Below are 56,866 nucleotides of genomic sequence, written 5' to 3' on the forward strand. Positions count from 1 at the left end.
GCCCACACCGCCGGCAACGCGTCCCGACGCCCGCTCTTGACGAGATAGGCGATCAGGATGCTGACCACCAGAGCCGCTTCCAGGCCCTCGCGCAGGCCAATCAGATAGTTGGCGAACACAGGCCACCCCACCGACTCGAACAAACATTGAAGAATGAGAATTAGGCGAGGCTAACCAAACCATCCGGCGGGATCCGGCGTCAATGTGGACAAAGCAAAGCTCGGGTAAGGCAACGAGCCCCCGCGGCCGCGCCGGGATCCGCGGACCGCGGGTCGGACCCGGTGCACCGGGCGGGACACGCCCGGTGCCCGGTGCGGTTCAGGCGCTCGTGCCGTTGGCGGCGTGCGCGGCCAGCCGCAGGAACGCACCGGAGAGCGCGTGCGCGGTCAGGTCGATCTGCCACGGACGTGCGCCGAAGGCGCGCAGCACGTCGCCGACCGCGTCGGCGGTGGGCACCGAGGGCGGAGCCCAGGCGAGCCGGCGCACGTAGTCCGGCGCGAGCAGGTTCTCGGTGGGCAGCGTGTGCTCGTCCGCGATGGCCGCGACGGCGGTCTTGGCCGCGGTCAGGCGCTCCGCGGCGGCCGGGTCCTTGTCCGTCCACGCGCGCGCCGGCGGCGGGCCCTCGTGCGGCAGCGTGGACATCGGCAGTTCCACCTCGGGCAGCGCCCGGGCCTGCTCGATCGCGGCCAGCCACACGCCGGCCTGGCGTCGGCTGTCCCGCCCGGTGAAGCCGGGCAGCGCGAGCAGGGCGGCCACCGACGCGGGCCCGGCGATCGCGGCCTCGACGATCGCGCTGTCCGGGATGACCCGCCCCGGCGAGACATCCTTCTGGCGCGCGATGGCGTCGCGGGCCAGCCACAACGAGCGCACGATCGCCAACTGCCGACGGCGCCGCACCCGGTGCAGCCCGGAGGTGCGCCGCCACGGGTCGACCCGCGGGGCGGGCGGCGGCGCGGCGGCGATCGCGGCGAACTCCTGCAGGGCCCAGTCGAGCTTGCCCTGCTCGGTCAGGATGGCCTCCAGCTCGTCGCGCAGCTCGATCAGCACCTCCACGTCCAGCGCGGCGTAGCGCAGCCACGGTTCGGGCAGGGGGCGGGTGGACCAGTCCACCGCCGAGTGCCCCTTCTCCAGCGAGAAGCCGAGCACGGTCTCGACCATCGCACCCAGCCCCACCCGGGGGAAGGCGGCGAGTCGGCCGGCCAGCTCGGTGTCGAAGATGCGCCGCGGCACCATGCCGACCTCGGCCAGGCACGGCAGGTCCTGGGAGGCGGCGTGCAGGACCCATTCGGCGTCGACGATCGCCGCGCCGAGCTCGGACAGGTCCGGACACGCCGCGGGGTCGACCAGGGCGCTGCCCGCGCCGGCCCGACGCAGCTGGATCAGATAGGCGCGTTGTCCGTAGCGATAGCCGGACGCCCGCTCGGCGTCGACGGCGACCGGTCCCGCTCCGGCGGCGAAGGCGGCGATGGTCTCGGCGAGCGTTCGCGAATCCGCCACGACCGGCGGTACGCCCTCGCGAGGTGCCAGGAGAGGGACCGGCGCCGGGGGGACCGGCGCCGGAAGTTCGGATGAGGTTTCGAAGGAGGCGTCGGTCACCCCACCAAAATAACCCGCCCGTCCACCCGATCGGGCAGGTCCCCGCCAAGGTGGGCGCGCCACGGGCGGTGTACGGCGGTCGGAAACCGTACAAAATCAGCCGGCGCGAAATATCCGGGACGTGCCGGGGCGCCGGATTCGGCCGGCCGAGGAGGGCATCGAGGGGCGCGAAGCGCGCGGGACGGCCGACCCGATGTCGAGAGGACGACGTCGAGTGGGCCGGCGCCGAGCGTTCCGCTGCCCGGCGACGCGATGCCCCGGTGGACCGACGCCGAGTGTTCCGAGTCGACGCGCCCGAGGCCGAGCGGACCTATGTCGGCCGGCTCGACATCCGCCGCCCCCGCCCCCGCGCCGCCTCGCTCCGCTGCGGACCCGACCCGACCGGCATCGAACCGGGTCCGGACATGCCGAATCCCGGCGGGTGGGTCCACCCGCCGGGATTCGGCTCTACCTGATGAGGTGTCCTGATGCCCAGCCGACCTGCGTCAGCTGATGATGCCCGCCCGCAATGCGAGGGCCACCATGCCGGCACGGTCGCCCGTGCCCATCTTGCGGGCGATGCGGGCGAGATGGCTCTTGACGGTCAGCGCCGACAGGCCCATCGCCTGGCCGATCGCCTTGTTGGACCGGCCCTCCGCGACGAGGCGCAGGACCTCGATCTCGCGCGCCGAAAGCTCCCGGACGCCGGAGCCGGGCTCCGTCCCGCGCTGTTCCGACGGACGCATGCGGTTTGCCTGGGGCATCCCGTGGTGCATTCCCGCTTGCCGTGCGTGTCCAGGGTTCAGTCCCGCTCGCGCGCCGGTCACGACATAGCCTCGAACGCCCGCGGCAAGCGCGGAACGAACGGCACCGATGTCGTCGGCTGCGGAGAGTGCCAAGCCGTTCGGCCAACCGGACGCGCGCATCTCGGTGAGAAGCGTGAGTCCGGAGCCGTCCGGCAGGTGCACGTCGGCGACACAGAGGTCGCGCGGCGTGCCGGCACGGGATCGAGCCTCGGCGATGGTCGACGCCCCGACGACGTCGCGCACACCGAGGGCCCACAGGTGGCGGATGACCGCGTCGCGAACCCGGGGGTCCGCGACGACAACCATTGCCGTGGGCTTGGAAGGACGGTAGGCAAGCAGGTTTGCAGGGTGATCGAGAAGTACCGACACCGGGCCTCCTGCGCAGTGATCGCGATTCCCGAAGAAGCGGCCCGACCAGCTACTCCTTCGGGGTGGTCACCCTGTCCTTCGGCACATATGGCGCCGGCCTTTAGAGGAAGATCCAAATCCGTTATGCGAGTTTGACCCGGGTGTGTGACCGCGACGTCTCGCAGCGCCGGCCCGGCGTGTCAGGAGCCGGGTCGCGAGGGCCGACGCGGTATGGCGACGACCCCTTCGCCGGAGACCACCGGCGGCAAACCCGCGCATGTGCACATGAGTTCGGTCCACGCCAGCAGATGCGGGAGCAACTCGTCGTCGGCCGGCGTCCACGATGCCCGGACCTCGATCTCGGTCCGGGCGATCTGCCCGGAGAGTCCGCCGAAACCCTGCGAGGTACTGCGGCTGACGGTGCCGCTGGGCGCCCGATAGGCGGCGCCGACCGCGTGCAGCGACTCGGTCAGCCAGGTCCAACCGACCTCGGGCAGCAGCGGGTCCATCGCCAGTTCGGGTTCGAGTTCGGCGCGCGTCATGGTCACCACGCGAAACGTCCCCTCCCAGGCCTCGTGGCCCGCCGGATCGTGCAGCAGCACGATCCGGCCGCCCGCCAGTTCGTCCTCGTCCTCGCCCAGGGCCACCTCGGCCGCGAACGCTGCCGAGAAGGGGGCCAGGCCGCGTGGTCGGGACATCTCCTCCAGCACGATCTCCGGGCGCAGGATCGCGGCCCGCCATCCGGCCAGCGCCTGCCGGAACTCCTCGGGCTCCTCGGTCTCGCCGACTGCTGCCATGCCTGGCAGCCTAGGCCGCGCCGGGGTCGCCAGGCCCGGGCGACGCGCCGGACGGGGGTGCTCGGTCTGGGCCGTCCGGGTGCGTCTGGGACCATGGCGGATGTGACCGAAACGAGCCTTCCGCACGCCACCGTCCGAGACTCGGCCTTCCTGCGGGCCTGCCGACGTGAACCCGTACCGCACACCCCGGTGTGGTTCATGCGCCAGGCGGGTCGTTCGCTGCCCGAATACCGCAAGCTGCGCGAGGGCACCGCGATGCTCGAGTCGTGCATGCGGCCGGACCTGGTCACCGAGATCACCCTCCAGCCCGTGCGCCGGCACGGCGTGGACGCGGCGATCTTCTTCAGCGACATCGTCGTCCCGCTCAAGGCGATCGGCATCGACCTGGACATCAAGCCCGGGGTCGGCCCGGTGGTGGCGAACCCGATCCGCTCGCGCGCCGATCTCGCCCAGCTGCGCGATCTGACGCCGGAGGACGTCCCCTACATCACCGAGGCGGTCGGCCTCCTCGTCCGCGAGCTCGGCGGCACGCCGCTGATCGGCTTCGCGGGGGCGCCGTTCACCCTGGCGAGCTACCTGGTCGAGGGCGGCCCGTCGAAGAACCACGAGCGCACCAAGGCGCTGATGTACGGCGACCCGCAGCTGTGGGCGGACCTGGTGGACCGGCTCGCGCAGATCACCTCGGCGTTTTTGAAGGTGCAGATCGAGGCGGGCGCGTCGGCGGTCCAGCTGTTCGACTCGTGGGCCGGCGCGCTCTCCGCCGCCGACTACCGGGCGTCGGTGCTGCCGGCCAGCACGAAGGTGCTGGCCTCGGTCGAGCACTACGGCGTGCCGCGGATCCACTTCGGCGTGGGCACCGGGGAACTGCTGCACATGTTCGGCGAGGCCGGCGCGGACGTGGTCGGCGTCGACTGGCGGATCCCGCTGGACGTGGCGGCGACCCGGGTGGGGCCGGGCAAGGCGCTCCAGGGCAACCTGGACTCGGCCGTGGTGTTCGCGCCGTGGGAGGCGGTCCGGGCCAAGACCGACGAGGTGCTGGCCGCCGGTCGCGCCGCCGAGGGGCACATCTTCAACCTCGGCCACGGCGTGCTGCCCAACACCGACCCCGAGGTGCTCACCCGGATCGTGGCCCACGTGCACGAGGTCAGCGCGCGATAGAGCCCCCGCGTCGGGCGCCGGCCGGGCCGCGAGCGGGTTCGGCCGGCGCTTGCGGCCGGTTACGGCTGCCGGCTCGGCGGCTCTTGCGAGGTGGTGCCGGTCGGCGGCGAGGTTTCGGTGGCGTCGGTCGGCGGGTGCGGTGCGGTCGGGCCGAGCCGGGTCGGCACCGGCGGTCGGGTGCGGCGCGTCGGGCGCGAGCGGCGCAACCGGCGCAGTCGGCGGCCCGTGAAGCGGTCGATCAGCCACACGAGGATCAGGATCAGCGCGAACGGGAAGATCGCCGCCAGTACGATCGCGATCACCCGGCCGGTGCCGGCGAGGCCGTGCCAACCCGCCGACCACGCGTCGCCGATGGCGCCGGCGAAACCGTCGTCGTCCTTGTGCCGGTCCGCCGTCCGTTCGGGGTCGGTGGTGATCGTGATCGTGATCGTCGACAGGTCGGTCTGTGCAGTGAGCGCCTGCTGCCGCTTCAGCAGCGACTCCAGGTCCGCCTCGCGGCGGGTCAGCTCGCTCTCCAGGGTGACGATGTCGGCGATCGTCGCGGCCTTGTCCATCAGTTGCCGGGTGCGCTCCACACTGCGGCGTTGTGATGCGATCCGGCTGTCCACGTCCACGACCTCGTCGGTGACGTCCTTGGCGGTGCGCTGTCGGTTGAGCACCCTGCCGATCCGGCTCAACTCGTCCAACGCCCGGTCGAACTCGGCCGGCGGGACCTTGAGGGTGAGTGTGGTGGTCGCGGCGCCCGTCCGGCTCGCCTCCTGCTCGGTCGAGCGGGTGGTGCGTTCGTCGGTGACCAGTCCGCCGCGTGCCCGGGCCACGCCCTGCGCGTCGCCGGTGGCGCGGTCGAGGTCGGGCACCCGTACGCGCAGTTCGCCGGTCAGCACCACCTTGCGCTGTCCGGCGGCCGGGTCGACGGCCGCGCTCGGGCCGGTCTTGGTGCCGGGTGTCGCGGGGGCCGCGGGTGCGGCTGCCGCCGGTTTCGATCCGGATCCGGATCGATCCTCGTCGCCCGAGCCGTCGCCGCTGCACCCGCCCACCGCGAGCACCGCGGCCACGGCGATCGCGAGTGCCGGGCCCGTACGTCGTCTCGCCTCTCGTGCGCTCATTTCTTTCCCCCCTCGAAGTCGACGATGGGACGGCGCCGGCGCGTGGCCGGTTCCGATCCGCGGGTGGTGCTCGTGAGAAGGTGCGGTGTGGACAGTTCGCCGGTGGAAAAAGGTCGTCATGTCGTCGTCGTAGGCGGCGGAATCGCCGGTCTCACGGCCGCCTGGATCCTGCTTCGGGACGGCGATCCGCGGCTCACCGTCACGGTGCTCGAAGGCTCCGCCCGGATCGGCGGCAAGCTGCACGCCGGCACGATCGCGGGCGTCGCGGTCGACGAGGGTGCCGAGTCGATGCTCGCCCGGCGCAGCGAGTCGATCGACCTCGCGCGCGAGGTCGGCTTGGCCGCGGATCTCCAGCCGCCGACGACCGCGAGCGCGTCGTTGTGGACCCGCGGTGCGCTGCGGCCGATGCCGCGCGGCCACGTCATGGGCGTGCCCGGCGACCTGGAACCGCTCGCGGCGAGCGGGGTGTTGTCGGCGGCGGGCCTGGCCCGGATCCCGCTGGACCACGCGCTCGCGCCGCACCGTTACGCCGACGACGTGTCGGTGGGCCGCTATGTCGCCGAGCGGGTGGGTCACGAGGTGGTCGACCGGCTGGTCGAGCCACTGCTGGGCGGGGTGTACGCGGGCAACGCCTACGACATCTCGCTCGCCGCGGCGGTTCCGCAGCTGCTGCCGATCGCGCGCGCGGGCGGGTCGCTGGTCGCGGGCGTGCGCGGGCTGCTGGAGCGGGCCGCCGAGCGGCCGGGCGGGCCGGTGTTCATGGGCATCCGCGGCGGGGTCGGGCGGCTGCCGCTCGCCGTCGCGGGCGCGGTGGTGGCGACCGGGCGCGGCGAGATCAGGACCCGGAGCACGGTGCGGGAACTGGAGCGCACGCCCACCGGCTGGCGGCTGGTCACCGGACCGACGAACGCGCCGTCCCCGATCGAGGCGGACGCGGTGGTGCTCGCGGTACCGGCGGCGCCTGCGGCCCGGCTGCTGCGCCCGCACTCCGCGGTCGCCGCGGTCGAACTGTCCTCGATCGAGTACGCGGGAATGGCCCTGGTCACCCTCGCGTTCCGCCGCGCCGACCTGGCACGGGTGCCCGCCGGCAGCGGGTTCCTGGTGCCGCCGATCGACGGCCGGCGGATCAAGGCGAGCACGTTCGCGTCCAACAAGTGGGGCTGGCTCGCCGACGCCGACCCGGACACGTTCGTGCTGCGCACCTCGCTCGGGCGCGCCGGCGAGGAGGCGGTGTTGCAGCGCGAGGACGCGGACCTGGTCGCCGACTCGCTCGCCGACCTGAGGGACGCGGTCGGGTTGAGCGCCGAGCCGATCGACACGAGGGTCACCCGTTGGGGTGGCGGGCTGCCGCAGTACGCGGTCGGCCATCCGGGCCGGATCGCCTGTGTGCGCGACGCGATCGAGCGGCTGCCCCGGCTGGCGGTGTGCGGCGCGGTCTACGAGGGAGTCGGCATCCCGGCGTGTGTGGCGAGCGCGACGAGCGCGGCGGCGGACGTGTTGGCGCAGCTCGCCGAGCCGCTTGCGCGCCCCGTGCGCTGACGGTGGGGACGGGGGAGGGAGAATCGACCCATGACGCAAAGCACCGCGGAGAACACCCCGGATCCGGTCGACGCCGCAGCAGCCGTGATCGACAACGCTCTCGACGAGGACGTCCCGGGGACCGAAGGCCGACCCACGCCGGCGCGCCCCAAGGCCCGCGACCTCAACCAGGTGATCAGGTACACGATGTGGTCGGTCTTTCGGCTCCGTGAACCGCTGCCCGGTGATCGGGCCGACCTGGCGGGCGAGGTCGAGCAGTTGTTCGAGCAGCTGCTGGACGAAGACGTCGTGGTGCGCGGCACCTACGACGTCTCGGGGCTGCGGGCCGACGCGGACATCATGATCTGGTGGCACGCCGAGGACTCGGACGCGCTCCAGGAGGCGTACAACCGCTTCCGCCGCACCGGACTGGGCCGACTGCTGGAGCCGGTGTGGTCGAACATGGCGCTGCATCGCCCGGCGGAGTTCAACAAGAGCCACATCCCGGCGTTCCTGGCCGAGGAGACCCCGCGCGACTACGTCGCGGTCTACCCCTTCGTGCGCTCGTACGAGTGGTACCTGCTCGACGACGCCGAGCGCCGGCGGCTGCTCGCCGAGCACGGCAGGATGGCGCGCGGCTTCCCGGACGTGCGGGCGAACACGGTGCCCTCGTTCGCGCTCGGCGACTACGAGTGGATCCTCGCCTTCGAGGCCGACGAACTGCACCGCATCGTCGACCTGATGCGGCATCTGCGCGGTTCGGAGACCCGCCGGCACGTGCGCGAGGAAGTGCCGTTCTACACCGGTCGCCGGCGCCCGGTCGGCGAGCTGCTGGCCGGCCTGGCCTGAGTCACCCCCGCGAGGCGGTCGGACCACGATCGGGCCGACCGCCTCGGGGCGCCGGAACCCGGGCCCGCACCTTCTAGGACGAGCTGCTCGAACAGGACGAGCCGCTGGAACACGAGGAGCCGCTCGAACAGGACGAGCCGCTCGAACACGAGGAACCGCTCGAACAGGACGAGCCCCCGCCACCGCCGCACGAGGAGTTGCCGCCGCACGAGGCGTGGTGGCCGTGGTGCCCCTGCCAGTCCGGGCCGGGCGAGTGGTGTCCGTGCGTGTGGTGCGGGCCGTATCCGTCGAACGGGGGCGTGCCCGGCAGCCACTGGTCGGGAGCCGGGCCGGAGCCCGGGTCGGGGCCGAACGACGGGCCGCCGGGCGGCCATCCGGCGGGCCCGTACGGCCGGCCGAACGTGCGCCGCATCCGCCGTCGGGCCGCCCAACGGACGCTCAGGCTCCCCACCAGCGCGCCCGCTCCCGCGATGACCAACGGAACCACCATGAACCAGGTCATGCCGCCCACCCCCTGTGTGTGATCCCCTGCCCGTACCTACCGGTCGCGCGTCCACGGGCGACGCCCGAGCCGCGCCCGCAACCGCCCCCACCAGGGCGGCTCGCGCGGCATGAACACCTCGGCCAGCTCGGCCGGCAGCGCGTCGCGCTCCCACAGATGGGCCGCGAAGGCGTGCACGTCCGCGCGGGTGCCACCGTCCGCCGGCTTCGGGTGCACCAGGGCCCACGTCATGAACTCGCCCGGCCAGCGCGGCCCCAGGGCCGTCGCCAGCTCGGGCACCGCGCGCAGCGCCGAGTCGCGCCGCTTGGCGGCCAGCGCCCGCGCCTGGACGCGCACTCGCGCCGGGTCGAAGCCGGGCGGCGTCGGCCCGCCCGCCACCAGCGCCGCGAGCAACTCGCCCTGCTGCCGCGCCAGCCGCTCGCGCGCGCTCACGAGCGCACCGTCGCGCGGGTGACCACCGCGCGGATCGCGGCCAGTTCGGCGGCCATCTCGCCGGCGGACGGGAAGTCGGTGTCGCGCTCCAGCAGCACCCGCGGCGGGCGGCGCAGCGCGCACAACATCTCCAGCACCTCCAGGATCGGCGCGGTCACCGGGTGCGCGTGCGTGTCGTGCCACAGGCCCTCGCGCTCGACGCCGCCGGCGACGTGCACGTACTCGACCGCTTCCAGGGGCAGTTCGGCCAGTGCGGCGGCCGGGTCCAGGCCGTGGTTGACCCGCTCGGTGTGCAGATTGGCCACGTCGATCAGCAGCCGGACGCCGGTGCGCTCCACCAACTCGGTCAGGAACCGCGCCTCGCTCATCTCGTTGCCGGGCCAGGACAGCAGCGTCGCCGGGTTCTCCAGGGCGAGCGGGACCGGCAGCGCCTCCTGCGCGATCCGTACGTTCTCCACGACCACTTCGAGCGCGTCCCGGGTCATCGGGGCGGGCAGCAGGTGGCCGGCCTCCATGCCGCCCGCCCGGACGAACGCGAGGTGCTCGCTGACCAGCGGCGACCCCAGCGCGTCGGCCACTTCCGCCAGCCGGGCCAGGCGCGCCGGGTCGGGCCGGTCCGCGCCCGCGAGCCCGAGGCTCACGCCGTGCGGGATCACCTGCGCGCCCCGCGCGCGCAGCACGCGCAACGACTCCGGGAGGTGCTCGACGCACACGTTCTCGGCGATCACCTCGACGAAGTCGACGCCGGCCAGGCGCTCGATCGTCAGGTCGATCTCCGGCCGCCATCCGATTCCCACCGCTGTCCGCATATGCCAAGCATGGCGGGCCCGACCCACACCGAAACAGGCGGAGTTCCCTCGGTTCGTCCGCCGCCCACCGGGATCCGCCGGACCGGGCCCGAGACCTACCCGCCGCAGCCGTCCGCCGTGCCGCCGCAGGAGCCCGCTCGGGCACCCTGGGGCGACGCGCAGGACGTGCTGCCGCACCACGGGGACCGCGGGTCGCGGCTGCCCGGGGCGGGAGCGTTGCGGCGGAAGATCTCCTTGACCACCGGGTCGGGGAAGCGGTCCAGGCCCCACAGCGCGACGGCGCCCACCCCGTCGGCGCCCAGCGCGGCCACCGCCGCCTCGTCGCGGCGCATCCGGATCAGCCGGCGCATCATCGGCGCGGTCGGCACCACCCGCTCGCCGAACACGCCGAGCAGCAGCAGGCCCGCGACACACGCCTGGATGCCGATCACCGCGAGCAGCAGACCCACCCACGGCAGCGCGCTCGCCGCCTTGTCGTCGGCGGTCACGAAGCCCGCCACGGCGGTGGCCACGCCCAGCGGGATGGTCGCGAACAGCGCCCAGCGCGGCACCCGGCGCGGTCCCGTGTCCGGCCGGGCGACCAGACCGGCCGCGAGCAGCGCCGTGCCGATCCGCTGGATCTCCGGCGACGCGGCCACCCGGGTGCGCAGGTCGCGCAGCGGCAGCCCGCCGTACTCCTCGTCGAGCACCCGCAGCGGCACGTCCGCCGCCGCGCCCGGCTCGGGTGTGCGGGCGCCGACCACCTGGCCGTCCCGGCTCACGTGCAGGCAGCCCGTGCCGATCAGGCGCAGGATGCACACGTCCGCCGCGCGCGCCGCGCCGCCGGACACGAACGCGTACTCGGCCGGGCCCAATTCAGCCGGGTGCAGCCGGTCCGCCCGGCTGCCGCCCCGCCGGGCGGACCCGATGGCGACGCCGAGCACGAGCGCCGTCCAGACCGAGTACGCGAGGGGTGGCAGCCACGGATTCATGGACATCAGGCATAGCGGACGAACACCGCCCCCGTGACCCGATGTGAGGTTTGCCGCACCGCCGCAGAGCAGGTTTGACGGGTGCGGCGGTCAGCCCTGCGGGTCGGGTTCCAGGGTCAGCGAGATGGAATTGATGCAGTAGCGCTGGTCGGTCGGCGTCCCGTAGCCCTCGCCCTCGAAGACGTGACCCAGGTGCGAGCCGCAGTTCTTGCAGCGCACCTCGACCCGGGTCATCCCCATCGACGAGTCCTCGATGTACTCGACCCGGTCCTCGGCCAGCGGTGCGTAGAAGGACGGCCAGCCGCAGTGGCTGTCGAACTTGGTGTCGGAGCGGAACAGCTCGGCGCTGCACGCCCGACAGCGGTAGACACCGGTCGTCTTGGTCTCGGTGTACTCGCCCGTCCAGGCGCGCTCGGTGCCGGCCCGGCGCAGCACCCGGAACTCCTCGGGGGACAACTCGGCCCGCCACTGGTCGTCGGTCTTCTCGATTTCGTAGGCCATGTTCACATCCAACACGCAACGGTGCCGCGACGTTCCCCCGGGGACGTCGCGGCACCGCCGGGTGGTCGGCCGGGCCGACCGGCGCTCAGCGCGGGGCGTTGGCGCGGTCGCGGATCGCGTCCAGGATCTCCGGGCCGAGCAGGGTGACATCGCCCGCGCCCATGGTCAGGACCAGGTCGCCGGGCCGGGCCAGTGCGGCCACCGAACCGGCGACGTCGGACCAGCTGTGCTCGGTGCGCACCAGGCCGCCGTTGTCCAGCGCGGCGTGCGCGATGATGTTGCTGGTCACGCCCGGCTGCGGGTCCTCGCGAGCGGCGTAGATGTCCATCACGACCGCGATGTCGGCGGCGGCCAGCGCGCGGCCCATCTCCACGCCCAACTGCTGGGTGCGGCTGAACAGGTGCGGCTGGTACACCGCGATCACCCGGCCCGCGCCCACCGCACCGCGCGCGGTGGCCAGGTCGGCGGTGATCTCGGTGGGGTGGTGCGCGTACGAGTCGATCACCCGGATGCCGCTCTCCTCGCCCTTGAGCTGGAACCGGCGGCGGACCCCCTGGTACTTGCCCAGGCCCTCGGCCATCCGCTGCGCCTCGACGCCCAGCGCGAGGCCGACCGCGAGCGCCATCACCGCGTTGGAGGCGTTGTGCCGACCGGGAACCGCGACGGTGAACACCAGGTCGCCGCCGGTGGCCTTGCCGCGCACCGTGACCCGGCTGCCCAGACCGAGCGACTCGATCTCGACCAGGCGCAGGTCCGCGTCCTCGTGCTCGCCGACGGTGACCACGCGCAGCTCCGGCAGCGAATCCGCGAGCCGCTCGCGCAGGGTGCCCGCGCCGGAGTCGTCGGCGGACAACACCAGGGTGCCGCCCGGGGTGATCCGGGCGGCGAAGATCTCGAACGCCTCCAACACGTCGTCGAGCGAGCCGTAGTTGGCGTGGTGGTCCAACTCGACGTTGAGGACGACGGCGACCTCGGGCGCGTACTTGTGGAAGCTGCGGTCGCTCTCGTCCGCCTCGGCCACGAAGATGTCGCCCGAGCCGTGGTGCGCGTTGCTGCCCGCCTCGTTGAGGTCGGCGCCGATCGCGAAGGACGGGTCCAGGCCCAGCGAGGTCAGGCCGACCGCGAGCATGCTGGTCGTGGTGGTCTTGCCGTGGGTGCCGGCGACGGCCACCGAGCGGCGCCCGTCCATCAGCCGGGCCAGCGCGTCCGCGCGGTGCACGATCGGGATGCCGCGCTCGCGGGCGCGCACCAGCTCGGGGTTGTCGGTGCGGATCGCGGACGACACGACCACGCAGGACACGTCCTCGGCCACATTGGCCGCGTCGTGGCCCACGTGCACCGTGCAGCCGAGCTGGCGCAGCGCGAGCACCTGCGTGGAGTCCTTGGCGTCGCTGCCGGAGACCCGGGCCCCGCGAATCGCGAGGATCTTGGCGAGCCCGGACATGCCGGCGCCACCGATGCCGACGAAGAACGGGCTGCCGAGGTCGACGGGCTCGGCGGGGGGTGCCATGACGCGGGCTCCTTCGAATCGTGGGACCCGGGCGGTTCGGCGCGGGCTCCCGCGATTGTGTCAGCTCACGTCGTGTGCGAAGAGCTTGAGCACCGGGACACCCACGTTCTGTCGGGCCCGCGAGGCCCAGTCGCGGTGGAAGACCTCCTCGATGAAGTGCGGGTCGGTGAGCACGATCACCTCGTCCGCGTCGTGCCGCTCGACGATCTGCTTGAGCGTGTCCAGCGGGTCGCGGCCGGGGGTGGTCTCGCCGACGGCGGTCGCGCCGCTCGCGCGCAGCGCCGCGACGCTCGCGTCCAGCGTGCGGCGGGCGGCGGTCGCGCCGTCGTCCGGGCCGGGCTTCTCCTCGATGTCCTCGGCGGCCTCGTCCAGACGCACCAGGGCCACGTCGTCCAGCGCCTGGAGCAGCTTGCGATGGTCGGCCTTGCCCGGCAGGACCACCACGAAGGACGTCTCGACGCCTTCGTGCAGGCTCGTGACGAACTTGACGTCCGCCTCGTTCAGGACCTTTTCGATGAGCAGCACGATCGTGTACACGCAACACTCCCTTGATCCACATGATCCGACCGCCGAGCCGGGGCGTCCGTGCCCCGTCTGCCCGGGAGACCACCCTCCCACTCTCGGGCGCGGCACCGGGATCGGCCGGACCTCGCGAGCGCTCCGGGCGGGGCCCACGAGCACACCCGGCCCGATGCCTACGAGCGCACGTAGCGGGTGAACAGCGAGCCGTCCTCCTCCAGCAGCGACACCGGGCGCATCGGCACCGCGTCCACGAGGGTGGGGCCGGCCAGGATCCGATCGGCGGGGCCGGCGGTCAGCAGCGGGCTCAGCGTCAGGCACAGCTCGTCCAGGCGGCCGCACGCGGCGATCTGGGCCAGCACGTGCGGGCCGCCCTCGGTCAGCTGCCGGGTCAGCCCGCGCGCCGCGAGGGCGTCCAGGGCGCTCGCGAAGTCGACCCGGTCCCGCCCGGCGACGATCACGTCGCCGTACTCGCGAGCCGCCGCCAGGCCCTGTGGGGCGGCATCCTCGCAGGTGATCACGATGGTCGGGGTGATCGCCTCGGTGAACAGCGGCGTGGTGAAGTCGAGGGCCAGGCTGCGCGAGACGATCGCGATCACCGGCGCCGGCGGCTGCCCGGCGGCGGCGCGGGCGGCGGCGTAGGCCGCCTTGGGCTTCGGCGGCCGGTAGCCCTCCTGGCGGACCGTGGCCGCGCCCACCAGCACGACGTCGGCCAGCCCGCGCAGCACCCCGAAGATGCGTTTGTCGGCCGGTGAGGACAGTCCCGCGGACAGGCCGTCGGGCGCCTGCGCGGCGCCGTCCAGGCTCGCCACCATGTTCGCCCGCAGCCAGGTGCGGTCCGGCGGATAGGCGTACGCCTCGACGAGGTCGACGTCGGGCTCGGCAGGGGTGCTGGGCACAGGAAGGAGACGGCGCATGCGACCGAGTTTTGCACGCGTCGTAGGCTTGATGATCGTGTCCGTAGCCCACGTCGTGTCGCTCACCCGGCGTCAGCCCAGCGTCCCCGCCGACCGTCTCGTCGCCGAGATGGTTCCGCCGCCGCGCTTCGGCGACGTGCGCTTCGATACCTACATCCCGGATCCGAACCAACCCGGGCAGGCCGCGGCCGTGCAGCGCCTGGAGCGGTTCGCCGCCGAGCTGAACGGGGACGGCGGGAACGGGAAGCGGCGCTGGTTCCGCCGCGAGAGCGCGCCCGGCCCCAGCGGGATCTACCTCGACGGCGGCTACGGCGTGGGCAAGACCCACCTGCTCGCGTCGCTGTGGCACGCCGCACCCGGCCCCAAGTCGTTGTGCACGTTCGTCGAGCTGACCAACCTGGTCGGCGCCCTGGGCTTCCGGCAGACCGTCGAGGCGCTGTCCGGACACCGGCTCCTGTGCATCGACGAGTTCGAGCTGGACGACCCGGGCGACACCGTCCTGGTCTCCACGCTGCTCGGCAAGCTCGCCGACGCGGGCGTCAAGCTGGCCGCGACCTCGAACACGCTGCCCGACAAGCTCGGCGAGGGCCGGTTCGCCGCGCAGGACTTCATGCGCGAGATACAGGGGCTGTCCGCACGCTTCGAGGCGCTGCGCATCGACGGCGAGGACTACCGGCACCGGGGCCTGCCCGCGGCCCCCACGCCGATCGCCGACGACGTGGTCGGCAAGGCCGCCGCGGCCGCACCCGAGGGCGCCGCGCTGGACGACTTCGCCGAGCTGCTCGGGCACCTGGCGACCGTGCATCCCAGCCGGTACGGGGCCATGCTCGACGGCGTCACCGGGATCTTCTGGCACGGGGTGCGACCGGTCCAGGACCAGGCGACCGCGCTGCGCCTGGTGGTGCTCGCGGACCGGATGTACGACCGCGAGCTGCCGATCGTGGCCTCGGGTGTGCCGTTCGACGAGTTGTTCACCGAGGAGATGCTGGCCGGCGGCTACCGCAAGAAGTACCTGCGGGCGGTCTCGCGGCTGGTGGCGATGGCCCGCGACGGCGCGGAGCACGTGCCCACCCGCTGACCGGGCGGCCCGGGGGCGGGTCTTCGATCCCGCGTCGCGGTGCTCGGGCGGGGGATCGAAGGCCCGCCCCGGGTGCGGTACGGCCGGCATCGGCCGTGTGCCGTGCGGGCGTTGTCCGTGGGCGACCGGTGTTCGGGTGCGGCATCATCGGACCCGGGTCCCGACGACGCGGAGGCAGCGGTATGGCGAAGAAGGCCGAACGCAAGAGTGCAGGCAGGACCGACCGGGACTCGAAGGGGCAAGCCCCGGCGGGCCTGGGCGAGGCATCGGCCGAGACGGCGGGCGCGAAGGCCGCTGCCAAGGACGCCGTGAAGGCCGCCGCCAAGGCCGCTGCCAAGGCTGGGAAGGCCGAGAAATCCGCGAAGGCCGCCAAGGCCGAGAAGGTTTCCAAGCCTGAGAAGGTTTCCAAGCCTGCCAAGGCTGCCAAGGCTGAGAAGGCTGCCAAGAAGATCAAGAAGGCTGAGAAGGCGGCCAAGGCCGAGAAGGCCGCCAAGAAGGCCGAGAAATCCGCGAAGGCGGCCACGGGCGCCGAGAAGGCCGAGAAGGCCGCCATGAGCGCCAAGAAGGCCGCGAAGGCGCTGAAGGCGGAGCGGGAGCTGCGCGCGGAGCAGGCCGAGGCGGCGGGGAAGGCGGACAAGAAGGCCGCCAAGGCGCTGAAGGCCGCATCCGAGCGGGCCGAGGCGGAGCGGGCCGCGGCGCAGGTACTGGGCCTCGAGACGGTCGAAGGCGAAGCGCTCGGTCTCGAAACCGTCGAGGTCGAGGCTGTCCGGGTCGAGGCTGTCGGGGTCGAGGTCGAAGCCGTCGACGTCGCAGTCCTCGACCTCGACGTGGTCGGCGAAGAGGGCGCCGACCCGTCGGCCGCGAGCGATCCGGAGCCGGAGCCGGAATCCGAGGTGGCGCCCGAGCCGGAGCCCGAGGTCGCGTCCGGGCCGCCCCGGCTTCGGGTGGTCGCCGAACCGAGCGCCGAAGCGCCCGACCACTCCGGGCCGGCCGAGCCCTCCGTTCGGGCCGCGCTGCGGTTGGCCGGCGGCCCCGTCGACCTGACCGCGATCGACCCGCGGGCCACACCCGGCTTCCGCGGCGACAAGGCGGACGCGCTCGCCGACATCGAGGCGATGGGGCCGCGGTTGGCCGAACTCCAGGAGAAGTTGTACGCGCAGGCCGTGGCCGGTGGTGCGCGCCGCCGGGTGCTCCTGGTGGTCCAGGGCATGGACACCTCCGGCAAGGGCGGCACGGTCAAGCACGTGATCGGCCAGTTCAATCCGTCCGGCTGCCACATCCACGCGTTCAAGGCGCCGACCGAGGAAGAGCTCGGGCATCCCTTCCTGTGGCGGATCCGCAACCAGGTACCGGGCCCCGGTTTGATCGGCGTGTTCGATCGCTCGCACTACGAGGACGTGCTGATCGCACGGGTGCGCAATCTGGTCCCGCGCCAGGTGTGGTCGCGCCGCTACGCCGGGATCAACCGCTTCGAGCAGGGCCTGGCCAAGGACGAGGTGAGCGTGGTCAAGGTCTTCCTGCACATCTCCCCGGAGGAGCAGAAGGAACGGCTCCTCGCGCGGCTGGACAACCCGGACAAGCACTGGAAGTTCAACCCGGCGGACATCGACGAGCGCTCGGTGTGGCCGGACTATCGGGCGGCCTACGAGGCCGCATTGGAGAAGTGCGACACCGACGCGGCGCCCTGGCACGTGGTGCCGGCGGATCGCAAGTGGTATCGCAACTGGGCGATCAGCCGGCTGTTGCTCGAATACCTCACCGAGTTGGACCCCCGATACCCGGCGGGGACGTTCGACGTCGAGGCGGAGCGCAAGCGGCTGCTGGAGTCGTGAGCACGCGGGCACGGTCCTTGGGCCGTGCCCGTCCTCGAACGTCGGACGGGCCGGACGGGTCGGATCGACTCGTCCGGCGCTCGACGCCGCAGTCGTGGTCCGGACGGTGGGCTCAGCGCGATCCCACCCGGACCACCGCGACCGAGGTCGCGGGCAGTCGCAGGGTGGTGCCGACCAGGCCGCGACGGATCTCCGCGCGGTCGTCCCAGGCCGCGACGATCTCGGCCGCGCCGGTGCCCATCGGCAGCGTCGCGGGCTGCTCGGCCAGGTTGACCGCGGTACGGAAGGCGCCGCGGTGCACCATCAGCCAGCCGGCGGTCTCCTCGAAGCTGACCTGAACCCGGGTCAGATCCGGGTCGGTCAGGTGTTCCCATTCGCGGCGCAGCGCGATCAGCCGCTTGTACCAGGCCAGCAGCGCCGCGTGCGGCGAGCCCTTGAGTTCGTCCCAGTCCAGGCACGAGTCGCGCACCGTCTGCGGCGACTGCGGATCCGGGATCTGCGCGACGTCCCACCCGTGCGAGGCGAATTCGGCGCGGCGCCCGTTGCGTACCGCCTCGGCCAGTTCGGGGTCGGTGTGGTCGGTGAAGTACTGCCACGGCGTGGACGCGCCCCATTCCTCGCCCATGAACAACATCGGGGTGAACGGCGAGGTGAGCACCAGGGCCGCGCCCGCGGCCAGCAGCGCCGGTGGCAGGGCGGCCGAGATGCGGTCGCCGGTGGCCCGGTTCCCGACCTGGTCGTGGGTTTGCAGGTAGCCCAGGAAGCGGTACGCGGGCATGCGTGAGACGGGCACCGGGCGTCCGTGCGTGCGCTCGCGGAACGAGGACCAGGTGCCGTCGTGCAGCCAGACCCGGGTGAGTGTCTTGGCGAGGGTGCCCATCGACCCGAAGTCGCCGTAGTAGCCCTGTCGTTCCCCGGTGAGCAGCGAGTGCAGCGCGTGGTGGAAGTCGTCGCTCCACTGGGCCTGGACGCCCATTCCGCCGCTTTCGCGCGGGGTGACCACGCGGGGGTCGTTCAGGTCCGACTCGGCGATCAGGAACAGCGGCCGGCCACTGGACGCGGCGAGCTTGTCCACCGCTTCGGACAACTCTTCGAGAAAGGGCACCGCGCGGTTGTCGGCGAGCGCGTGCACCGCGTCCAGCCGCAGCCCGTCCACGTGGTAGTCGCGCAGCCACATCAGCGCGCTGCCGACCAGGTAGGCACGGACCTCGTCGGAGCCGGGCCCGTCCAGGTTGACCGCCGAACCCCACGGCGTCTTGTAGCGGTCGGTGAAGTAGGGCCCGAACCGCGGGAGATGGTTGCCGGAGGGGCCCAGGTGGTTGTGCACCACGTCCAGGATCACGCCCAGGCCGCGCCCGTGGCACGCGTCCACGAAGCGCTTGAGGCCCTCCGGGCCGCCGTACGGCTCGTGCACCGCCCACGGGCACACGCCGTCGTAGCCCCACCCGTGCCTGCCCGGGAAGGCGGACACCGGCATCACCTCGACGTGCGTGATGCCCAGGTCGACCAGGTGGTCCAAGCGCTCGATCGCCGCCGCGAAGGTGCCCTCGACGGTGAAGGTGCCGATGTGCAGCTCGTAGACCACCGCGCCGGGCAGCGGCCGGCCGGTCCAGGCCCGGTCGGCCCAGGCGTACGCGGTGTGGTCCACCACTCGGCTCGGGCCGTCCGGGCCCTGCGGCTGCCACGGGGAGCGCGGGTCGGGCAGCGGTGTGCTGCCGTCGATCACGAACGCGTAGTCGCTCCCGTGCACCGCGGCCGGCACGTCCGCCTGCCACCACCCTGGTCGGTTCGCGTCCCGCATCGGCTTGCGTCGGCCGTCGACGATGACGTCCAGGGACGACGCTTTCGGAGCCCAGACCTCGAACCTGACCACGATGGTTGTGTCCTTTCCGGGAACGTGCGGGACTTTCCGGGAACGTGCGGGAACGGGTGCGAACGACGTGGGAACGGGGAAGCGTGCGGCGCGGCCGGGTCAGCCGCGGGTGAGCAGGGCCACCGGCAGGTCCTCCAGGATGTGCCGCAGCCGGGCCTGCCCGGAGTACGGGTTGCCGGTCAGCGCGTCGACCCAGCGGCCCGGTGGCAGCGGCAACAGTGCGCCGCCCCAGCCGCCCTTGGCCGCGAGGCCGGCCGGCAGCAGGGTGGCCACGGTGATCGCCTCGCCGCCGCGGACGAACGCGATCGCGTGTTGCGCCTCCTTGCCGCGGGCGAGCAGCGGTGTGTAGGAGCCGGTGAACCAGTCGGGATGCTCCCGGCGCAGCCGCAGTGCGGCGCCGGTGACCCGGAATTTGAGCGCGTCCAGCGGGCCGTGCTCGCGGCCGAAGTCGACCGGGGCCCGGTTGTCCGGGTCGACCAGCGTGTACAGCGCCAGCTCGCCGCCCTGGTACACGTCCGGCACTCCCGGCATGGTGAGCTGGACCAGCTTGGCGCCGAGCGAGACGGCCCGGGCCGGACGATCCAGGTCGGTGACGAACTGCGCGATGTCGGCCGTGAGCTCCTCGTCCGCCAGGACGGCGCGCACGAACGCCTCGCTCGCCGCCTCGTAGTCGGGGTTCGGGTCGGTCCAGGTGGTGGCCCGGGCCGCCTCGCGCATCGCCTTGCGCAGGTAGTCGACGGCCCGGTCGGCGGACAGCGGCCAGGCGCCGACCAGGGTCTGCCACAGCAGGTACGTGTCGTAGCCGTCCGGCCCGAAGCGGAACTCGGAGCGGTGCGGGCGGGACCAGTCGTTCCAGGTGTGCACTCGTTCGGCCCAGTCCTCGGGGACCTCGGCCAGCACCGCGAGCCGGGCCCGCACGTCCTCGCTGCGCTTGGTGTCGTGGGTGCTCAGCGTGGTCATGGTGGTCGGCGACATGCGTGCGCACGCGTCGTGGAAGCCGGCAATGTCCAGGCCGATCGAGTCCGGCGCGCCGCCCACCTCGTTCAGCGAACTCAGGCCGTACCAGCGGTAGAACGCGCGGTCCTCGACGCCCTTGGCCGCGAGTGCCGCCGCCACCTGGCCGAAGCGGGTGCCGAACTCGCCGTCGGCGAGCGCGAGTTCGGCGATCTCGCGGGCCGCCTCGGAAACCTGGCCGGGCACCCCGGTCAGCGCCTGTGCCATGGCCGCGATCGAGCCGGGGCCGCCGCCGGGGTAGGGCCGGTAGGTGGGGAAGGCGGCCAGCAGCGGCGGCAGTGCGCGGCCGATGTCGCCGGCCCCCGCGATCGGTTCCAGCCGGTCCAGGGTGCGCCGCAGCCGGGCGAATTCGGTGGCCAGGCCGCCCGCGAGCACCTCGGCCTTGGCCTCTTGGGCGAGGTAGTCGAAGCCCTCCCGGACGCCGGTCTGCTCGCGGTGCAGCGCGCGCAGCGGCTCGGCGCCCTCGGCGTCGACGAACAGGTTGTCCACCCGGCGCAGTGCGTCGTATCCGGTGGTGCCGTCGCAGGCCCAGTCGGCGGGGAGGTGTTCGTCGGCGGCGAGGATCTTCTCCACCACGATCCACGCGTTCGGCGCCGCGGCGCGCAGTCGGGCCAGGTAGGCGCGTGGGTCGGCGAGCCCGTCCGGGTGGTCGATCCGCAGTCCCTGCACCAGGCCCTCGTCGACCAGTCGCAAAATGGTCGCGTGGGTGGCCGCGAAGACCTCCTCGTCTTCCTGGCGCAGCGCGATCAGGCCGGCGATGGTGAAGAACCGGCGGTAGTTCAGCTCGGTGTCCGCACGCCGCCAGTACGCGAGTTCGAAGTGTTGGGCGGCGAGCAGTTCGTCGAGCGCGAGCTTGTCGGTGCCGGCCCGGAGCGGGAACTCGTGCTCGTGGTAGCGCAGCACGTCGCCGTCCACGATCAGCTCGTCGGCGACCTCCTCGATCGGCCCGCCGAGCACGGGCAGCAGCACCCGGCCGTCGTGTCGGGACCAGTCGATGTCGAACCACCGGGCGTAGGGCGAGTCCGGTCCCTCCCGCAGGGTCTGCCACAGCGGCCGGTTGAGCGACTCGGGCGCGGGCACGGCCATGTGGTTGGGCACGATGTCCAGCACGATGCCCAGCCCGTGTGCGGCGGCGGAGCCGGCCAGCGCGCGCAGCCCGTCCTCGCCGCCCAGGTCGGCGGACACGCGCGAGTGATCGACCACGTCGTAGCCGTGGGTGGACCCGGGCACGGCCTGCAGCACGGGCGACAGGTGCAGGTGGCTGACCCCGAGCGAGGCGATGTAGGGCACGGCGGCGGCGGCGTCGGCGAACCCGAAGGCGGGCTGCAACTGGAGCCGGTAGGTCCCGGTGGGGAGGTTAGCAGGCGACGAGGTCATGCGGACTAGCTTCCCCGGACGGCCGCGCACTACCACCCGCCGGGGTGGTGAAACCTGATCGGACGCGCCCGGCCACGACCGGCGGATTCCCTCGTTCCGGGCAATTGGTACGCGGCCGTGGCCACGATTGCGTACGGGACCGCGGCTCCCATGCCCAAGCCGTTCGCCGACCTGGACACCTCGCTGCTGGTCTGATGCGCCCCTCAGGGGCGTTGCAGGACCACCAGTGAGCGGGATACGACCGTTTGGCAGCCGCCGCCGTCGACGGTCGTGCGGGTTTTGGGGTCGTGCATCGTGGTCTTGTCGTCGGCGGTGTCGACCACGACCGTCCAGGTCGTGCCCAGGCCCTCGGGGATGGTGAACTCCTCGGTTTCGTGCGAGGCGTTGAACAACAGCAGGAACGAGTCGTCGGTGATCTTCTGGCCGCGCGGGTCGGGCTCGGAGATCGCGTTGCCGTTGAGGAAGACCGCGACCGACTTGGCCGCTGCCGCCCACCAGTCGCCGTCGGACATCTCCTCGCCGGTGGGGGTGAACCAGGCGATGTCGGTGAGCTCGTCGTGGGTGCCCTGGACGGATCTGCCGTGGAAGAAGCGCCGGCGCCGGAACACCGGGTGCTCGGCCCGCAGCCGGGTCATCATCCGCATGAACTCCAGCTGGTCCGGCACCTCGCCCTGCGGCCACCGCACCCAGGCGAGTTCGTTGTCCTGGCAGTAGACGTTGTTGTTGCCCCGCTGGGTGCGGCCGAACTCGTCGCCGTGCGCGATCATCGGCACGCCCTGGGACAACAGCACGGTGGCGATGAAGTTGCGCTGCTGGCGGGCTCGCAGCGCGAGCACGTCCGGGTCGTCCGTCTCGCCCTCGACGCCGTGGTTCCAGGATCGGTTGTGGCTCTCGCCGTCCCGGTTGTCCTCGCGGTTGGCCGCGTTGTGCTTGTCGTTGTACGACACCAGGTCGTGCAGGGTGAAGCCGTCGTGGCAGGTGACGAAGTTGATCGAGGCGATCGGCCGCCGGCCGTCGTCCTGGTACAGGTCCGAGGAGCCGGTCAGCCGCGAGCCGAACTCGGCCAGGGTGCGCTCCTCGCCGCGCCAGAAGTCGCGCACGGTGTCGCGGTACTTGCCGTTCCACTCGGTCCACAACGGCGGGAAGTTGCCCACCTGGTAGCCGCCCTCGCCGACGTCCCACGGCTCGGCGATCAGCTTGACCTGGGACACGATCGGGTCCTGCTGGACCAGGTCGAAGAACGAGGACAGCCGGTCCACCTCGTGGAACTGCCGGGCCAGGGTGGCCGCCAGATCGAAGCGGAAGCCGTCCACGTGCATGTCGGTGACCCAGTAGCGCAGCGAGTCCATGATCAGCTGGAGCACGTGCGGACTGCGCATCAGCAGGCTGTTGCCGGTGCCGGTGGTGTCCAGGTAGTAGCGCTTGTCGTCGGCGAGCCGATAGTAGGACGCGTTGTCCAGGCCGCGGAAGGACAGCGTGGGCCCGAGGTGGTTGCCCTCGGCGGTGTGGTTGTAGACCACGTCGAGGATGACCTCGATGCCCGCCGCGTGCAGCGCCTTGACCATCGAGCGGAACTCCTGCACCTGCTGGCCGCGTTCGCCCGTGGACGAATAGGCCGCGTGCGGCGCGAAGAAGCCGATCGTGTTGTAGCCCCAGTAGTTGCGCATGCCCAGGTCGGAGAGCCGGTGGTCGTGGATGAACTGGTGCACCGGCATCAGCTCGATCGCGGTCACGCCCAGGCTCACCAGGTGCTCGATCACCGCCGGGTGCGCCATCCCCGCGTAGGTGCCGCGGATCTCCTCCGGCAGCCCCGGGTGGGTGCGGGTCAGCCCGCGCACGTGCGCCTCGTAGATCACCGTGTCGTGGTACTCCGTGCGCGGCGGCCGGTCGTCGCCCCAGTCGAAGTAGGGGTTGATCACCACCGAGGCCATCGTGTGCGGCTCGGAGTCGGTGGTGCTCATCAGGTCCGGGTGCTCGAACGAGTAGCCGTACATCGACTCGTGCCAGTGCACCTCGCCGCACATCGCCTTCGCGTACGGGTCGAGCAGCAGCTTGTTCGGATTGCACCGGGCGCCGGAGGCCGGGTCGAACGGCCCCTGGACGCGGTAGCCGTACCGCCGGCCGGGCTGGATGCCCGGCAGGTAGGCATGCCGGACGAACGCGTCGGCTTCACGCAGCTCGATGCGCTCCTCGGCGCCGCTCTCGTCGAGCAGGCACAACCAGATGCGTTCGGCGGCCTCCGAGAAGACCGCGAAGTTGGTGCCGGCGCCGTCGTACGTGGCGCCGAGCGGATACGGATGACCGGGCCAGACCTGCATGAGCAACCTGCTTTGTCGCGGATCGTGCTTCGGCAGCTTGCAGTCTCCCGTACCGAACCGGATTCATGTGCGAGATCCGCTCCGGCGTCCCCCGGTCGGGTGGATTTCCGGCCCGACCGTAGGGCGCAAACCGCCGATCCGATCGGTTTCGATCACATCGGTCGGATCCAGTCGAGCAGTTCCGCCGCGAGTCGTTCCTCCCGACACGGCCACGCGCCGCCGCACGAGCACGCCGCACCGCCGGTGCCCCCGGGCTCGGTGCGCCGGTGGTGCGCGAAGATGTCCGCGACCACGTCGCGGTACTTGGCGAAATCGTCCTCGGTGCCGGTGCGTCCCGCCGGGATCCTGCCGTTCATGGCCAACATGACGACCTCCTGGGTGCCCACGGTTCCTGCCGCATGAGACGGACCGTCGATCCGTCCCGGTTGCGCTCCGGAACAGGTGGAGGGAAGACCCTCTGCCGTCCGGCAATTGTTCCGAGACGTCATCGTGCCGCTGGGCAGAAGTTGCCAGAGCGCGCCGAGTCCCCCCAATTGGCTTGCGCCATCCGGGTAATGCACGTGCGTCCATCACTCGAACGAGGTATCCGTGCCGCCCCGCGCGGCCTTCCCGAGGCCGTCGGGTTTCGCTATACGCTCGTTCGGTTCCGGCTCGACGACGAACGGATGGGACGCGATGGCCGATCGGGAGTCCAGCTCGCCACCCTCGACGCCCGAGGAACCTGCGGAGGGGACGAGTACGACCGGCCTCGGCGGCGGGACCGGCCCGACACCGGGCGACGGCGGGGACACCTTCCCGGATCCGTACGCCGGCTACCCGGACGCCGAGTCCGCGGGCGGGTCGGCCGGGCTCACCGACACCGGTTCGTTCGCGTTCGACCCGGGCATGCTGCCCGGGCCCCGGCACGCGGCGACCGGGATGGGGACGGGAACGGGGATGGGGGCGGGAACCGCGGTCCTGGACGGTTCGAGCCCGCCCGACCCGATGCCCGGGATAGACCCCGCGACGCTCACCTGGACCGAGGACGACTGGGCCGGCGCGCTGTTGCGGGCCCGCCGGGCGGGCCGGGCGTACGTGTACCTGAACCTGATCGAACAGCGGCTGCGGGCGGTGATCGCCGCGGTGCTGGTCCCGGTCTACGGGCCCGGCGAGCACCCGCACGACGACGGCGCCTGGGTGCTCGCGGCGGCGGGCAACGTGCAGAACGAATGGGTCGAGCGCGCCGAGGCCGTGCGCGAGATGAGCCGCCGGCGCGGATACATCGTGGACCCGGCCGACGACGAACTGATCGCGTTCCTGACCCTGCCGCAGTTGCGCGAGCTGATGGTGCGCAACTGGTGGTGTTTCGAACCGTTCCTGCCGGACCGGCGCAAGCTGGAACGGGCCCTGGAAGAGGTCGAGATCGGCCGGCACATCGTGGCCCGCAACCGGGTGCTCTCGCCCGACGTGCTGGCCCAGGTCGAACGCGCGTGCCTGCGGGTGCTGGCGATGCTGGACGGCCCGCTCGCCGACCAGGGCGATCGACGGCTGGCCCTGGACGCGGTCGAGGAACTGTTCGCGGGGCGCTACGCGGACGTGGTGGGGGTCTTCCAGGACCGCTCGGCGCTGCAACGGCGCCTGCCGTTCGCCGACCTGGTGGACGGTGCGCGCGGGATCGACGCCATGGGCGTCTCGCTCAACCTGCTGTGCCAGAACTACTCGGGGCGCGATCTGACCCGGCTGGCGGCGAGCGGCTGCGAGATGCGCCTGCTCTTCCTGAACCCGGCCGGGGACGCGATGAAGCAGCGGGAGAAGGACGAGGGGATCAAGAAGGGGCTGCTGTCCCGGATGACCACCCTCAACATCCTGCACCTGCGCCGGATCCGCTCGAAGCTGCGCGAGCCGCGCCGGATCGAGATCCGGCTGTACGACGAGGCACCGCGGTTCGTCGCGTATTTCGTGGACGGGGACGTGGGACTCGTCCAGCCCTACCTTCGCCGCGCGCGCGGGGTGGAGTCGCCTGCCTTCGTGCTCCGCGCCGACGCGACGGGGACCACCGGGCGCGGGCTCTATCCGCTGTTCCAGGAGGAGTTCGAACAGCAGTGGACGGACAGCAAGCGCACGTCCTGAGCGGGGCTGCGGTTGCGTCCCGGTCGACCCGGGTTCGAGTGTGCCCACCCGCACCGCCCGTGGCGTAGGAGCGGCGGTTGCGGTTCCACGGCGCTCGGGGTGGCCTGCCGGGGTCCGGTGGTGGGGCGGTTCGGTGGGTCAGAAGGCGTGCCAGCGGGCGTTCTCGTCGTCGGTGCGCAGGGTGCGGACCCGGTGGTGGAACTCCTCCTCCGCCGCCGGGTTGCCGGGTACGTGCTGGGCCACCCACGCGGTGGCGGCCAGTTCGCGGGTGTCCCGGAGCACCCGGTAGCCGGGCCAGTCGGTGACGTCGAAGCCGTACTTCTTCGCGAACCGCCGCTCCGCGCCGTCGGGCAGGCCGTAGCGCGCGGCCGCCATCGGGGTCAGCACCAGGTCGTACTCGCGCAGGTCGTGGGCGACGGTCTCCCAGTCCAACAGCAGCGCCCGGCCGCCGTGTACGCGGACGTTGCGCAGCAGCGCGTCGCCGTGGATCAGGCCCTGCGGCAGGGCCGGCGTGAGCTCGCGGCGGGCCGCCTCCAACGCGTCGCGGCGGTCCAGCAGATAGCGGCGGTCCTCCAACCCCACGGCGGCGTCGGCGGAATCCAGCCAGGTCTCCACCAGCGCGAGCGGCGCCCGGGCGGGCAGTGCGAACGGGGGCGTGGGCAGCGCGTGCAGCTTCTTGAGCAACCGGGCCAGGTCGGCGATGTCCGGCTCGCGTTCGGCCGGCGACAACAACTCCCAGAAGGTGGTCGGACGGCCGTCGATCAGCACCGGCTGCGGATCGATCCCGGCCGCGGGTCGGACCGCCGGAAAGTCCTGCTCGGCGAGCCAGCACGCGACCGCGATCTCACGGCGCGCCCGCTCGGCCATGTGTGCCCCGCGCGCCACCCGGACGGCCAGACCCGGACCCGGGAGGGCGAACACCGCGTTCTCGCCGAAGGCGAGCAACACCGCGTCCGCGGAGGGCACTCCGACCTTCGCGCACGCGCGTACGAGCACCGAACGTTCGCCGGCCACCGAGTCGATCACGCCGGTGATGGTACCGGTCCCGGGTCAGGCGGAGAGCCAGGATCGGGACGGCAGCGCCGCGTCGTAGCGGTCGAGCACCAGCCGGGCGATCTCCTCGGTGTCCGCGACCGGCTCGGTGACCGGCTCGGCTCCGGCGGCCAGGGCCTGTTCGAGGATCCGGTCCGGCAGGATGCCCGGGGCCAGCATGCAGGACGCGACGGCGACGCGTTCGGCGCCCAGCGTGCGCAGGTCCTCGATCGCGGCGCCGATCGTGGAGCCCTGGTGGACGGAGGCGAACGCGGGGACCACGGCGCACCAACCGGTACGCCGCCACTCCCGCGCGACGATGGTGGTCACCGCGTTCGCCTCCGGATCTGTGGAACCGGCGGTGGCCAGGACGACGCCGTAACGGCCGTCTCCGGGCCGCACGCCGGCCTCGCGCATGCGCCGGTCCAAGGCCGCCAGCAGCAGCGGGGAAGGAGCCAGCGTGGCCGCCTGACGCACGGTCAGCCGGCGATGGCGCAGCACGTTCGGCACGTCCTGCTTGGCGTGGAACGCCGGGGTGAACAGCAGCGGTACCGCGACCACGGTCTCGGCGCCGGCGTCGGCCAGCGCGTCCAGCCGGTCGGGTACGCGCGGGCCGCAGTGGTCCAGGTAGCCGATGTCCACCCGCAACCCCGGCCGCAGCGCGCGTACGCGTGCGGCCAGGGCGGCCATCGCCGCGGCGTGCCGAGGATCGCGGCTGCCGTGGGCGACGGCCAGGAGCGGGGGAACGGGAGTCATGGCGTGGGCTACTTGCTTGCGGCCAGGCCGCGCTGGCGCAGCACGAGGCGTTCGACGGGGGTGAAGACCAGCATCTCGATGCCGATACCCACGATCAGGATCATGAAGACCGCGGTCAACATCATCGGCATGTCGCCCAGATCGCGTCCCTGGTCCATCAACTGGCCCAGTCCCGAGCCCAGTTCCGGACCGGCGGCGATCAGTTCGGCGGCCATCAGCGAGCGCCAGGAGAACGCCCAGCCCTGCTTGAGGCCGGCCACGTAGCCGGGCAGCGACGCGGGCAGCATGACGTGCCACACGCTGTTGAGGCCGCGGGCGCCGAGCACCCGGCCGGCCCGCAGGTACAGCGGCGGGATCTGGTCGATCCCGGCCACCAGGCCGTTCGCGATCGAGGGCACCGCGCCGAGCAGCACGACCGCGTAGATCGCGCTGTTGTTCAGGCCGAACCAGATCACCGCCGGCGGTACCCACGCCACCGAGGGCAGCGACTGCAGGCCGGAGAGGATCGGGCCGATCGCGGCCCGGATCCAGCTCACCCGGGCCACGATCAGGCCCAGCGGCGTGCCGATCGCGACCGCGATCAAAAAGCCCAGGATGCCGCGGGAGAGGCTGGTCCACAGGATGTCGAAGACGGTGCCCTTGCGCCACTGCACCAGGAACGCGTCCCACACGTCCTGCGGGCTGGGCAGCGCGTAGCGGGGCTTGATCTCCATCCAGTAGGCGATCTGCCACGCGGCCAGCACCAGCAGGATCGCGATGACCGGCGGGAGCACCTTCTCCAGCAGCACGCGGGAGAACGGCTTGCGCTCCTTCTCGTAGCTCTCCAGCGCGTCCAGGCCGGCCTCGAGCCCGGCCAGGTCCTCCTCCGCGTGCTTGCCCGCGGTGTCGGTCCCGATCTCGGGGTCGGTCTCGGTCAGATCAGGCGCGGCCATGGCGGCGGATCTCCCCTCGCAACTGGTCGGTGATCTCGACGGACAACTCGGATACGCCGGTGGACTCGATCCGGCGCGGCTGGGGGATGTCGATGTTCCACTCCCGGGCGATCCGGCCCGGGCGCGAGGACATCAGCACCACCCGCTGGGCGAGCCGGACCGCCTCGCGCACGTTGTGCGTCACGAACACCACGGAGCGGCCGGTCTCCGCCCAGATCCGGGTCAGTTCGTCGTGCAGCACGTCGCGGGTGATCGCGTCCAGCGCGGCGAACGGCTCGTCCATCAGCAGCAGGTCGCCGGCCTGGGCGAGCGCGCGGGCCAGTGCCACCCGCTGGCGCATGCCGCCGGACAGTTCGTGTACGCGCTTGTTGTACGCACCGCCGAGCCGGACCAGCTCCAGCAGCCCGTCCGCCTCGGCCCGGCGCCGATCGCGCGGCACACCGCGCAGTTTCAGGGCCAGTTCGATGTTCTTGCCCGCGGTCAGCCAGGGGAACAGCGCGTGGTCCTGGAACATCAGCGCGGGGCGGTCGCCGGAGACCTGGATGGTGCCCGAGGTGGGCCGGTCCAGGTCGGCGATCAGGTTGAGCAGGGTGGACTTCCCGCAGCCCGACGCGCCCAGGAGGCAGACGAACTCGCCCGGGGCGACGGTCAGGTCGATGCCGTCCAGGACGGGCGTGCCGCCGCCTCGGCCGAAGACCTTGGTGACCTGGTCAAGGCGGACCGCGAAGCCGGTCTCGACGGGGGTCGTGGCCGTGGGCGTGGCCTCGCTGATGGTCTGGGTCATGTCCGGATCACCTCTCTCGGTGGGCGCGTCGGGCGGGAAGTGCTCATCCGGGCGCGATCACCCGGATCGAAGCGGCGCGAACGCTACTTCTTCGGGCCCAGACCCCCGTCGCTCACCGCGGGCTTCCCGGCGGCGGCGAGGACCTTGTTCAGGATGGTCAGGTCGTAGATGCCGTGGATGTCGAGCTTCTTGGTCACGCCGACCGCGACGCCGTCGTCGGAGAGCTTTTGCAGCGAGGCGGCGAGCGGGTCGTTGGTGATGGCGATGTTGGGCCAGGCCGCGTCGAGCACGTTCTGTGCGAGCGGCTTGCCGGCGAATTCGGTGATCTTGCTGTTGACCGCCGCCTTGGCCTTGTCCTGGTTGTTCGCGGCCCAGTCGTTCGCGGCGACCTGACCCTTGAGCAGCGCCTCGACGGTGTCCGGGTGGTCCTTGAGGAACTTGGTGGTCACGATCAGGTCGGTGGTGACGAACTTGCCCTCCGGCCACAGCGTGCGCTCGTCCACGAGCACCTTGGCGCCCGCCTCCAGGACGAGTCGGGTGGCCCACGGCTCGGGCAGCCAGGCGCCGTCCAGGTCGCCCTTCTGGAACGCGGCCAGGGTCTGCGCGTTGTCCGTCGGGACGACGCTCACGTCGCCCTTGCCGGAGGTGTCCACGCTGTAGCCGGCCTTGGTCAGCCAGGCCCGCAGTGCCACGTCCTGGGTGCCGCCGAGTTGCGGCGAGGCGATCTTCTTGCCCTTGAGGTCGGCCGGCAGGTTGATGCCCGGCTTGACCACCAGGGACGCGCCGCCGGAGGTGGCGCCCGCCACGATCCGGAGCAACTCGCCGTTGGTGCTCGTGAAGCCGGAGATGGACGGGTTCGGGCCGATGTAGGTCGCGTCGATCGAGCCGCCCTTGAGCGCCTCGATCGCGGCCGGTCCGGCGTTGAACACCTGCGGCTTGATCTCGGTGCTCCCCAGCTCCTTCGCGAAGAAGCCCTCGTTCAGACCGATCAGCGGTGTCGCGTGGGTGACGTTGGCGAAGAAGCCGAGGCGGATCTGCGAGGCCGAGGTGCCCGCCTTGGCGCCGCCGGCGGTCGCCGGACCCGCACCCGCGGCGGGTGCCTTGTTCTTGTCGTCCTTCTTGTCCGAGCCGTAGCCGCACGCGGACATCGCGAGCAGCGGCAGGAGGAGGGCGGCAGCGAAGCCGGTACGTATCGATCTGCGGCGGTTTGTCCTGAAAACGGACATGCGGGGACCTTTCCTCGGGCCCGCGCGTTGTGCGCGGGCCGGGACGACGTGTGTGGTGGACGGCGGCGGACGATGTCACGGGTGTGGCCGACGGAGCGTCAAAAGCGGGTGGTCAGACCCGCGATCGCGTCAGCTGTGACATCGACCCGGCGCGGAGAACGCGGCGCCGGCCATGCCGGCGGTGAGCGTCGAACCGTCGGCCTCGTCGATCAACAGGAAGGAACCGGTCCGCCGACCGAGGGCGTAGTCGTCGAGCGCGAGCGGCTGGGCGGTGCGCAGCACGACCCGGGCGATGTCGTTGGCGCGCAGCTCGGTCAGGTGCTGCTCGTGGCCCAGCACGCCGTCGATCGGAGCGTTCAGGTCCAGGCGGTAGGCGATGTCCTTGACGATGGCCTTGACCGTGCGGGTGGTGTGCTTGAGCAGGACCCGGTCGCCGGTGCGCAACGGGCGGTCGGCCACGTGGCACACGGTGGCCTCGACGTCCTGGGTGGGTTGCGGCGCCGAATCGATCGGAGCGATCAGGTCGCCGCGCGAGATGTCCACGTCGTCGGCCAGCCGCAGGGTGACCGACTCCCCCTGCCGGGCCTGGCGCACCGCGACGCCGAGCCGGTCGATGCCCGCGACCGAGGTGCGCTGCCCGGACGGCAGCACCACGATCTCGTCGCCCTCGCGGAACACCCCGGAGGCGACCTGGCCGGCGTAGCCCCGGTAGTCGCGGTACTCGTCGTCCGACTGCGGACGCAGCACGTACTGCACCGGGAAGCGCGCGGGCTCCAGTGTCGGGTCGGTCTCCACCGGGACCGTCTCCAGGTACTCCAGCAGCGTCGGCCCGGAGAACCAGTCCATGTGCGAGCTGGGGTCCACCACGTTGTCGCCGCGCAGCGCGGAGACCGGGATCGAGCGCACGTCCGGCACACCCAGCGCCTCGGCGTACTCGGCGAACGTGTTGGCGACCTCGGCGAAGCGCTCCTCGCTGTAGCCGACCAGGTCCATCTTGTTCACCGCGAGCACCACGTGCGGCACCCGCAGCAGCGCCGCGACGGCCGCGTGCCGACGGGTCTGCTCGACCACGCCGTTGCGCGCGTCCACCAGCACCACGGCCAGCTCCGCGGTGGAGGCACCGGTGACCATGTTGCGGGTGTACTGCACGTGGCCCGGGGTGTCGGCGAGGATGAACCGGCGCCTGGCGGTGGCGAAGTAGCGGTACGCGACGTCGATGGTGATGCCCTGCTCGCGCTCGGCCCGCAGCCCGTCGGTGAGCAGCGCGAGGTCGGCCTCCTCCTGGCCGCGCTCGTTGCTGACCCGGGTGACCGCCTCCAGCTGGTCGGTCAGCACGGACTTGGAGTCGTGCAGGAGCCGGCCCACCAGGGTGGACTTGCCGTCGTCGACGGAACCGGCGGTGGCCAGCCGGAGCAGACCCACGCGCTCGTCCGCGGACGACAGGGCGTCCGGGGAAATCTCGGAAGTCCCACTCATGGCTAGAAGTACCCCTCGCGCTTGCGGTCCTCCATCGCGGCTTCGGACATCTTGTCGTCCGCGCGCGTGGCACCTCGTTCGGTCAGCCTGCTCACTGCGATCTCGGCGATCACGTCCGCCACCGTCGTGGCGGGGGAGTCGACGGCGCCGGTGCAACTCATGTCGCCGACCGTGCGGTAGCGCACCACGCGGCGCACGACCTCCTCGTCGCCCCTCGGCCCGCCCCACTCGCCGGGCGAGAGCCACATCCCGTTGCGCTCGAAGACGTCCCGCTCGTGCGAGAAGTAGATCTGCGGCAGCGCGATCGCCTCCCGCTCGATGTACTGCCACACGTCCAGCTCGGTCCAGTTCGAGATCGGGAACACCCGCACGTGCTCGCCCACGCGGTGCCGGCCGTTGTACAGCTGCCACAGCTCGGGCCGCTGCCGGCGCGGGTCCCAGGCGCCGAACTCGTCGCGCAGCGAGAACACCCGCTCCTTGGCGCGGGCCTTCTCCTCGTCGCGCCGGCCGCCGCCGAACACCGCGTCGAAGCGGTTCGACTCGATCGATTCGAGCAGCGGGACGGTCTGCAACGGGTTGCGGGTGCCGTCCGGGCGCTCGCGCAGCCGGCCGTTGTCGATGAAGTCCTGCACGCTGGCCACGTGCAGCCGCAGGTTGTGCTCGGCCACCACCCGGTCGCGGTATTCGATGACCTCCGGGAAGTTGTGCCCGGTATCGACGTGCAGCAGGGCGAACGGCACCGGCGCGGGCCAGAACGCCTTGCGCGCCAGATGCAGCATCACGATCGAGTCCTTGCCGCCGGAGAACAGGATCACCGGCTTCTCGAACTCGCCCGCCACCTCGCGGAAGATGTGCACGGACTCGGCTTCCAACGCGTCCAGGTGGGTCAGGGCTCCGGGTGCGGTGCCCTTGTCGATCGTCGTGGTCACGCCAACCCCTCCTTCGTCTTCGTCGAGCACGGTGCCGTGATGCGTATCGGGCCGGTCATGTGTGGATCCCGCACTCGGTCTTGCCGTTGCCGGCCCACCGGCCGGCGCGGGCGTCCTCGCCGGGGGCCACCCGGCGGGTGCAGGGCGCACAGCCGATCGAGGCGTAGCCGTCCATCAGCAGCGGGTTGGTCAGCACCCCGTGCTCGGCCACGTAGGCGTCCACGTCGTCCTGCGTCCAGCGGGCGATCGGGGCGACCTTGACCTTCTGCCGGCGTGCGTCCCAGGACACGACCGGGGTGTTCGCCCGACTCGGCGAGTCGTCCCGGCGCAGCCCGGTGGCCCACGCCCGGTAGTTCGTCAGCGACCGCTCCAGCGGCGCCACCTTGCGCATCGCGCAGCACGCGTCGGGGTCGCGATCGTGCAGCGCCGCGCCGTACTTCGCGTCCTGCTCGACGACGGTCAGCTCCGGGTGCACCGTGATCACGTTGACGTCGTAGACCGCCGCGACCGCGTCACGGGTGCCGATGGTCTCGGGGAAGTGGTAGCCGGTGTCCAGGAAGACCACGTCCACACCGGGCGCCACCCGCGAGGCGAGGTGTGCCACCACGGCGTCCTCCATCGAGGACGTCACGCACCACGCCGGGCCGAACCGCTCGTGCGTCCAGGCCAGGATCTCCGACGCGGTCGCGTCCTCGAGTTCGAGGCCGGCGCGGTTCGCGAGTGCCTCGAGGTCGGTGGTCTCGGTGACGGTCATCGGCCCTCCTCCTGCGTGATCGACTCGTCGTGCTCCGGTTCGGTTCGGGTGGTGCCGTGGCCCTGCGGACCGTGCTTCCCGGTGCCGTGCTGTTCCGGGCCGTGCTTTTCCGGGCTGTGCTTCTCGGGGAAGGCCAGCCCCAGGAACTTCAGCGAGAACACCCGCCGGCAGGCCGAGCACAGCCAGGTGCCGTGTCCCTCCTCGTGCGGACGAAGGTCCTCGTCGCCGCAGAAGGGGCAGTAGAACGGAACGGCCCGCTGACCCGGCTCGGCGCCGCCGGCGGCGCTCACGACAGGTCCGCGTCGGCCGCGCGCACGGCCCACTGGGCGAAGCGCTCACCCTCGGTGCGCTGCTCCTCGAAGCGGCGCAGCACGCGCTCGATGTAGTCGGCCAGGCCCGCCGAGGTCACCTTGAGGCCGCGGATCTTGCGCCCGAAACCGGGGTCCAGGCCCAGCCCGCCGCCCAGGTGCACCTGGTAGCCCTCGACCTGCTCGCCGTCGTCGTCCAGCACCAGCTGACCCTTGAGGCCGATGTCGGCGACCTGGATCCGGGCGCAGGCGTTCGGGCAACCGTTGATGTTGATCGTGATCGGCTGGTCGAACTGCGGCAGCCGCTGCTCGAGTTCGTCGATCAGCCGGATCCCGCGGCCCTTGGTCTCCACGATCGCCAGCTTGCAGAACTCGATGCCGGTGCAGGCCATCGTGCCGCGCCGGAACGGGCTCGGGTCCACCCGCAGGCCGAGGGCCTCCAGGCCCTCCTTGAGCGAGGCGACCTTGTCCTCGGCGACGTCCAGGATGAGCATCTTCTGCTCGACCGTGGTGCGCACCCGGTCCGAGCCGTGCCGCTCGGCCAGGTCGGCGATCTTGCCGAGCGTGGCGCCGTCGACCCGACCCACACGCGGCGCGAAGCCGACGTAGAAGCCGCCGCCCTTTTGCGGACGCACGCCCACGTGGTCGCGCCACACCTGCGCGGGCGCTTCGGGGGCGGGGCCGTCGACCAGCTTGCGTTGCAGGTACTCGTTCTCCAGCACCTCGCGGAAGCGCTCCGGCCCCCAGTCGGCGACCAGGAACTTCAAGCGCGCACGGTTGCGCAACCGGCGGTAGCCGTAGTCGCGGAAGATCGAGATGACCCCTTCCCAGACCTGCGGCACCTCCTCCAGCGGGACCCACGTGCCCAGGCGGACCGCGAGCTTGGGGTTGGTGGACAACCCGCCGCCGACCCACACGTCGAAGCCGGGACCGAACTCGGGGTGCACGACACCGACGAAGGACACGTCGTTGATCTCGTGCGCGACGTCCAGCAGCGGAGATCCGGAGATCGCGGTCTTGAACTTGCGCGGCAGGTTCGAGTATTCGGGCTTGCCGATGTAGAGCCGGTTGATCTCGTCGATCGCCCAGGTGCCGTCGATGATCTCTTCCTCGGCGACGCCGGCCACCGGGGAGCCGAGCACCACGCGCGGGGTGTCACCGCAGGCCTCGGTCGTGGACAGGCCGACGCCCTCCAGGATCCGCCAGATCTCCGGCACGTCCTCGATCCGGATCCAGTGGAACTGCACGTTCTGCCGGTCGGTGACGTCCGCGGTGCCGCGGGCGAAACGCTCGGAGACCTCGGCGATGGCCCGCAACTGGGCCAGGTTCAGCCGGCCGCCGTCCACCCGCACGCGCAGCATGAAGTATTCGTCGTCGAGCTCGTGCGGCTCCAGCACACCGGTCTTGCCGCCGTCGATCCCGGGCTTGCGCTGGGTGTACAGGCCCCACCAACGCATCCGGCCGCGCAGGTCGTTGGGGTCGATCGAGGAGAAGCCGCGATGGGCGTAGACGTTCTCGATGCGCGCGCGCACATTGAGACCGTCGTCGTCCTTCTTGAACTGCTCGTTCCCGTTGAGCGGCTCGTGATGGCCGAGGGCCCACTGACCCTCGCCGCGATGGCGAGCGGTCTTGCGGGCGCGGGGACCGCTGCCGGCGGTGTCGGTAGTGGCGGCCATGGGGAGCGTCCTCCGGGCGGATCGGTGGGGGACGCACGGGGGAGCATCCGGCCGCACCCTCGCCGGACCGGCCGTGAGAGTCGTGGTGCCGGTGCGACCGCGCGCCCGGCAGACAGGTGCAACGGGCGGGTCGTCAGACCGGCGAACAGACGGCGCTGGACATGCGTCCGAGGTCGACGTGGAGTCGACCTACGAGAGCAATACCGGCGCGTGACATGTCGCAAAGATTGACATGGTGCCGGAAAGCAGTCCATCACTGTCCGGGATACGAACGCTCATCTCACATGTCGAACACGCGTGCCCACATTATGAGATGAGCCGATCTTCCACACCGACCGCGGCATGGATCGTCGCCGCGGTTGGTTACGGTACGGGAGGCCGGATTCCGTTACCCCGGACGGTACGCGGCCCACGCACCACAGTGGACGAGGAGCTGATGGGTATGCCAGGCGAGGTTCTGGGCGCGCCCCGGCGCAGAACGCGCTCCGTATGCACGGTCGAATCCGCCGCCGGACCCACCGCCGAGCGGCCGGAGCTGCGTCGTGAGGAAGCGGTCGAGACGCTGCGCTACGCCCTCAACGGTTTCCTCTCCGCGATCCGCGCCGATCGCGCCGGGCAGGCCGGTCCGGTCGACGCCGGAGCCGACGGTACCCGGTACCGACTGCTCGCGGCGCTCGCCGACGAACTCGACCTGGACAACGAGCGGCTGGCCCGAGTGCTCGGCCTGTCCGGATCGGCCGTGCGCGACCTGTTGGACGTGCACGGGCGCGAGGGGCTGGTCGAGGCGGCGCGCGCCGGGCGCGGGCGAGGCGGCTCGGTGGTGCGCCTGACCCCGGCCGGGCGGCGTGAGCTGTACCGGCTCGACGCGCTGTTCCGGGAGACGTGGGAGAGCGCTTTCGCCGACCTGCCGGCCGAGGAGCTGCGGACCGCGGCCCGGGTGCTCAGCAGGCTCTCCGGGGTGCTGGTGCCCAGCCGCTGACCGGCGCGGACGGTCGAAAGAGGCGACCCGGGGAGAACCCTGCCGGAAGGCGGTATTCACCCGGACGGCGACTTGGCGAATGTCGGGCCCCCGGCCGGATACCTTAAAGGGGTGGCAGCGGACTACCAACAACGACCTCGCCTGCGAGGTGCCGGTCGCATCCGGTTGCGGAGCGCACTGTGGCGGATACTCCGCGAGACGGTGATCTCCTGCTTCAACCACCGGGTGACCGGCCTGGCCGCCGAGGCCGGGTTCTTCATGCTGCTCTCGCTGCCCCCGCTGCTGCTCGGGCTCGCCGGTACCGTCGGCTACCTGCACGGCATGCTCGGCGGCAGCACCGTCAACGACCTGAAGGCGGACATCGTCAAGGCCGCCGGTTCGGTGCTCTCCAGCAAGAGCACCGAGCAGGTGGTCGTGCCCCTGGTCAACGACGTGTTCGACTCCGGACGCGCGGACATCATCTCGGCCGGCTTCCTGATCGCGCTGTGGTCCGGCTCGCGCGCGCTCAACGTCTACGTCGACACCATCACGATCATGTACGGCCTCTCCGGCAAGCGCGGCATCGTGCGCACCCGGCTGCTGTCCTTCACCCTCTATGTGGTCGGCCTGCTGCTCGGGATGTTCCTGATCCCGCTCCTGGTGGCCGGCCCCGAGTTGGTGGTCAAGGCGTTCCCGCACTTCGAGGGGACCGTGCACATCCTGTACTGGCCGGTCCTGGTGGTGCTGTCGGTGTGCTTCCTGACTTCGCTCTACCACGTGTCGGTGCCGGTGCGGACGCCGTGGCGCGAGGACATACCGGGCGCGCTGGTGGCCCTGCTCCTGTGCATCGTCGGCAGCTTCCTGCTGCGCGTCTACCTCGCCACCACCATCGACGGCCCCACCGTCTACGGCTCCCTGGCGGCTCCGGTCGCGGTCATGGTCTGGATGTACTTCGCGGCCATGGCCGTGCTCATCGGCGCGGCCGTCAACGCCGCCATCGACCAGGTCTGGCCCAGCCAGGAGACCGCGCAGGCGCGCGCCGAGCGGGACAAGGAGAAGGCCGCCGAGGAGATCGCCGCGGCCATGGAGCACCTGCGCTCGGGCCGCCACCGCGGCAACCCCGGCGACTGGACGCCGGTTTCGGACGACCACGACGAGATGGAGGACACCGTCATCCACGGCGAACTCCCCGACATCGCCGAGCCGCCGTCCGAGTTCCCCGAGCGCTGGGCGATCCACGCGCGCGATGCCAAGCGCAACGACCCGGGCACCATCAACGGCCGTGCCAACGGCGCCCGCCGGGCCGCCGACCTGCCCCGGATGCCGTCCCGGCCGCCGCGCCCGCCGGGTCCGCCGCCCACCAACGGTCAGCCGCCGAGCCTGCACATGCCGGCCGGACAGGAGTTGCCCGGCCTGCCGTTGGACGACACCGCGTGGCCGCCGCGGCCGAGTCGGCCGGCGGTCGGCGAGCAGGAACACGCTCGACGCGACCGCCCGTGATGGCCTAGGCTGCACGCGTGGCCCTTGGGCCCGCACAGTGCCCGAGAGCGCGGCCCGAGGCCGCACGGAACAGGTGGGAGGTGGAATGTCGTGAACACGACCTCGATGACGGTCGCCCGGACGGGCTGGACCTCATTCCACTTCTCCGCCTCTCGGATTCGCACCGCGTAGCCGCGCCACGTCGTTCGTCGTGACGGCGCGCAGGTCGGCGGATCCGCCCCTCGAAGGGCCACCGGCTTGTCTTCCCGGCAGCATCACGCTTCCCGCAACACCTCTGCTTCTTCCGACACCGCTTTCGTGCCGACCTCCGACGTGCTCGCCGCCTACGGCTGGGACGCGGACCGGGACACCGAATTCGCCCCCTACCGCACGCACGGCCTCGTGCCCGGACGGATCGCCCGGGTGGACCGTTCGTTGTGCGAGGTGGTCACCGCCGACGGCACCGTGCGGGCCGCGCACGGCGACGGCGAACTGCCGTGCACCGGCGACTGGGCCGCACTGGAGTTTCCCGACGACGGCCGCGAGGCCTTCGTCGCGGCCCTGTTGGACCGCCGGACCGCGCTGGTGCGCTCGCAGGCCTCCGGGCGCTCGGCGGGCCAGGTCCTCGCGGTCAACGTCGATCTGATCGGCGCCGTCGTCCCGTTGGACGCCGCGCCCGACCTCGGCCGCCTGGAGCGGCTGCTCACGCTCGCCTGGGAGAGCGGCGGCACGCCGCTGGTCGTGCTCACCAAGGCCGACCTCGCGGCGGACGCCGACGACCTGCGCGCGGACGTCGAAGCCGTGGCCATGGGCGTGGACGTCGTGGTCGCCAGTGCACTCACCGGCGAGGGTCTGGACGTACTCCAGGCGTACACCGCCGGCCGGACCGTCGCCCTGATCGGCACCTCCGGCGCGGGCAAGTCCACGCTCACCAACGCGCTCGCCGGCGCCGAGGTGACCTCGGTCCAGGAGGTGCGCGGCGACGGCAAGGGCCGACACACCACCACGTGGCGCGAGTTGGTGCCGTTGCCGAACGGCGGCGTGCTCGTGGACACCCCCGGCATGCGCGGGGTCGGCATGTACGACGTCGGCGAGGGCCTGGACCGCACCTTCGCGGACATCGACGCCCTGATCCCGGACTGCCGCTTCGCCGACTGCACGCACGAGAGCGAGCCCGGCTGCGCGGTGCTCGCCGCGATCGAGGCGGGCGAGCTTCCGCAGCGTCGCCTGGACAGCTATCGCAAACTGTTGCGCGAGGCACGCTGGATCGCCTCGCGCGAGGACCACCGCATCCGGGCCGAACGGGCCCGGGAGTGGAAGCTGATCCACAAGGAGATGCGCCGCTCGCCGTCACCCAAGAAGTGAGGACCGGTCGGGGGTGGGCCGAGCCCACCCCCGACCGCGCCTTTTCCGGCGGGTCAGCGCTGCTCGGGCCGCCGTGCGGGCGGCACCGGGTCGAAGCCGCCGTTGCCGGGCCGGCAGCGGATCAGTCGTCGAGCGGTCAGATAGGTACCCCGGACCGCGCCGTGCCGATGCAGGGCCTTCTTGCCGTAGGTCGAACAGGACGGCGTGAAGTTGCAGCACGGTGGCCTCAGCGGGCTGATCTCGGTGCGGTAGCGCTCGACGGCGGCGCCGAGCCGGCGGGCGGGCGGGCCACCGCGCGGGCGGAGCAGGCCGGTCAGCGCGATCCACATCAGGCGCAGCGAGAACATGCCGATCAGGCACGCGTCGCAGCCGCAGTCGCCGCCCCCTCCGCTGCCGTGACCGCCACCACCGCCACCACCGCTGTCGCGGTCGCCTCGGTCCCTGCTGCCGCCGCGGCCACAGCAGCCCCCGCCGCCACCCCCGCCGCCGTCGCCCCCACGACCGCCGCCCGAGCCACCGCCCGAGCCACCACCCGAGCCACCACCCGATCCGCCGCCCGACGGCGGGCCGCCGAGTTCGCCGATGCCCTCCACCAGATCCTCGCGGCGCTCGCTGCGCCGTCGACGCGCCTCTTCCTCCTCCAGCCGGCGACGCCGTTCCTCGGGCGTCTCACCGGGCCGACCCGCACCTTCCCCGAACAGGGGATGCGGTTCCGGTGGTGGTTGGGTCATGGTGGCGCTCCCCGTGTTCCGGATCTATGTTCGGGGCAATCTACCGGGACCCGTCCGGCGTCGTTCGGGTCCGCCGACTCGCATCAGGAGGCGCCCGTATGGCCAAGGCACCCGCGTTCGACCCGATGGACCCGCTCGGTATCGACGATCTGCTCGACCCCGAGGACAAGGCGATCCGGGACACCGTGCGCCGGTTCTGCGCCGACCGGGTCGCGCCGTACGTGGCCGAGTGGTTCGAGCGCGGGGCCCTGCCCGACGTGCGCGAACTGGCCCGCGGGCTGGGCGGGATCGGCGTGCTCGGGATGACCCTGGACGGTTACGGCTGCGCCGGGACCAGTGCCGTGCAGTACGGCCTGGCCTGCCTGGAACTGGAGGCGTGCGACTCGGGGTTGCGCTCGTTGGTGTCGGTACAGGGCTCGCTGGCGATGTTCGCGATCCACCGCTTCGGCAGCGAGGAGCAGCGGAGTACCTGGCTGCCTCGGCTGGCCGCCGGCGAGGCGCTGGGCTGCTACGGCCTGACCGAGCCCGACCACGGCTCGGACCCGGCGTCGATGCGTACGCACGCCAAGCGCGACGGTGACGACTGGGTGCTCAGCGGTCGCAAGATGTGGATCACCAACGGTTCGGTGGCGGATGTCGCGGTGATCTGGGCGCAGACCGAGGAGGGCGTGCGCGGCTTCGTGGTACCCACCGACACCGCCGGGTTCGCCGCCCGCGACATCAAGCACAAGATGTCCCTGCGCGCGTCGATCACCAGCGAGTTGACGCTGGACGAGGTGCGGCTGCCGGCCGATGCGGTGTTGCCCGACGTGGTGGGCATGCGCGGTCCGCTGACGTGTCTGGGCGAGGCCCGGTACGGCATCGTGTGGGGCTCGGTCGGCGCGGCTCGCTCGTGCTTCGAGTCCGCGCTGGACTACGCCCGCACGCGCGAGCAGTTCGGCCGGCCGATCGGCGCATTCCAGCTGACCCAGGCCAAGCTGGCGGACATGGCGGTGGAGATCGGCAAGGCGCACCTGCTCGCGCTGCACCTGGGTCGGCGCAAGGACGCGGGTGCGGTGCGGCCGGAGCAGATCAGCTTCGGCAAGCTCAACAACGTCCGTGAGGCGATCGCGATCGCCCGCGAGGCGCGCACGATCCTGGGCGCCAACGGGATCTCGCTGGAATACCCGGTGATCCGACACATGAACAACCTGGAGTCGGTGCTGACCTACGAGGGCACCTCCGAGATGCACACCCTGGTCATCGGCAAGGCGCTCACCGGGCTGGACGCCTTCCACTGACCTTCCCCACCGCCTCCTGGCCGCTTCTTCCCCGGTGTCCGTCGCGGTTTTGCCTGCCGTTTGCCCGCGTCCGGTCCGGGCAGACGTCAGCCCAGCCGGATGCCATACGGCACGGCCGCGAAAGGCGCTCCGGGAAGCATTGGGGATACGACATGTCAGGGTCAGCTTCCATGGCCGAATCGGGTCGGGCGGCCAAGGCCGCGGGGCGGCAGGCCGCGGACAGCAAGGTGATGGTCGGCCTTGCCCGGGCGGGGCTCGCCGCACGCGGGCTGCTGTACATCATCGTCGGTGCCATCGCGGTGCAGATCGCCTTCGGCGACAAGAACCAGGAGGCCGACCGCGGCGGTGCCGTCGAGGAGATCGGCAACAAGCCGTTCGGCGAGGCGATGTTGTGGGTGCTGGTCGTCGCACTGATCGGGATGTGCCTGTGGCGGCTGGTCGAGGCCGCCTTCGGGCAGGCCGCGCCGGACGGCGACAAGGTGGGCAAACGGCTGATGTCGCTGGGCCGGGCGATCTTCTACGGCTTCGTGGTCGCCTCGCTGATCCGTACGCTCACCGCGAGCGACTCCGGCGGCGGGAAGGGCCAGGACCAGGGCGGCGGCAGCAACAAGACCTCGAAGGACCTCACCGCCAAGGCATTGGACTGGCCCGGCGGCCGGTACCTGGTCGGCCTGGCCGGACTGGTGCTGATCGGGTTCGGGATCGGGATGGCCGTGCGATACGCGCTGCGCAAGTTCCGGGAGAAGCTGAACACGGGGGAGATGAGCCCGCTCCAGCGCCGGGTGGTGGACCTGCTCGGGATGATCGGCGGCATCAGCCGAGGCGTGGTGTTCGCCGCAGCCGGTGTGTTCGTGCTCGTGGCGGCGGTGAAGTTCGACCCGAAGCGGGCCAAGGGCGTCGACGAGACGCTGCGCTCGTTCGCCGACACGCCGATGGGGCCCGCACTGCTCGTGCTGATCGCGCTGGGCCTGGTGGTGTTCGGGCTGTATTCGTTCTGTGAGGCGCGTTGGCGGCGGGTGCGCTGAGGCCGGGACGGGCTATCCCCGGGCGTCCGCGCGCAGGGTGACCCGGATGCTCTTGCCCGTGCCGCCGGGCAGCACGTCGATGCGGCCGCCGAGTTCGGCCACCGTGAGCTTGACGATCATCAGCCCCCGGCCGTCCTCGGCCTCGGGGCCGGTCTCCAGGAGCGCGTGCGGGCGGAACGGGTGGTCGTCGGCGACCTCCAGACGGATCTCGGAGCCGCTGTGCGAGGCGGTGATCCGGATCCGCTCGGTGCGGATCGCGGCGTGTCGGACCGCGTTGGAGGTCAACTCGGTGGCGACTAGGAGCAGGGTCTCCTCGATCTCCTCGGCCACCCCCCAGGCGCGTAACAGGTCGCGCAGGCGGTGTCGGACCTCGGGTACGCCCGCGACCGTGGGCGCGATGGTCCAGCGGACGAACACGGGGCCGGGCCGATGGTCGGGATCGGTGTCGTGCCGGGGGTCCGTCGAGGTACGCCGGTCGTGTCGAGCGCGGGCACGGGCCCGCCCGACGGCGGTCACGGATGACTCGACGAGTGGTACGCGGTCGGGACGGTCATCGGCTGGGGCGGGTGTGCTGCACGTGCGGGGGAGGGCATCCCGGTGTCCTTCGCTTCGTTCACTGCGTTTCGCGGGTGGTCTTGCCGGCGTTGGCAGTGTGCGATGGCGAATCGTGCTTGTGGCGCGGTTTTCCGGGTGTGATCCGTAATGCTTCGGTAAGCGACACTTCATCTCGACTTTGGGTCCGGTTCGGACCCTGTTCGGACTCGGGATCAGTCCCCGGTCGAGCGTCGCAGTCGTTTGATCTCACCGCGATGGTGCTTGTTGCGCAGCCGGCGCTCGCGCATCCCGCGTGAGGGCTTGGTCGGCCGCCGTGGCGGCGGGGGCGGGGCGGTGGCCTCGACCAGGATGTCGACCAGTCGGCGCACCGCGCTCTGCCGGTTCATCAGCTGGGAGCGCTGTTCGGACGAGGCGACGGTGAGCACGCCGTCCACCAGACGACCTTCCAGTCGGCGCAGGGCGCGCTCCTTGAGCACGTCGGGCAGCATCGTGCTGGCGCCCAGGTCGAAGGACACCTCGGCGCGGCTGTCCGTGGTGTTCACCGACTGCCCGCCCGGTCCGGAGGAGCGCGAGAACCGCCACGACAGCTCGGCGGCGGGTATCACCACGCCGCGAATGTCGAGATCTGTCGTCATACGCACATGATCCCGCGTCCAACCCGCTCGGGTCGACCCGGTTTTCGAGGGCTCTGCCGGATGCTTTCCCGGCTCCGGATGGAGAGGATCGGGTCATGAGTGCCGACATGAACGCCGACGCGACGAAGACATACGGTTCCTGGCCCTCGCCGATCACGGCCGAGCGCTTGGTGGAAGGGGCCGCGAATACCGGTGACATCCGAGCCGACGGCCGGGACGTGTGGTGGTCGGAGGGCCGGCCGTCCGAGGGCGGGCGCATCCAGCTGGTGCGACTACGGCCGGGCGGGTCTCCCGAGGACGTGCTCCCGGAGGGCTTCTCGGCCCGCACCCGTGTGCACGAGTACGGCGGCGCCGCCTGGACGGTTCGCGCGGGAGTGCTGGTCTTCGCGAACTGGACCGACCAGCGCCTGTACCGGCTCGCGCCGGGCGACGCGGCGCCGGTGCCGATCACCGCGGAGCCGGAGACCGAGGCGGGCCTGCGCTACGCCGACTGCACGATCGTGCCGGCCGGGCAGTGGGGGCCGGGGGAGTGGCTGGTCGCGGTGCGCGAGAGCCACGAGCCGGCCGCGGTCAAGGCGCACGGCGAGGCGGTCAACGAGATCGTCGCGCTGCCGCTGGACGGCCTCGGCGGCGAGCGGGTCCTGGTCACCGGCCCGGACTTCGTGTCCTCGCCGCGCCCGGCCGCGGACGGCTCGGCGCTGGCCTGGACCCAGTGGTCGCATCCGGACATGCCGTGGGACGCCGCCGAATTGATGGTGGCGGCGATCGAGGCGGGGCCGCGGCCGACCGGCGCACAGGCGGTCGCCGGCGGTGGGCGCGAGTCGGTGGTCCAGCCCGAGTGGGGACCCGACGGCGCGCTGTGGTTCGCGTCGGACCGCACCGGCTGGTGGAACCTGTACCGGGTCGGTGCGGGCGGTCAGGTCGAGGCGGTGGCGCCGGTCGAGGCGGAGATCGGGGGCCCGCAGTGGGTCTTCGGCGAGCGCTTCTACGCCTTCCTCGACGACGGCCGGATCGCCTGCTCGGTCAACTCCGGCGGCTTCGCCCACCTGGGCATCGTCGATCCGACCCGGCCCGAGGAGTCGCCCACCCGGGTGGAGACCGGGCTGACCTGGTTGTCCGACCTGGCCGCGGTGCCCGGCGGCGTGCTGCTCGTCGGCGGCGGCCCGGACGACGAGGACGCGCCGCGCCGGGTCCGGCTCGCGCCCGGCACGGCGACCGCATTGCAGATCGAACGACTGCGTCCGGCCCGGGACTTCGGCTTCGACGCGGAGTGGTTCAGCGCACCGCGGCCGATCGAGTTCGAGTCCGCGGCCGGCCGCACCGCGCACGCGCTGCTGTACCTGCCGAAGAACCCGGACGTCCGGGCGCCCGAGGGCGCGCTGCCGCCGCTGATCGTGTCCATCCACGGCGGCCCGACCGCGCAGGCACCTGCGGTGCTCAACCTGCGGATCCAGTACTGGACCAGCCGGGGCTTCGCGGTGGCGGACGTGAACTACGGCGGCAGCACCGGCTACGGCCGCGAATACCGCAACCTGCTGTACGACGCGTGGGGCATCGTCGACGTCGAGGACTGCACGGCGGTGGCCCGGCACCTGGCCGACACCGGCGTCGTGGACGGCGCCAAGCTGGCCATCCGCGGCGGCTCGGCGGGCGGCTACACCACGCTGGCCGCACTGGTGGCGGGCGACGACTTCACCGCCGGCGCGAGCCACTTCGGCGTCGCCGACATCGCCGCGCTGGCCCGGCACACCCACAAGTTCGAATCGCGCTACCTGGATCGCCTGGTCGGCCCCTACCCCGAGGCCGAGGCGGTGTACCGGGCACGCTCGCCGATCAACCACACCGAGCACCTGTCCAGTCCGCTCGCGGTCTTCCAGGGACTGGAGGACGAGGTGGTCCCGCCGGCCCAGGCCGAGCTGATCGTGGCCGCCCTGAAGGAGAAGCAACTCCCCTACGTCTACCTGGCGTTCGAGGGCGAGCAGCACGGCTTCCGACGGTCGGAGAACATCATCCGCGCCCTGGAAGCCGAACTGTGGTTCTACGGCAAGGTCTTCGGCTTCGACCCGGCGGACGAGATCGAGGCCCCACCGGGCGGCGGTTTCTGAGCCGACTGCGACGCGCATCCGCGAACAGCCCCGCCCGGCCGAGGGATCCCGGCCGGTCGGGGCTGCTTCGTCGTGCTCGCGCCGGGGCGCGACCGGGCTGCGACGCGAGCGCGTCGATGCGATGGCGGCGCCGATCGCACGGTGTTTGTCGGCCTATCCGCCGATCCCATCGGTCGCCGATGCGTGAGGGTTTGGATACACCGCGTTAACATGCACCGTTTCGGTGGGAAACACGAAGCGGTCAGGCTTCGAGGGCAACGAGTCGGTACGACCTCGGAGGAGGGGCGCGACGTGCTGCTGACCCCGCATGAGCAGGAGCGGTTGATGGTGTCCTATGCGGCTGACCTGGCGCAGCGGCGTAGAGCCAGAGGGCTTCGGCTCAACTGTCCCGAGGCGACCGCGGTGTTGGCTTCGTTTTTGCTCGAAGGGGCTCGGGACGGGCGATCCGTGGCGGACCTCCAGGAGGCGGGGCGGCATGTGTTGGGGCGCGATGACGTGATGGAGGGTGTCCCGGAGATGGTGGGTGAGGTGCAGGTCGAGGCCACCTTTCCGGACGGGACCAAGCTGGTGACCGTGCATCGGCCGATCCCGTGAAGCCGCGCAGGTCGCTCGTGGCCGTCGTACCCGGGGAGATTCTGTTGGGCGAGGAGGAGATCCCGCTCAATCCCGGGCGGGTGGTGTTGACGCTGGTGGTGGTGAACACCGGGGATCGGCCCGTTCAGGTGGGGTCGCATTTGCATTTCCCGGCGGCCAACGATGCGTTGGAGTTCGATCGGGCGGCGGCCCGGGGGCATCGGCTGCATGTACCGGCGGGGACGGCGGTGCGGTTCGAGCCGGGGGTGGGCCGTGAGGTGGAGTTGGTGCCGTTGGCCGGTGCGCGCGTGGTGCCGGGGCTTCGGGTCGGGCACGGGGGCGATCCGGACCGGGAGGGCGCGCGATGACCACCATCGATCGGCATCGGTATGCGCTGCTGTACGGGCCGACCACCGGGGATCGGATCAGGCTCGCGGACACCGAGCTGCTCGTCGAGGTCACCGAGGATCTGACCCGCCCGCACGGGGCGGCCGGGGACGAGGCGATCTTCGGTGGCGGCAAGGTGATTCGGGAGTCGATGGGGCAGTCGCCGCGCACCCGCGCCGAGGGCACCCCCGACACGGTGATCACCGGCGCGGTGATCCTGGACCACTGGGGGATCGTCAAGGCCGACATCGGTATCCGGGACGGGCGGATCCGTGGGATCGGCAAGGCCGGTAATCCGGACATCATGGACGGCGTGCATCCGGACCTGGTGATCGGGCCGTCGACCGAGATCATCGCGGGCAACGGACGCATCCTGACCGCCGGCGCCGTCGACTCTCACGTGCACCTGATCTCGCCGACCCAGTTTCCCGAGGCGTTGTCCGTCGGGGTGACCACGATGGTCGCCGGCGGTACCGGGCCGGCCGAGGGCAGCAAGGCGACCACCGTCACGCCCGGTGCGTGGCACCTGGCCCGGATGCTGGAGTCGCTGGACGAGGTGCCGATCAACTTCGTGCTCCTGGGCAAGGGCAACACCGTGTCCGAGGAGGCCATGTGGGAGCAGATCCGGGCCGGCGCCGGCGGTCTCAAGCTGCACGAGGACTGGGGCTCGACCCCGGCCGTGATCGACGCCGCGCTGCGGGTGGCGGACGCGGCCGGCATCCAGGTCGCGCTGCACAGCGACACGCTGAACGAGACCGGGTTCGTGGAGAGCACGTTGGCCGCGATCGGCGGGCGCACCATCCACGCGTACCACACCGAGGGCGCCGGCGGCGGACACGCGCCGGACATCATCACCGTGGCGGGCCTGCCCAACATCCTGCCCTCGTCCACCAATCCGACCCGGCCGCACACCGTCAACACGGTCGAGGAACACCTCGACATGCTGATGGTCTGCCACCACCTGAATCCGGCCGTCGCCGAGGACCTCGCCTTCGCCGAATCGCGGATCCGGCCCTCGACCATCGCCGCCGAGGACGTGCTGCACGACCTCGGTGCCATCTCGATGATCGGCTCGGACAGCCAGGCGATGGGCCGGGTCGGCGAGACCGTGCTGCGCACGTGGCAGACCGCGCACGTGAACAAGGTCCGGCGCGGTGCACTGCCCGGCGACGGGGCCGCGGACAACCTGCGGGCCCGGCGGTATGTGGCCAAGTACACGATCTGCCCGGCGGTCGCCCACGGCCTCGACGAGGAGGTCGGCTCGGTCGCCGTCGGCAAGCTCGCCGATCTGGTGCTGTGGGACCCGAAGTTCTTCGGTGTCCGGCCGCATCTGGTGGTCAAGGGCGGGGCGATCGCGTGGGCCGCGATGGGCGACGCGAACGCCTCCGTTCCGACGCCGCAACCGGTGCTGCCCAGGCCGATGTTCGGCGCGGCGGCGCGGACCGCCGCGGCCACCTCGGTGCACTTCGTGGCTCCGGCGGCGCTGGAGGACGGGCTCGCGGGACGGCTGAACATCGACCGCCGACTCGTGCCGACCGGTGACGTGCGGGGAAGGGGCAAGTCGGCCATGCCGCTCAATGACGCCATGCCGCACATCGAGGTCGATCCCGAGACGTTCTCGGTGCGCATCGACGGCGAGAAGGTGGTCGCGGCGCCGGCCGGAACCCTGCCGATGGCGCAACGTTATTTCCTGTTCTGATTGCGCATGAATGCTTCTTGACGGAGGGTCAGTGCAAGCTGACTCACCGTCAGGATGTAGAACTGTGACTGCGGTGACCGGCCAGGACCGACATCGACACGTTACGACCAGTAAGAGGTGGTACTCATGGGTGCTGGACTTCTCCTCCTCGGGGACTCCCGGCTGCCGGCCGGAGGCTACGCGCACTCGGGCGGCCTGGAGAACGCCGTCCTGCGGGGCGAGGTGCACGACCTCGACACACTCACCGAATTCCTGCTCGGCAAGCTCTACGGCACCGGCGCGGTGCAGGCGGCCTTCGCCGCCGTCGCCGCGCTGACCGCGGGCCCGTACACGATGCCCGAGGTCGCCCCCTGGGCCGAGCTCGACGCCGAACTCGACGCGCGGACCGCCTCCGCGCCCGCCCGGGCCGCCTCGCGCGCACAGGGCAGGTCGCTGCGCCGGGTGGCCAAGGCGGCCTGGCCCACCGAACCCTGGGCCGCGCTGGGCGTTTCGCCGCACCACGCGATAGTGCTCGGCGCCGCGGCCACCCGGGCCCGGCTCGACGAGCGCGAGGCGGCCGTGCTCGCCGCCACCAACGTGGTCAACGGGCCCGCCTCGGCGGCGGTCAAACTGCTGTCCTTCGACCCGATCTCGGTCACCGTGGTGCTCGCCGAAATGGCCGGGCACTGCGATCAGGTCGCCGCGGAGGCAGCCGACGCGGCACGCACCGTGTTCGCCGACGGGGACTGGGAGCGGTTGCCGTGCTGGTCCTCGGTCGGACTCGACGTCTGCGCCGAACTGCACGTCCACGAGGAGGTCGTCCACTTTGCATCTTGACCACAGCCCCGGCAACGGCGGTACCCGCACGCACACTTCGCCGGCGCCCGCCGTGCCCGGCTCGCGAGCGCTGCGGATCGGCATCGGCGGGCCGGTGGGATCCGGCAAGACGGCGCTGGTCGCCGCGCTGTGCCGGGTCCTCGCCGACCGCTTCTCGCTCGCGGTGGTCACCAACGACATCTACACCACCGAGGACGCCGACTTCCTGCGTGCCGCGGGGGTGTTGGCGGTCGACCGGATCGCCGCCGTGCAGACCGGTTGTTGCCCGCACACCGCCGTGCGCGACGACATCAGCGGCAACCTGGACGCGGTCGAGGACCTGGAGGCGGCACATCCGGACCTGGACCTGGTGATCATCGAATCCGGCGGCGACAACCTGACCATGACCTTCAGCCGAGGACTGGCCGACGTGCAGATGTTCGTCATCGACGTCTCCGGCGGCGACAAGGTCCCGCGCAAGGGCGGCCCCGGGGTGACCCGTTCCGACCTGCTGGTGATCAACAAGACCGACATCGCCCCGCAGATCGGCGCCGACCTGACGGTGATGGACCGCGACGCGGCCCGGATGCGGCCGGGCACCCCCGTGGCCTTCCTGTCGCTGCGCGAGAGCCCGGGCGCGGATGTGGTCGCCGCATGGGTGCTCGCCCAGATCGCCGCGTGGCAGGCCGGTACCGCGGTTCCGGTCGCGGGCTCGGCGCCGGCCTCGGACTCGGTCGCGGGCTCGACCCCGGCGACGGGCCCGGTCCCGGCCTCGGCCCCGCTCGCGCCGACCGTGGGATCGGCCGCCGGGTGAGGGCAACCGCCGTGGTCCGCGCGGAACTTCGGTACGGCCGTACGGTGTTGGCCGAGCTGCGCGGACAGGTGCCGCTGCTGCCGCGCGAGGTGTCCGCCCCGGGAGACACCGCCGAAGTGGTGTTCGTCGGCGGCGCGGCGGGACCGATCGGCGGCGACGATCTGATGCTGCGCGTCGAGGTGGGAGCCGGCGCGCGGCTGCGGGTGCGCACGGTCGCCGCGGCGGTGATCCTGATCGGCGACGGCACCCCGGCCCGGCAGCGGGTGGACCTGGTGATCGGCCCCGGCGGCCTGCTGGAGTGGCTGCCGGAGCCGGTCGTGGTGGCCGCGCGGGCCACCTTCCATACCCACGTACGGGCCGAACCGGCCTCGGACGCACGCCTGTTCGTCCAGGAGACGCTGGTCCTGGGACGTGCCGGCGAGCCCTGCGGCGACGTGCGCTCGCGCTGGGACGTGGTCGTGGGCGGGCGCCCGGTGCTGCGCCAGCAGAGCGCCTACGGACCCGCCGCGCACCCGGGCTGGCGCGGTCCGGCCGGCACCGCGGGCGGGACGGTGGTGGCCTCCCGGCTGACCCTGCCCGCCCCGCCCGACCGGCTGCCGAGCGCCCCCGGGCGCGCGGTGTGCGATCCGGCCGGCGGCGGCCGACTCGTGACCGTGACGGCGCGCGACGCGATGGCCGCTCGGCGCGCCCTGGCGGCGGCACCGATCCCGGCGGATCAGGTTTCCAGGGCGACCAGTTCGGAGCCGGCCGTGCCCAGCAACAGCACCTCGTCGGTGCCCGCGGGAGCCGCGGTCAGGTAGGTCGGCAGCGCGTGCGTCCAGTACCGCCGGCCCGACTCCGCGTCGAAGGCGTGCAGTTCGTCGGTGCCGCCGGCGTAGGCGGTGCCGTTCACCAGGGCCACCGGGCTGGGCACACTGGCGCCGGTGCTCTGTCGCCAGCGCTCCGCGCCGCTGTGTGCGTCCAGCGCGTACAGCGTGCCGACGTCGGTGGTGTAGACGATGTCCTGCGCCACCACCGGGGCGGTCAGGTCGGGCGTGCCGCGGAAGCGCCACACTATGTCGCCGGTTGCGCTGTTCAGCGCGACCAGGGTGAACCCGGTCACCACGTACACCAGGTCACGGATCACATGCGGTGGGCGGGTGATCGGCGAGGCGAGGTGGATCCTCCAGCGGGGCTCCTTGCGCTCGGGCGCGATCGCACTCACCGTGCCGTCGTTGTAGGTCAGGTACACCGCGTCGCCGGCGCCGTGTGCGAAGACCGCCGGCATCACCCCGCCGCGCGCCTGCGGCTCGGACCACTCCCATCGGTGCGCGCCCTGCGTCATGTCGAAGCCGAGTACCCGGTCGTCCCGGGTGCCGACCACCAGGGACGAGCCGAGCACGACCGGTGCGCCGAGGATCTGATCGCCGGCGTACTGCTGCCACCTGCGTTCGCCGCTGCCCGGGTCGAGCGCGCAGAGCTGCCCGGCCACACAGCCCAGGTACACGGCGGTCCCGGAGACCACCGGCTCGGACCACACCATCGATTCGGTGCGCGCGGTCCACAGCGCGACCCCGGTCTCGGTGCCCAGCGCCATGACCACGTTCTCCGTGGTCGTGCAGTACGCGACGTTGTCGAAGACCTGAAGCGTGGTCACCCGACCCTCCACCGCACGCCGCCACCGCGCCTTGGGTCGGGGCCGACCCCGGTCGGCGAACCGGGCGAAGGCGACGCCGGCCGAGGTCACCGTCGCCGCGGTGACCGCGAACCCGCCCGCGATCAGCAACCGGCGCCGGGTCAGCCCGCGACCGGTCGGCGGATCCTCGGCGCGGACCGCCTGCGGCACGTCGGCGGCCTCCTCGACGGGGGCGGCCGGCGGCACCAGGACCATCGCCCTCGGGGTCAACACCCGATCGACGTCCACCGCGGTCGGGCGCTGCCCCGGGTCGGGGTCGAGGCAGCGCCGGAGCAGCGGGCTCAACTCGGCGGAGGGCGTGCCGCCGCCGGCGAGGGTGATCAGCGTGCCGAACGCGTACACGTCCTCCGAGGGATCGCCGCCGCCTTCCGCGTCGGTGCGGCCGGCGAAACCGGTCACCCGCGGCCCGTACGGGGTGATCAGCACCTGGTCCGGGCCCAGCCGACCGTGCACGAGTCCGATCGCGTGCACTCGGGCGAGGGCGTCGGCGATTCCCGCCGCGACCTCGCGCAGCGGCCCCTCCGCAAGCGGGCCGTCGTGGTCGAGCACCTCACCGAGCGTCCGCACTCCGGGCATCGCCCACGCCCTTCCGGGACCTGTCGACGTGCTTGCTGGAGAGCAGAGTAGGACCTGGGCGGCGGCACGGATAGAGCGCGGAAATACGATCCGGAAACGGTTCCTCCGGGCGATGCGGGAGGGATGTCCGAGGCGTCCGGGACGGCCGCGGCGGTGCCCGGACACGGCCTTCGGCCCGGCCCGGGGCCACACCGGGCGGAACGGACCCGGGTCCACGCCGGTGCGCGACCGGCTCGGTCACCGGGCCGGACCGGACCCGGACGGGGCGGACGCGACGGGACCCGGACAAGGAGCGCGACCGGATCCGGGCAAAGAAAAGGAGGCGCCCGGCCAAAGGCGCCTCCTTCGCGAACCGCACAGCGTTTCGCGAGCAGGACGATCATAACCCGGCTGCGGACCGGACCCGCCCGCCCCGCCGTCCGCGGCCGCCGGCGGGGCGCTCAGTACCCCGCCGAGGCGAGTGCCTCGTCCCACACCCGGTGCCAGTGCGCGACCGCCGACTCGCCCATGCCCGCGACCATGCTCGGCAGACCCGCGTCGAAGCCGCGCTGACACGACTCGGCGCCGGGGAAGTCCTCGGTCACCAGCACCCGCTTGTTGGTCTCGTGGTTGGCCCGGGCCATGGCGATGCTGCTCTCGTCCAGCGGCTCCCAGGTGCCCTCGGTCATGTGGACGATCGAGCGGTTCGGCCGGTCGCCCGGGTAGATCCGCAACATCGTGGTGCTCAGTGGGCTCTCGATCAGCACGGTGGACGGCAGCACGGTCTGCACGTTGACCATCGGCAGCCGCGCGGGCCAGGACTCCTCGGGCACCTCGGCGAGTTGCTCGAAACCCACGATCGGGACGGCGAACCGGGTGTGCGGGCCCCACGTGTCGACGATGCCGTGGTTGAGCACGATGCCGTTGATCGTCGCGGTGTGCAGGAACGGCACGTGGTACGCCTCGACGTTGATGTCGACCGAGAGCTTCCAGTTGCAGGCCAGGTCGAACCGTTCGCTGACCACCGCACGCGTGCGGTGGTACGGGAAACCCGCGTAGGCGTCCTCCAGTTCGTCCAGCGCGCCGGCGACCTCGACGTCCGGGCGCAACCCGACCACGACCAGGCCGGCGGACAGCGCGACCGGCAGCGCGCGCAGGCCGAACTTCGCCGGGTCGATGCCCGGGAACTGCGGACGCGAGGGCAGTCCGGTCAGTTCGCCGTCATTGCCGAAGGTCCAGCCGTGATAGCCGCAGCGGAAACGTTGCGCGCTGCCACAGCCCGTGCCGGACAGGCCCGCTGTCTCCGGGGCGTCCCGGCTGACCCGCATGCCCCGGTGCGTGCACGCGTCCAGGAACGCGTGCAGTTCGCCGTCCCGGTCCCGGGTCACCAGGACCGGTACGCCGTCCACGTCGCGCGCGATGAAGTCGCCCGGCTCGGCCACCTCGCCGGCCCATCCGATCACCTGCGGGGTGCGGCGGAACAGCACCTCGCGCTCGTGGGCATGCCGTTGCGGATCGGTGAAGCACGAGCCGTCCAGGACGGCGGGCGCCGTGCCCAGGTCGAGCGTGCGGTTGGTGATGTGCTCGATGATGCGTCGCCCGGTGGCGACCACGTCCTGGTGCTTCAAGGAGTGACTCCGATGTCTGGGAGATGTCCGGAATGGGGAGATTCAGTACTCCGACCACGTCTCTGTTACACCGTTACATTGTTGGCCGGGGTCGATACCCCGTCAATGACCCGCGGGGCGATGTGGTCTCATCAGTGGGCAATCGCACGTGGAGGTCAGCACCATGCCCGGCCGGGTCGAGAACGTTGGCTATGACATCGCGGGCATGACCCTGTCGGGTCTGCTCGCCCGCCCCGAACCCGGCGTACGCGTGCGCGGACTGCTGCTCGCGATCCACGGCGGCGGCTCGCGCGCCGCCTACTGGCACCGCGACGGCGCGGCCGAGGGCTCGCTGCTCCTGCTGGGCGCGGCGCTCGGTTGGACGGTCCTGGCGATCGACCGACCCGGCTACGGCGCGTCCGTGGGCCTGGCCCGGGAGCGACAGGGTCTGGACGCGCAGGCGGACGTGCTGTTCGCGCTGCTCGACGAACTCGGCGAGGCCGCGGTCGGGGCCGAGCCGGACGGGTCGGGTCCGCTGCCGGTCTTCCTCGCGGCGCACTCGATGGGCGCGCTCGTGGCGTTGCGGATGGCGGCCGACAAGCGCGGCCGGGACCTGCTCGGGGTCGCGGTCGGCGGTGCGCCGCTGCGGTACACCCCCGAGCGGCTGGCCGAGTTCGCCACGGTCCCCACCGAGGGTGCGTTCGTGCCGTCGGCGGGCGGCGGCACGCCGGACACCTTCTTCGGGCCGGCCGGCTCCTACGATCCGGCCCTGCTCACCAGGGCCGGCCGGGTGGCGGCCCCGGTGCCGATGGCCGAGTTCGTCGACGTGCGACAGAGCCCGTACACCCTGCCCGGGGTGTTGGCGCGGGTGGTGTCGCCGGTGCACTGGACCGTGGCGGAGTTCGAGAGATCCCAACCGGCCGGTCCCGAAGTGCCGGCCGAGGCACGCGAGTTGCTCGTCGGCGCGCGGTGGGTGGAGACCCATGTGCAACGCGGTGTCGGGCACAACATCAGCCTGCATCACGCCGCACGCGCCTATCACCTGCGCGTGCTGGCCTTCGCCGAGGAATGCCTGCTCGCGGAGGCCGCGGACGCCGGCGCGCACGGAGGCGAGCCGCACGGAAGCGGCCCGGACGGAACCGGTCCGACCTCCGCCGGTTCGGCGGCGGCCCGGCCGTCCGGCGGCTGACGGACCGCCGGGCCGCGGGTGGCGCGGAGTTCGGGCACCCGATGTCGCCGTGCGCGGGGTCCGGTCACCCGGCGTGGTTCGCACGAAGGCGGTCACACGAAGGCGCTCACACCGCGTCGCTCACCCGGAGTCGTTCGCAGCGGGTCGGGCACACGGTGTCCGGCAGGGTGAACCAGACCACCTTGCCCGGCGGGAGACGATCGGCACCCCACGCGTGCGCCAGGCCCTCGATCATCCGCAGGCCCCGCCCCGACTCCTCGTCCCACTCGCCGACCCGGGCGACCGGCATGCGCGGTGACGAGTCGCGCACCTCCACCCGCAGCAGGTCGCCGTCGTGCAGCAGGGTCAGCGCGTGCCAGGCCCCGGGCCCGACGTGGACGAGCACGTTGGTCAGCAGTTCGGTCAGCAGTACCTCCGCGACGTCGACCAACTCGGCCAGGCCCCAGTCGTGCAGGACCTTGCCGGTGGCCCGGCGGACTCGGCCGACCCCCAGGGTCGAGGCGGCGAGCTGAACGCAATAGTGACGGACGTCCTCCGCCATCACCGGCATGTCGACCTCCGGACGTGCGGCAGGGGGTCGCACGATCCGGGGCATGCACCCAGAGCGACCCGTGGACAACAGTAAGTCATGGCCGGCATGGAGCGTGCCCGGTCCTGAATGAGTGTGCAACTCCCACTCTTGGACCGACGGGAAGTTTCCGGTAGTAACCACACTTCCACCCGCAGTAGGGCACACTGTCCCCCGATCGGACGCGCCGACGTTCCGGTTCGGTGCGTGAACAGCGTGTAAGTGGAGGTGCGGCGTGGCCATGGCGCCCAATCCGACCGTTCGGCAGCGCAGGCTCGGGACCGAGCTGCGCCGGTTGCGCGAAGCGCGCGGCCTGAGCCTCGAAGATGTCGCCGTGCGCCTGGAGTGCTCGGATTCCAAGGTCAGTCGGATCGAATTGGGCCGCAGCGGGGTACGACCGGTGGACCTGCGGATCCTGCTGGATCTGTACCGGGTCGAGGACGAGCAGGAGCGGGATTCGCTGCTCACCCTGGCGCGCGAGGCCAAGAAGCGCGGCTGGTGGCACAGCTATTCGTCGATCCTGCCCAGCTCCTACGCCGAACTGCTCAGCCTGGAGGCCGAGGCCTCGGGTATGCGCGGATTCGAACTCTCGCTCATTCCCGGCCTGTTGCAGACGCCGGACTACGTCCGGGCGGTGATCGCCGCGGTCCGCGAGGACATGTCCGCCGAGCAGGTGGACATGCTGGTCCGGGTCCGGCAGGAGCGGCAGGCGGTGCTGGATCGGGTCGGGCCGCACGGCGAGGCCACGTTCCGGCTCACCGTGGTGATCTCGGAGTCCGTGCTGCGCACCGTGGTGGGCGGCCGGGAGACGATGCGGGCCCAGCTGGAGCACCTGATGGCCGCCGCCGCCCGGCCGCACGTGCGGCTGCAGATCCTCCCGTTCTCGGCGGGCGCACACCCCGCGATCGAGGGTTCATTCGCGATCATCGGATTCCCCGCGCTTTCCGATCTGGATGTGGTCGTACTCGACACGCATACGAGTAGCCTCTATCTGGAGGAGCCCGAACACGTCAGTGTCTATGAGCGTTTGTTTGAGGACATCCGCGCTTCGGCGCTGTCGTACGGTGAATCCTTGTCCA

General features: G+C 71.9%; 51 protein-coding genes and 2 pseudogenes (1 of these 53 cut by a window edge). 20 read left to right on the forward strand and 33 right to left on the reverse strand.

All coding sequences use genetic code 11. From position 1 onward, the window contains the following. From ACFZBU_RS18950 to ACFZBU_RS18965, 4 genes are all read right to left on the reverse strand, one after another. The coding region (locus ACFZBU_RS18950) for an FTR1 family protein (RefSeq protein WP_391585138.1) at positions 1-119 on the reverse strand (119 nt) is incomplete at its 3' end. A gap of 199 nt (positions 120-318) precedes the next feature. After that, on the reverse strand, positions 319-1,596 hold the full coding sequence (locus ACFZBU_RS18955) for an HRDC domain-containing protein (RefSeq protein WP_391584756.1): 1,278 nt from the start codon (positions 1,594-1,596) through the stop codon (positions 319-321). A gap of 485 nt (positions 1,597-2,081) precedes the next feature. Further along, a complete protein-coding gene (locus tag ACFZBU_RS18960; RefSeq protein ID WP_078974877.1) occupies positions 2,082-2,750 on the reverse strand; it encodes a response regulator transcription factor in 669 nt (222 codons plus the stop codon). Between the two features lie 179 nt (positions 2,751-2,929). Then, entirely contained in the window at positions 2,930-3,526 is a 597-nt protein-coding gene (locus ACFZBU_RS18965) for a DUF3000 domain-containing protein (RefSeq protein ID WP_391584757.1), read from the reverse strand. Positions 3,527-3,619: 93 nt separating this feature from the next. Between ACFZBU_RS18965 and hemE the strand changes: the two genes are divergently transcribed. Next, positions 3,620-4,684, forward strand: coding sequence for a uroporphyrinogen decarboxylase (gene hemE / locus ACFZBU_RS18970; protein WP_391584758.1), 1,065 nt, complete (start codon positions 3,620-3,622; stop codon positions 4,682-4,684). A gap of 59 nt (positions 4,685-4,743) precedes the next feature. On the opposite strand, the gene ACFZBU_RS18975 is transcribed toward hemE, so the two are convergent. Then, the gene (locus ACFZBU_RS18975) at positions 4,744-5,790 is read right to left on the reverse strand and encodes a DUF4349 domain-containing protein (RefSeq protein WP_391584759.1); all 1,047 of its coding nucleotides are present in this window, start codon (positions 5,788-5,790) and stop codon (positions 4,744-4,746) included. A gap of 102 nt (positions 5,791-5,892) precedes the next feature. Between ACFZBU_RS18975 and hemG the strand changes: the two genes are divergently transcribed. Continuing rightward, positions 5,893-7,329, forward strand: a complete 1,437-nt coding sequence (gene hemG / locus ACFZBU_RS18980) for a protoporphyrinogen oxidase (protein ID WP_391584760.1) — start codon at positions 5,893-5,895, stop codon at positions 7,327-7,329. A gap of 30 nt (positions 7,330-7,359) precedes the next feature. After that, a complete protein-coding gene (gene hemQ / locus ACFZBU_RS18985) occupies positions 7,360-8,157 on the forward strand; it encodes a hydrogen peroxide-dependent heme synthase (RefSeq protein ID WP_391584761.1) in 798 nt (265 codons plus the stop codon). 73 nt (positions 8,158-8,230) lie between these two features. Here hemQ and ACFZBU_RS18990 read toward each other — a convergent pair whose 3' ends face one another. From ACFZBU_RS18990 to ACFZBU_RS19020, 7 genes and pseudogenes are all read right to left on the reverse strand, one after another. Continuing rightward, positions 8,231-8,659 (reverse strand): hypothetical protein, encoded by a 429-nt coding sequence (locus tag ACFZBU_RS18990; protein ID WP_391584762.1) that lies wholly within the window; start codon positions 8,657-8,659, stop codon positions 8,231-8,233. A 36-nt stretch (positions 8,660-8,695) separates the two neighbouring features. Further along, positions 8,696-9,900 (reverse strand): annotated as a pseudogene (locus tag ACFZBU_RS18995) (DUF692 domain-containing protein). Between the two features lie 95 nt (positions 9,901-9,995). After that, positions 9,996-10,877, reverse strand: coding sequence for a TIGR04222 domain-containing membrane protein (locus tag ACFZBU_RS19000; protein ID WP_391584763.1), 882 nt, complete (start codon positions 10,875-10,877; stop codon positions 9,996-9,998). Between the two features lie 84 nt (positions 10,878-10,961). Next, the gene (gene msrB, locus ACFZBU_RS19005) at positions 10,962-11,372 is read right to left on the reverse strand and encodes a peptide-methionine (R)-S-oxide reductase MsrB (RefSeq protein ID WP_391584764.1); all 411 of its coding nucleotides are present in this window, start codon (positions 11,370-11,372) and stop codon (positions 10,962-10,964) included. Positions 11,373-11,457: 85 nt separating this feature from the next. Then, positions 11,458-12,882, reverse strand: coding sequence for a UDP-N-acetylmuramate--L-alanine ligase (murC, locus tag ACFZBU_RS19010; protein ID WP_391584765.1), 1,425 nt, complete (start codon positions 12,880-12,882; stop codon positions 11,458-11,460). 60 nt (positions 12,883-12,942) lie between these two features. Continuing rightward, on the reverse strand, positions 12,943-13,419 hold the full coding sequence (locus ACFZBU_RS19015) for an indole-3-glycerol phosphate synthase (protein WP_391584766.1): 477 nt from the start codon (positions 13,417-13,419) through the stop codon (positions 12,943-12,945). 158 nt (positions 13,420-13,577) lie between these two features. Beyond that, on the reverse strand, positions 13,578-14,318 hold the full coding sequence (locus tag ACFZBU_RS19020) for a pyrimidine reductase family protein (RefSeq protein WP_391584767.1): 741 nt from the start codon (positions 14,316-14,318) through the stop codon (positions 13,578-13,580). Positions 14,319-14,349: 31 nt separating this feature from the next. Between ACFZBU_RS19020 and zapE the strand changes: the two genes are divergently transcribed. Next, positions 14,350-15,396: a cell division protein ZapE gene (gene zapE / locus ACFZBU_RS19025; RefSeq protein ID WP_391584768.1), complete on the forward strand. Its 1,047-nt coding sequence runs from the start codon at positions 14,350-14,352 to the stop codon at positions 15,394-15,396. A 1,013-nt stretch (positions 15,397-16,409) separates the two neighbouring features. Then, positions 16,410-17,228, forward strand: coding sequence for a PPK2 family polyphosphate kinase (locus ACFZBU_RS19030; protein ID WP_391585139.1), 819 nt, complete (start codon positions 16,410-16,412; stop codon positions 17,226-17,228). Between the two features lie 112 nt (positions 17,229-17,340). On the opposite strand, the gene treZ is transcribed toward ACFZBU_RS19030, so the two are convergent. The 4 genes from treZ to ACFZBU_RS19050 form a co-directional block, all read right to left on the reverse strand. Beyond that, on the reverse strand, positions 17,341-19,101 hold the full coding sequence (gene treZ / locus ACFZBU_RS19035; protein WP_391584769.1) for a malto-oligosyltrehalose trehalohydrolase: 1,761 nt from the start codon (positions 19,099-19,101) through the stop codon (positions 17,341-17,343). Positions 19,102-19,200: 99 nt separating this feature from the next. After that, positions 19,201-21,492 carry a malto-oligosyltrehalose synthase gene (treY, locus tag ACFZBU_RS19040; protein ID WP_391584770.1) on the reverse strand — a complete coding sequence of 764 codons (2,292 nt, stop codon included), beginning with the start codon at positions 21,490-21,492 and terminating at the stop codon, positions 19,201-19,203. 203 nt (positions 21,493-21,695) lie between these two features. Beyond that, the gene (glgX, locus tag ACFZBU_RS19045) at positions 21,696-23,810 is read right to left on the reverse strand and encodes a glycogen debranching protein GlgX (protein WP_391584771.1); all 2,115 of its coding nucleotides are present in this window, start codon (positions 23,808-23,810) and stop codon (positions 21,696-21,698) included. A gap of 152 nt (positions 23,811-23,962) precedes the next feature. After that, on the reverse strand, positions 23,963-24,196 hold the full coding sequence (locus ACFZBU_RS19050) for a hypothetical protein (RefSeq protein ID WP_391584772.1): 234 nt from the start codon (positions 24,194-24,196) through the stop codon (positions 23,963-23,965). 598 nt (positions 24,197-24,794) lie between these two features. Between ACFZBU_RS19050 and ACFZBU_RS19055 the strand changes: the two genes are divergently transcribed. Further along, positions 24,795-25,919, forward strand: coding sequence for an SAV2148 family HEPN domain-containing protein (locus ACFZBU_RS19055; RefSeq protein WP_391585140.1), 1,125 nt, complete (start codon positions 24,795-24,797; stop codon positions 25,917-25,919). A 138-nt stretch (positions 25,920-26,057) separates the two neighbouring features. Here the strand turns inward: ACFZBU_RS19055 and ACFZBU_RS19060 are convergent, their stop codons facing one another. The 11 genes from ACFZBU_RS19060 to ACFZBU_RS19110 form a co-directional block, all read right to left on the reverse strand. After that, a complete protein-coding gene (locus ACFZBU_RS19060) occupies positions 26,058-26,945 on the reverse strand; it encodes a phosphotransferase enzyme family protein (RefSeq protein ID WP_391584773.1) in 888 nt (295 codons plus the stop codon). A 24-nt stretch (positions 26,946-26,969) separates the two neighbouring features. After that, positions 26,970-27,707 (reverse strand): sirohydrochlorin chelatase, encoded by a 738-nt coding sequence (locus tag ACFZBU_RS19065; protein ID WP_391584774.1) that lies wholly within the window; start codon positions 27,705-27,707, stop codon positions 26,970-26,972. Positions 27,708-27,715: 8 nt separating this feature from the next. Continuing rightward, positions 27,716-28,639 carry an ABC transporter permease gene (locus ACFZBU_RS19070; protein WP_391584775.1) on the reverse strand — a complete coding sequence of 308 codons (924 nt, stop codon included), beginning with the start codon at positions 28,637-28,639 and terminating at the stop codon, positions 27,716-27,718. Continuing rightward, positions 28,626-29,423: an ABC transporter ATP-binding protein gene (locus ACFZBU_RS19075; protein WP_391584776.1), complete on the reverse strand. Its 798-nt coding sequence runs from the start codon at positions 29,421-29,423 to the stop codon at positions 28,626-28,628. The genes ACFZBU_RS19070 and ACFZBU_RS19075 overlap by 14 nt, the downstream gene beginning before the upstream one ends. An 83-nt stretch (positions 29,424-29,506) precedes the next feature. Then, positions 29,507-30,649, reverse strand: a complete 1,143-nt coding sequence (locus tag ACFZBU_RS19080) for an ABC transporter substrate-binding protein (protein WP_391584777.1) — start codon at positions 30,647-30,649, stop codon at positions 29,507-29,509. Positions 30,650-30,778: 129 nt separating this feature from the next. Next, a complete protein-coding gene (locus ACFZBU_RS19085) occupies positions 30,779-32,125 on the reverse strand; it encodes a sulfate adenylyltransferase subunit 1 (RefSeq protein WP_391584778.1) in 1,347 nt (448 codons plus the stop codon). Positions 32,126-32,127: 2 nt separating this feature from the next. Next, complete coding sequence (cysD, locus tag ACFZBU_RS19090; RefSeq protein WP_391584779.1) at positions 32,128-33,054, reverse strand: sulfate adenylyltransferase subunit CysD; 927 nt, start codon at positions 33,052-33,054, stop codon at positions 32,128-32,130. A gap of 55 nt (positions 33,055-33,109) precedes the next feature. Then, a complete protein-coding gene (locus ACFZBU_RS19095; RefSeq protein ID WP_391584780.1) occupies positions 33,110-33,808 on the reverse strand; it encodes a phosphoadenylyl-sulfate reductase in 699 nt (232 codons plus the stop codon). Continuing rightward, a complete protein-coding gene (locus tag ACFZBU_RS19100) occupies positions 33,805-34,098 on the reverse strand; it encodes a hypothetical protein (protein WP_391585153.1) in 294 nt (97 codons plus the stop codon). Before ACFZBU_RS19100 ends, ACFZBU_RS19095 begins: the two co-directional genes overlap by 4 nt. Continuing rightward, positions 34,095-35,792: a nitrite/sulfite reductase gene (locus ACFZBU_RS19105; protein WP_391584781.1), complete on the reverse strand. Its 1,698-nt coding sequence runs from the start codon at positions 35,790-35,792 to the stop codon at positions 34,095-34,097. The genes ACFZBU_RS19100 and ACFZBU_RS19105 overlap by 4 nt, the downstream gene beginning before the upstream one ends. Positions 35,793-35,925: 133 nt before the next feature. After that, positions 35,926-36,009 carry a putative leader peptide gene (locus ACFZBU_RS19110; RefSeq protein ID WP_355541009.1) on the reverse strand — a complete coding sequence of 28 codons (84 nt, stop codon included), beginning with the start codon at positions 36,007-36,009 and terminating at the stop codon, positions 35,926-35,928. A gap of 225 nt (positions 36,010-36,234) precedes the next feature. Between ACFZBU_RS19110 and ACFZBU_RS19115 the strand changes: the two genes are divergently transcribed. The 3 genes from ACFZBU_RS19115 to rsgA all read left to right on the forward strand — a co-directional run bounded on the left by ACFZBU_RS19115 (position 36,235) and on the right by rsgA (position 39,594). Further along, positions 36,235-36,771, forward strand: coding sequence for a hypothetical protein (locus tag ACFZBU_RS19115; RefSeq protein WP_391584782.1), 537 nt, complete (start codon positions 36,235-36,237; stop codon positions 36,769-36,771). A 111-nt stretch (positions 36,772-36,882) separates the two neighbouring features. Beyond that, the gene (locus ACFZBU_RS19120) at positions 36,883-38,250 is read left to right on the forward strand and encodes a YihY/virulence factor BrkB family protein (protein ID WP_391584783.1); all 1,368 of its coding nucleotides are present in this window, start codon (positions 36,883-36,885) and stop codon (positions 38,248-38,250) included. A 297-nt stretch (positions 38,251-38,547) separates the two neighbouring features. Next, positions 38,548-39,594 carry a ribosome small subunit-dependent GTPase A gene (gene rsgA / locus ACFZBU_RS19125; protein WP_391584784.1) on the forward strand — a complete coding sequence of 349 codons (1,047 nt, stop codon included), beginning with the start codon at positions 38,548-38,550 and terminating at the stop codon, positions 39,592-39,594. 53 nt (positions 39,595-39,647) lie between these two features. Here rsgA and yidD read toward each other — a convergent pair whose 3' ends face one another. After that, positions 39,648-40,325, reverse strand: a complete 678-nt coding sequence (gene yidD, locus ACFZBU_RS19130; protein WP_391584785.1) for a membrane protein insertion efficiency factor YidD — start codon at positions 40,323-40,325, stop codon at positions 39,648-39,650. Between the two features lie 98 nt (positions 40,326-40,423). Here yidD and ACFZBU_RS19135 point away from each other — a divergent pair, with 98 nt between their 5' ends. Together ACFZBU_RS19135 and ACFZBU_RS19140 are read left to right on the forward strand one after the other, a co-directional pair. After that, complete coding sequence (locus ACFZBU_RS19135; RefSeq protein ID WP_391584786.1) at positions 40,424-41,605, forward strand: acyl-CoA dehydrogenase family protein; 1,182 nt, start codon at positions 40,424-40,426, stop codon at positions 41,603-41,605. A gap of 152 nt (positions 41,606-41,757) precedes the next feature. Beyond that, positions 41,758-42,630 carry a DUF1206 domain-containing protein gene (locus tag ACFZBU_RS19140; RefSeq protein WP_391584787.1) on the forward strand — a complete coding sequence of 291 codons (873 nt, stop codon included), beginning with the start codon at positions 41,758-41,760 and terminating at the stop codon, positions 42,628-42,630. Between the two features lie 12 nt (positions 42,631-42,642). Here ACFZBU_RS19140 and ACFZBU_RS19145 read toward each other — a convergent pair whose 3' ends face one another. Together ACFZBU_RS19145 and arfB are read right to left on the reverse strand one after the other, a co-directional pair. Continuing rightward, complete coding sequence (locus ACFZBU_RS19145; protein WP_391584788.1) at positions 42,643-43,146, reverse strand: ATP-binding protein; 504 nt, start codon at positions 43,144-43,146, stop codon at positions 42,643-42,645. A gap of 251 nt (positions 43,147-43,397) precedes the next feature. Further along, positions 43,398-43,820: an alternative ribosome rescue aminoacyl-tRNA hydrolase ArfB gene (arfB, locus tag ACFZBU_RS19150; RefSeq protein WP_391584789.1), complete on the reverse strand. Its 423-nt coding sequence runs from the start codon at positions 43,818-43,820 to the stop codon at positions 43,398-43,400. Positions 43,821-43,915: 95 nt separating this feature from the next. Between arfB and ACFZBU_RS19155 the strand changes: the two genes are divergently transcribed. From ACFZBU_RS19155 to ACFZBU_RS19185, 7 genes and pseudogenes are all read left to right on the forward strand, one after another. After that, entirely contained in the window at positions 43,916-45,925 is a 2,010-nt protein-coding gene (locus ACFZBU_RS19155) for a S9 family peptidase (RefSeq protein ID WP_391584790.1), read from the forward strand. A gap of 291 nt (positions 45,926-46,216) precedes the next feature. Next, complete coding sequence (locus tag ACFZBU_RS19160) at positions 46,217-46,519, forward strand: urease subunit gamma (protein ID WP_391584791.1); 303 nt, start codon at positions 46,217-46,219, stop codon at positions 46,517-46,519. Positions 46,520-46,536: 17 nt separating this feature from the next. After that, entirely contained in the window at positions 46,537-46,866 is a 330-nt protein-coding gene (locus tag ACFZBU_RS19165) for an urease subunit beta (RefSeq protein WP_391584792.1), read from the forward strand. After that, positions 46,863-48,584, forward strand: coding sequence for an urease subunit alpha (locus ACFZBU_RS19170; protein ID WP_391584793.1), 1,722 nt, complete (start codon positions 46,863-46,865; stop codon positions 48,582-48,584). Before ACFZBU_RS19165 ends, ACFZBU_RS19170 begins: the two co-directional genes overlap by 4 nt. Before the next feature lie 126 nt (positions 48,585-48,710). After that, complete coding sequence (locus ACFZBU_RS19175) at positions 48,711-49,400, forward strand: urease accessory protein UreF (RefSeq protein WP_391584794.1); 690 nt, start codon at positions 48,711-48,713, stop codon at positions 49,398-49,400. After that, a pseudogene (gene ureG / locus ACFZBU_RS19180) lies at positions 49,390-50,076 on the forward strand (urease accessory protein UreG); the annotation flags it as partial. The gene ACFZBU_RS19175 and the pseudogene ureG, both read left to right, overlap by 11 nt. Positions 50,077-50,189: 113 nt before the next feature. Further along, positions 50,190-50,993, forward strand: a complete 804-nt coding sequence (locus ACFZBU_RS19185) for an urease accessory protein UreD (RefSeq protein ID WP_391584795.1) — start codon at positions 50,190-50,192, stop codon at positions 50,991-50,993. On the opposite strand, the gene ACFZBU_RS19190 is transcribed toward ACFZBU_RS19185, so the two are convergent. Further along, positions 50,909-52,444 carry a PQQ-binding-like beta-propeller repeat protein gene (locus ACFZBU_RS19190; protein WP_391584796.1) on the reverse strand — a complete coding sequence of 512 codons (1,536 nt, stop codon included), beginning with the start codon at positions 52,442-52,444 and terminating at the stop codon, positions 50,909-50,911. The genes ACFZBU_RS19185 and ACFZBU_RS19190 overlap by 85 nt on opposite strands. Positions 52,445-52,884: 440 nt before the next feature. Continuing rightward, positions 52,885-54,051 (reverse strand): Rieske 2Fe-2S domain-containing protein, encoded by a 1,167-nt coding sequence (locus ACFZBU_RS19195; protein WP_391584797.1) that lies wholly within the window; start codon positions 54,049-54,051, stop codon positions 52,885-52,887. 163 nt (positions 54,052-54,214) lie between these two features. Here ACFZBU_RS19195 and ACFZBU_RS19200 point away from each other — a divergent pair, with 163 nt between their 5' ends. Further along, positions 54,215-55,219, forward strand: a complete 1,005-nt coding sequence (locus ACFZBU_RS19200) for an alpha/beta hydrolase (protein WP_391584798.1) — start codon at positions 54,215-54,217, stop codon at positions 55,217-55,219. Positions 55,220-55,325: 106 nt separating this feature from the next. Here ACFZBU_RS19200 and ACFZBU_RS19205 read toward each other — a convergent pair whose 3' ends face one another. Continuing rightward, a complete protein-coding gene (locus ACFZBU_RS19205) occupies positions 55,326-55,769 on the reverse strand; it encodes an ATP-binding protein (protein WP_391584799.1) in 444 nt (147 codons plus the stop codon). Positions 55,770-56,028: 259 nt separating this feature from the next. Here ACFZBU_RS19205 and ACFZBU_RS19210 point away from each other — a divergent pair, with 259 nt between their 5' ends. Continuing rightward, positions 56,029-56,866: the 5' portion of a helix-turn-helix domain-containing protein gene (locus ACFZBU_RS19210; protein WP_391584800.1), read on the forward strand. The gene runs 32 nt beyond the window's last position; the window shows 838 of its 870 coding nt (coding positions 1-838); its start codon is at positions 56,029-56,031; its stop codon lies off the right edge, out of view.

The organism is Embleya sp. NPDC008237 (assembly GCF_042956465.1).
In the GTDB taxonomy this organism is placed as follows: Bacteria; Actinomycetota; Actinomycetes; order Streptomycetales; family Streptomycetaceae; genus Embleya.

Coding starts and splice junctions, on each gene's coding strand:
- ACFZBU_RS19170 (WP_391584793.1), top strand. CDS start 46,863: ATGACCACCATCGATCGGCATCGGTATGCGCTGCTGTACGGGCCGACC.
- ACFZBU_RS19155 (WP_391584790.1), top strand. CDS start 43,916: ATGAGTGCCGACATGAACGCCGACGCGACGAAGACATACGGTTCCTGG.
- murC (WP_391584765.1), bottom strand. CDS start 12,882: ATGGCACCCCCCGCCGAGCCCGTCGACCTCGGCAGCCCGTTCTTCGTC.
- glgX (WP_391584771.1), bottom strand. CDS start 23,810: ATGCAGGTCTGGCCCGGTCATCCGTATCCGCTCGGCGCCACGTACGAC.
- ACFZBU_RS19140 (WP_391584787.1), top strand. CDS start 41,758: ATGTCAGGGTCAGCTTCCATGGCCGAATCGGGTCGGGCGGCCAAGGCC.
- ACFZBU_RS18990 (WP_391584762.1), bottom strand. CDS start 8,659: ATGACCTGGTTCATGGTGGTTCCGTTGGTCATCGCGGGAGCGGGCGCG.
- ACFZBU_RS19070 (WP_391584775.1), bottom strand. CDS start 28,639: ATGGCCGCGCCTGATCTGACCGAGACCGACCCCGAGATCGGGACCGAC.
- hemQ (WP_391584761.1), top strand. CDS start 7,360: ATGACGCAAAGCACCGCGGAGAACACCCCGGATCCGGTCGACGCCGCA.
- ACFZBU_RS19190 (WP_391584796.1), bottom strand. CDS start 52,444: ATGCCCGGAGTGCGGACGCTCGGTGAGGTGCTCGACCACGACGGCCCG.
- arfB (WP_391584789.1), bottom strand. CDS start 43,820: ATGACGACAGATCTCGACATTCGCGGCGTGGTGATACCCGCCGCCGAG.
- ACFZBU_RS19085 (WP_391584778.1), bottom strand. CDS start 32,125: ATGAGTGGGACTTCCGAGATTTCCCCGGACGCCCTGTCGTCCGCGGAC.
- msrB (WP_391584764.1), bottom strand. CDS start 11,372: ATGGCCTACGAAATCGAGAAGACCGACGACCAGTGGCGGGCCGAGTTG.
- ACFZBU_RS18965 (WP_391584757.1), bottom strand. CDS start 3,526: ATGGCAGCAGTCGGCGAGACCGAGGAGCCCGAGGAGTTCCGGCAGGCG.
- ACFZBU_RS19080 (WP_391584777.1), bottom strand. CDS start 30,649: ATGTCCGTTTTCAGGACAAACCGCCGCAGATCGATACGTACCGGCTTC.
- ACFZBU_RS19075 (WP_391584776.1), bottom strand. CDS start 29,423: ATGACCCAGACCATCAGCGAGGCCACGCCCACGGCCACGACCCCCGTC.
- ACFZBU_RS19200 (WP_391584798.1), top strand. CDS start 54,215: ATGCCCGGCCGGGTCGAGAACGTTGGCTATGACATCGCGGGCATGACC.
- ACFZBU_RS19095 (WP_391584780.1), bottom strand. CDS start 33,808: ATGACCGTCACCGAGACCACCGACCTCGAGGCACTCGCGAACCGCGCC.
- ACFZBU_RS19205 (WP_391584799.1), bottom strand. CDS start 55,769: ATGCCGGTGATGGCGGAGGACGTCCGTCACTATTGCGTTCAGCTCGCC.
- ACFZBU_RS18975 (WP_391584759.1), bottom strand. CDS start 5,790: ATGAGCGCACGAGAGGCGAGACGACGTACGGGCCCGGCACTCGCGATC.
- treY (WP_391584770.1), bottom strand. CDS start 21,492: ATGACCTCGTCGCCTGCTAACCTCCCCACCGGGACCTACCGGCTCCAG.
- ACFZBU_RS19110 (WP_355541009.1), bottom strand. CDS start 36,009: ATGTCACGCGCCGGTATTGCTCTCGTAGGTCGACTCCACGTCGACCTC.
- ACFZBU_RS19000 (WP_391584763.1), bottom strand. CDS start 10,877: ATGTCCATGAATCCGTGGCTGCCACCCCTCGCGTACTCGGTCTGGACG.
- yidD (WP_391584785.1), bottom strand. CDS start 40,325: ATGACCCAACCACCACCGGAACCGCATCCCCTGTTCGGGGAAGGTGCG.
- ACFZBU_RS19020 (WP_391584767.1), bottom strand. CDS start 14,318: ATGCGCCGTCTCCTTCCTGTGCCCAGCACCCCTGCCGAGCCCGACGTC.
- ACFZBU_RS19065 (WP_391584774.1), bottom strand. CDS start 27,707: ATGACTCCCGTTCCCCCGCTCCTGGCCGTCGCCCACGGCAGCCGCGAT.
- ACFZBU_RS19175 (WP_391584794.1), top strand. CDS start 48,711: ATGGGTGCTGGACTTCTCCTCCTCGGGGACTCCCGGCTGCCGGCCGGA.
- zapE (WP_391584768.1), top strand. CDS start 14,350: ATGATCGTGTCCGTAGCCCACGTCGTGTCGCTCACCCGGCGTCAGCCC.
- ACFZBU_RS19055 (WP_391585140.1), top strand. CDS start 24,795: ATGCCCGGGATAGACCCCGCGACGCTCACCTGGACCGAGGACGACTGG.
- ACFZBU_RS19105 (WP_391584781.1), bottom strand. CDS start 35,792: ATGGCCGCCACTACCGACACCGCCGGCAGCGGTCCCCGCGCCCGCAAG.
- ACFZBU_RS19135 (WP_391584786.1), top strand. CDS start 40,424: ATGGCCAAGGCACCCGCGTTCGACCCGATGGACCCGCTCGGTATCGAC.
- hemE (WP_391584758.1), top strand. CDS start 3,620: ATGGCGGATGTGACCGAAACGAGCCTTCCGCACGCCACCGTCCGAGAC.
- ACFZBU_RS19115 (WP_391584782.1), top strand. CDS start 36,235: ATGCCAGGCGAGGTTCTGGGCGCGCCCCGGCGCAGAACGCGCTCCGTA.